The sequence below is a fragment of the Rhodococcus xishaensis genome (assembly GCF_004011825.1).
GTDB classification, from domain to species: domain Bacteria; phylum Actinomycetota; class Actinomycetes; order Mycobacteriales; family Mycobacteriaceae; genus Prescottella; species Prescottella xishaensis.
This window is the reverse complement of the sequence record NZ_RKLO01000001.1, coordinates 324,918-381,606: the sequence shown is the minus strand read 5'-3', so window position 1 is coordinate 381,606 and position 56,689 is coordinate 324,918. Positions and strand designations below refer to the sequence as shown.

56 protein-coding genes, 1 tRNA gene and 1 pseudogene (2 of these 58 only partly in view) are annotated in these 56,689 nt (G+C 66.6%); 21 read left to right on the top strand and 37 right to left on the bottom strand.

Annotated elements, in window-relative coordinates; all coding sequences use genetic code 11:
• The 11 genes from EGT50_RS01895 to EGT50_RS01845 form a co-directional block, all read right to left on the bottom strand.
• On the bottom strand, positions 1 to 853 hold the 5' portion of the coding sequence (locus EGT50_RS01895) for a methionine synthase (protein WP_127950903.1). 179 nt of this gene lie to the left of the window's left edge; the window shows 853 of its 1,032 coding nt (coding positions 1–853); its start codon is at positions 851 to 853; its stop codon lies off the left edge, out of view.
• A complete protein-coding gene (gene mnmA / locus EGT50_RS01890) occupies positions 850 to 1,974 on the bottom strand; it encodes a tRNA 2-thiouridine(34) synthase MnmA (RefSeq protein ID WP_127950902.1) in 1,125 nt (374 codons plus the stop codon). The genes EGT50_RS01895 and mnmA overlap by 4 nt, the downstream gene beginning before the upstream one ends.
• Complete coding sequence (locus tag EGT50_RS01885; protein WP_127950901.1) at positions 1,975 to 3,201, bottom strand: cysteine desulfurase family protein; 1,227 nt, start codon at positions 3,199 to 3,201, stop codon at positions 1,975 to 1,977.
• A 54-nt stretch (positions 3,202 to 3,255) separates the two neighbouring features.
• A complete protein-coding gene (locus EGT50_RS01880; RefSeq protein ID WP_235870511.1) occupies positions 3,256 to 4,035 on the bottom strand; it encodes a lysophospholipid acyltransferase family protein in 780 nt (259 codons plus the stop codon).
• Positions 4,036 to 4,097: 62 nt separating this feature from the next.
• Positions 4,098 to 4,931, bottom strand: coding sequence for a GNAT family N-acetyltransferase (locus EGT50_RS01875; protein WP_127950900.1), 834 nt, complete (start codon positions 4,929 to 4,931; stop codon positions 4,098 to 4,100).
• Between the two features lie 325 nt (positions 4,932 to 5,256).
• On the bottom strand, positions 5,257 to 5,643 hold the full coding sequence (locus tag EGT50_RS01870; protein ID WP_127950899.1) for a hypothetical protein: 387 nt from the start codon (positions 5,641 to 5,643) through the stop codon (positions 5,257 to 5,259).
• Positions 5,644 to 6,157: 514 nt separating this feature from the next.
• A complete protein-coding gene (locus tag EGT50_RS01865; RefSeq protein ID WP_127950898.1) occupies positions 6,158 to 6,475 on the bottom strand; it encodes a hypothetical protein in 318 nt (105 codons plus the stop codon).
• Positions 6,476 to 8,153: 1,678 nt separating this feature from the next.
• Positions 8,154 to 8,315, bottom strand: a complete 162-nt coding sequence (locus EGT50_RS16945) for an MFS transporter small subunit (protein ID WP_164873313.1) — start codon at positions 8,313 to 8,315, stop codon at positions 8,154 to 8,156.
• On the bottom strand, positions 8,312 to 9,706 hold the full coding sequence (locus EGT50_RS01855; protein WP_127950896.1) for an OFA family MFS transporter: 1,395 nt from the start codon (positions 9,704 to 9,706) through the stop codon (positions 8,312 to 8,314). The genes EGT50_RS16945 and EGT50_RS01855 overlap by 4 nt, the downstream gene beginning before the upstream one ends.
• Before the next feature lie 533 nt (positions 9,707 to 10,239).
• On the bottom strand, positions 10,240 to 11,196 hold the full coding sequence (locus tag EGT50_RS01850) for an electron transfer flavoprotein subunit alpha/FixB family protein (RefSeq protein WP_127950895.1): 957 nt from the start codon (positions 11,194 to 11,196) through the stop codon (positions 10,240 to 10,242).
• A 45-nt stretch (positions 11,197 to 11,241) separates the two neighbouring features.
• Positions 11,242 to 12,042 carry an electron transfer flavoprotein subunit beta/FixA family protein gene (locus EGT50_RS01845; protein WP_127950894.1) on the bottom strand — a complete coding sequence of 267 codons (801 nt, stop codon included), beginning with the start codon at positions 12,040 to 12,042 and terminating at the stop codon, positions 11,242 to 11,244.
• A 240-nt stretch (positions 12,043 to 12,282) separates the two neighbouring features.
• On the opposite strand from EGT50_RS01845, the gene EGT50_RS01840 reads away from it, so the two are divergent.
• From EGT50_RS01840 to EGT50_RS01830, 3 genes are read left to right on the top strand one after another with little or no spacing between them, the layout of a single operon-like run.
• Complete coding sequence (locus tag EGT50_RS01840) at positions 12,283 to 13,098, top strand: class I SAM-dependent methyltransferase (protein ID WP_235870510.1); 816 nt, start codon at positions 12,283 to 12,285, stop codon at positions 13,096 to 13,098.
• A 38-nt stretch (positions 13,099 to 13,136) separates the two neighbouring features.
• The gene (locus EGT50_RS01835) at positions 13,137 to 14,690 is read left to right on the top strand and encodes a 1,4-alpha-glucan branching protein domain-containing protein (RefSeq protein WP_127951350.1); all 1,554 of its coding nucleotides are present in this window, start codon (positions 13,137 to 13,139) and stop codon (positions 14,688 to 14,690) included.
• Entirely contained in the window at positions 14,687 to 15,931 is a 1,245-nt protein-coding gene (locus EGT50_RS01830; RefSeq protein ID WP_127950893.1) for a glycosyltransferase family 4 protein, read from the top strand. The genes EGT50_RS01835 and EGT50_RS01830 overlap by 4 nt, the downstream gene beginning before the upstream one ends.
• Before the next feature lie 19 nt (positions 15,932 to 15,950).
• Here the strand turns inward: EGT50_RS01830 and EGT50_RS01825 are convergent, their stop codons facing one another.
• The 3 genes from EGT50_RS01825 to ald form a co-directional block, all read right to left on the bottom strand.
• On the bottom strand, positions 15,951 to 16,736 hold the full coding sequence (locus tag EGT50_RS01825; protein ID WP_127950892.1) for an acyltransferase: 786 nt from the start codon (positions 16,734 to 16,736) through the stop codon (positions 15,951 to 15,953).
• 56 nt (positions 16,737 to 16,792) lie between these two features.
• A complete protein-coding gene (locus EGT50_RS01820; protein WP_127950891.1) occupies positions 16,793 to 17,215 on the bottom strand; it encodes a hypothetical protein in 423 nt (140 codons plus the stop codon).
• 142 nt (positions 17,216 to 17,357) lie between these two features.
• Positions 17,358 to 18,488 carry an alanine dehydrogenase gene (ald, locus tag EGT50_RS01815; RefSeq protein ID WP_127950890.1) on the bottom strand — a complete coding sequence of 377 codons (1,131 nt, stop codon included), beginning with the start codon at positions 18,486 to 18,488 and terminating at the stop codon, positions 17,358 to 17,360.
• A gap of 161 nt (positions 18,489 to 18,649) precedes the next feature.
• Between ald and EGT50_RS01810 the strand changes: the two genes are divergently transcribed.
• Positions 18,650 to 19,957, top strand: a complete 1,308-nt coding sequence (locus EGT50_RS01810; protein WP_127950889.1) for an outer membrane protein assembly factor BamB family protein — start codon at positions 18,650 to 18,652, stop codon at positions 19,955 to 19,957.
• 35 nt (positions 19,958 to 19,992) lie between these two features.
• On the opposite strand, the gene EGT50_RS01805 is transcribed toward EGT50_RS01810, so the two are convergent.
• The 8 genes from EGT50_RS01805 to ctaD all read right to left on the bottom strand — a co-directional run bounded on the left by EGT50_RS01805 (position 19,993) and on the right by ctaD (position 28,730).
• The gene (locus tag EGT50_RS01805) at positions 19,993 to 21,150 is read right to left on the bottom strand and encodes a THUMP-like domain-containing protein (RefSeq protein WP_127950888.1); all 1,158 of its coding nucleotides are present in this window, start codon (positions 21,148 to 21,150) and stop codon (positions 19,993 to 19,995) included.
• A gap of 17 nt (positions 21,151 to 21,167) precedes the next feature.
• A complete protein-coding gene (locus EGT50_RS01800) occupies positions 21,168 to 22,142 on the bottom strand; it encodes a class I SAM-dependent methyltransferase (RefSeq protein WP_127950887.1) in 975 nt (324 codons plus the stop codon).
• Between the two features lie 63 nt (positions 22,143 to 22,205).
• Complete coding sequence (locus tag EGT50_RS01795) at positions 22,206 to 22,985, bottom strand: enoyl-CoA hydratase/isomerase family protein (RefSeq protein ID WP_127950886.1); 780 nt, start codon at positions 22,983 to 22,985, stop codon at positions 22,206 to 22,208.
• 20 nt (positions 22,986 to 23,005) lie between these two features.
• Positions 23,006 to 23,815, bottom strand: coding sequence for an NUDIX hydrolase (locus EGT50_RS01790; RefSeq protein WP_235870559.1), 810 nt, complete (start codon positions 23,813 to 23,815; stop codon positions 23,006 to 23,008).
• Positions 23,816 to 23,961: 146 nt separating this feature from the next.
• Positions 23,962 to 24,783 (bottom strand): ABC transporter ATP-binding protein, encoded by an 822-nt coding sequence (locus tag EGT50_RS01785; RefSeq protein WP_206615703.1) that lies wholly within the window; start codon positions 24,781 to 24,783, stop codon positions 23,962 to 23,964.
• 92 nt (positions 24,784 to 24,875) lie between these two features.
• Positions 24,876 to 25,625, bottom strand: a complete 750-nt coding sequence (locus EGT50_RS01780; RefSeq protein WP_127950883.1) for a peptidyl-tRNA hydrolase — start codon at positions 25,623 to 25,625, stop codon at positions 24,876 to 24,878.
• Positions 25,622 to 26,848, bottom strand: a complete 1,227-nt coding sequence (gene serB, locus EGT50_RS01775) for a phosphoserine phosphatase SerB (RefSeq protein ID WP_127950882.1) — start codon at positions 26,846 to 26,848, stop codon at positions 25,622 to 25,624. The genes EGT50_RS01780 and serB overlap by 4 nt, the downstream gene beginning before the upstream one ends.
• Positions 26,849 to 26,993: 145 nt before the next feature.
• Positions 26,994 to 28,730 (bottom strand): aa3-type cytochrome oxidase subunit I, encoded by a 1,737-nt coding sequence (gene ctaD / locus EGT50_RS01770; protein WP_127950881.1) that lies wholly within the window; start codon positions 28,728 to 28,730, stop codon positions 26,994 to 26,996.
• A 391-nt stretch (positions 28,731 to 29,121) separates the two neighbouring features.
• On the opposite strand from ctaD, the gene EGT50_RS01765 reads away from it, so the two are divergent.
• Complete coding sequence (locus EGT50_RS01765) at positions 29,122 to 30,135, top strand: ABC transporter substrate-binding protein (protein ID WP_127950880.1); 1,014 nt, start codon at positions 29,122 to 29,124, stop codon at positions 30,133 to 30,135.
• A 75-nt stretch (positions 30,136 to 30,210) separates the two neighbouring features.
• On the opposite strand, the gene EGT50_RS01760 is transcribed toward EGT50_RS01765, so the two are convergent.
• The 5 genes from EGT50_RS01760 to EGT50_RS01740 all read right to left on the bottom strand — a co-directional run bounded on the left by EGT50_RS01760 (position 30,211) and on the right by EGT50_RS01740 (position 34,685).
• Complete coding sequence (locus tag EGT50_RS01760) at positions 30,211 to 30,597, bottom strand: VOC family protein (RefSeq protein WP_127950879.1); 387 nt, start codon at positions 30,595 to 30,597, stop codon at positions 30,211 to 30,213.
• A 155-nt stretch (positions 30,598 to 30,752) separates the two neighbouring features.
• Positions 30,753 to 31,727, bottom strand: a complete 975-nt coding sequence (gene nrdF, locus EGT50_RS01755; RefSeq protein WP_127950878.1) for a class 1b ribonucleoside-diphosphate reductase subunit beta — start codon at positions 31,725 to 31,727, stop codon at positions 30,753 to 30,755.
• A gap of 61 nt (positions 31,728 to 31,788) precedes the next feature.
• Positions 31,789 to 33,870, bottom strand: a complete 2,082-nt coding sequence (gene nrdE, locus EGT50_RS01750; protein ID WP_235870558.1) for a class 1b ribonucleoside-diphosphate reductase subunit alpha — start codon at positions 33,868 to 33,870, stop codon at positions 31,789 to 31,791.
• 62 nt (positions 33,871 to 33,932) lie between these two features.
• Positions 33,933 to 34,391: a class Ib ribonucleoside-diphosphate reductase assembly flavoprotein NrdI gene (gene nrdI / locus EGT50_RS01745; protein WP_127946386.1), complete on the bottom strand. Its 459-nt coding sequence runs from the start codon at positions 34,389 to 34,391 to the stop codon at positions 33,933 to 33,935.
• Positions 34,392 to 34,451: 60 nt separating this feature from the next.
• The gene (locus tag EGT50_RS01740) at positions 34,452 to 34,685 is read right to left on the bottom strand and encodes a redoxin NrdH (protein ID WP_127950876.1); all 234 of its coding nucleotides are present in this window, start codon (positions 34,683 to 34,685) and stop codon (positions 34,452 to 34,454) included.
• Between the two features lie 379 nt (positions 34,686 to 35,064).
• Between EGT50_RS01740 and EGT50_RS01735 the strand changes: the two genes are divergently transcribed.
• On the top strand, positions 35,065 to 35,958 hold the full coding sequence (locus tag EGT50_RS01735; protein ID WP_127950875.1) for a siderophore-interacting protein: 894 nt from the start codon (positions 35,065 to 35,067) through the stop codon (positions 35,956 to 35,958).
• Positions 35,959 to 36,104: 146 nt separating this feature from the next.
• Positions 36,105 to 37,076, top strand: coding sequence for a TIGR00341 family protein (locus EGT50_RS01730; RefSeq protein WP_127950874.1), 972 nt, complete (start codon positions 36,105 to 36,107; stop codon positions 37,074 to 37,076).
• A gap of 27 nt (positions 37,077 to 37,103) precedes the next feature.
• On the opposite strand, the gene EGT50_RS01725 is transcribed toward EGT50_RS01730, so the two are convergent.
• Positions 37,104 to 37,667 carry an NAD(P)H-dependent oxidoreductase gene (locus tag EGT50_RS01725; RefSeq protein WP_127950873.1) on the bottom strand — a complete coding sequence of 188 codons (564 nt, stop codon included), beginning with the start codon at positions 37,665 to 37,667 and terminating at the stop codon, positions 37,104 to 37,106.
• Positions 37,668 to 37,771: 104 nt separating this feature from the next.
• Here EGT50_RS01725 and EGT50_RS01720 point away from each other — a divergent pair, with 104 nt between their 5' ends.
• Together EGT50_RS01720 and EGT50_RS01715 are read left to right on the top strand one after the other, a co-directional pair.
• A complete protein-coding gene (locus EGT50_RS01720; RefSeq protein WP_127950872.1) occupies positions 37,772 to 38,395 on the top strand; it encodes a TetR/AcrR family transcriptional regulator in 624 nt (207 codons plus the stop codon).
• 9 nt (positions 38,396 to 38,404) lie between these two features.
• Complete coding sequence (locus EGT50_RS01715) at positions 38,405 to 39,238, top strand: META domain-containing protein (RefSeq protein ID WP_127950871.1); 834 nt, start codon at positions 38,405 to 38,407, stop codon at positions 39,236 to 39,238.
• A gap of 6 nt (positions 39,239 to 39,244) precedes the next feature.
• Here EGT50_RS01715 and EGT50_RS01710 read toward each other — a convergent pair whose 3' ends face one another.
• Positions 39,245 to 39,823, bottom strand: a complete 579-nt coding sequence (locus EGT50_RS01710; protein WP_127950870.1) for a nucleosidase — start codon at positions 39,821 to 39,823, stop codon at positions 39,245 to 39,247.
• A 105-nt stretch (positions 39,824 to 39,928) separates the two neighbouring features.
• Between EGT50_RS01710 and nadE the strand changes: the two genes are divergently transcribed.
• Positions 39,929 to 40,777, top strand: a complete 849-nt coding sequence (gene nadE, locus EGT50_RS01705) for an ammonia-dependent NAD(+) synthetase (RefSeq protein WP_127950869.1) — start codon at positions 39,929 to 39,931, stop codon at positions 40,775 to 40,777.
• Between the two features lie 106 nt (positions 40,778 to 40,883).
• Here the strand turns inward: nadE and EGT50_RS01700 are convergent, their stop codons facing one another.
• A complete protein-coding gene (locus tag EGT50_RS01700) occupies positions 40,884 to 41,150 on the bottom strand; it encodes a MoaD/ThiS family protein (protein WP_127950868.1) in 267 nt (88 codons plus the stop codon).
• The gene (moaA, locus tag EGT50_RS01695) at positions 41,143 to 42,201 is read right to left on the bottom strand and encodes a GTP 3',8-cyclase MoaA (RefSeq protein ID WP_127951348.1); all 1,059 of its coding nucleotides are present in this window, start codon (positions 42,199 to 42,201) and stop codon (positions 41,143 to 41,145) included. The genes EGT50_RS01700 and moaA overlap by 8 nt, the downstream gene beginning before the upstream one ends.
• Before the next feature lie 133 nt (positions 42,202 to 42,334).
• Here moaA and EGT50_RS01690 point away from each other — a divergent pair, with 133 nt between their 5' ends.
• From EGT50_RS01690 to EGT50_RS01675, 4 genes are all read left to right on the top strand, one after another.
• On the top strand, positions 42,335 to 43,543 hold the full coding sequence (locus tag EGT50_RS01690) for a molybdopterin molybdotransferase MoeA (protein WP_127950867.1): 1,209 nt from the start codon (positions 42,335 to 42,337) through the stop codon (positions 43,541 to 43,543).
• Between the two features lie 14 nt (positions 43,544 to 43,557).
• Positions 43,558 to 44,571 carry a bifunctional molybdenum cofactor biosynthesis protein MoaC/MoaB gene (moaCB, locus tag EGT50_RS01685; RefSeq protein WP_127951347.1) on the top strand — a complete coding sequence of 338 codons (1,014 nt, stop codon included), beginning with the start codon at positions 43,558 to 43,560 and terminating at the stop codon, positions 44,569 to 44,571.
• The gene (locus EGT50_RS01680) at positions 44,564 to 44,977 is read left to right on the top strand and encodes a molybdenum cofactor biosynthesis protein MoaE (protein WP_127950866.1); all 414 of its coding nucleotides are present in this window, start codon (positions 44,564 to 44,566) and stop codon (positions 44,975 to 44,977) included. The genes moaCB and EGT50_RS01680 overlap by 8 nt, the downstream gene beginning before the upstream one ends.
• A 242-nt stretch (positions 44,978 to 45,219) precedes the next feature.
• Entirely contained in the window at positions 45,220 to 46,611 is a 1,392-nt protein-coding gene (locus tag EGT50_RS01675; RefSeq protein WP_127950865.1) for a DEAD/DEAH box helicase, read from the top strand.
• Positions 46,612 to 46,616: 5 nt separating this feature from the next.
• Here EGT50_RS01675 and bluB read toward each other — a convergent pair whose 3' ends face one another.
• Positions 46,617 to 47,246, bottom strand: coding sequence for a 5,6-dimethylbenzimidazole synthase (gene bluB, locus EGT50_RS01670; protein ID WP_127950864.1), 630 nt, complete (start codon positions 47,244 to 47,246; stop codon positions 46,617 to 46,619).
• 192 nt (positions 47,247 to 47,438) lie between these two features.
• Between bluB and EGT50_RS01665 the strand changes: the two genes are divergently transcribed.
• Positions 47,439 to 48,683 carry an MFS transporter gene (locus EGT50_RS01665; protein ID WP_127950863.1) on the top strand — a complete coding sequence of 415 codons (1,245 nt, stop codon included), beginning with the start codon at positions 47,439 to 47,441 and terminating at the stop codon, positions 48,681 to 48,683.
• 3 nt (positions 48,684 to 48,686) lie between these two features.
• Positions 48,687 to 49,052 carry an ArsR/SmtB family transcription factor gene (locus EGT50_RS01660; RefSeq protein WP_206615702.1) on the top strand — a complete coding sequence of 122 codons (366 nt, stop codon included), beginning with the start codon at positions 48,687 to 48,689 and terminating at the stop codon, positions 49,050 to 49,052.
• A 9-nt stretch (positions 49,053 to 49,061) separates the two neighbouring features.
• Here the strand turns inward: EGT50_RS01660 and EGT50_RS01655 are convergent, their stop codons facing one another.
• Positions 49,062 to 50,132, bottom strand: a complete 1,071-nt coding sequence (locus tag EGT50_RS01655) for a CobW family GTP-binding protein (RefSeq protein ID WP_127950862.1) — start codon at positions 50,130 to 50,132, stop codon at positions 49,062 to 49,064.
• A gap of 615 nt (positions 50,133 to 50,747) precedes the next feature.
• Here EGT50_RS01655 and EGT50_RS01650 point away from each other — a divergent pair.
• From EGT50_RS01650 to EGT50_RS01635, 4 genes are all read left to right on the top strand, one after another.
• Positions 50,748 to 51,020 (top strand): hypothetical protein, encoded by a 273-nt coding sequence (locus EGT50_RS01650; RefSeq protein WP_127950861.1) that lies wholly within the window; start codon positions 50,748 to 50,750, stop codon positions 51,018 to 51,020.
• A gap of 319 nt (positions 51,021 to 51,339) precedes the next feature.
• Positions 51,340 to 51,780, top strand: coding sequence for a hypothetical protein (locus tag EGT50_RS01645; RefSeq protein WP_127950860.1), 441 nt, complete (start codon positions 51,340 to 51,342; stop codon positions 51,778 to 51,780).
• Between the two features lie 7 nt (positions 51,781 to 51,787).
• Entirely contained in the window at positions 51,788 to 52,249 is a 462-nt protein-coding gene (locus tag EGT50_RS01640; protein ID WP_127950859.1) for a hypothetical protein, read from the top strand.
• A 243-nt stretch (positions 52,250 to 52,492) separates the two neighbouring features.
• The gene (locus EGT50_RS01635) at positions 52,493 to 52,825 is read left to right on the top strand and encodes a hypothetical protein (protein ID WP_127950858.1); all 333 of its coding nucleotides are present in this window, start codon (positions 52,493 to 52,495) and stop codon (positions 52,823 to 52,825) included.
• A gap of 504 nt (positions 52,826 to 53,329) precedes the next feature.
• Here EGT50_RS01635 and EGT50_RS01630 read toward each other — a convergent pair.
• From EGT50_RS01630 to EGT50_RS01620, 3 genes are all read right to left on the bottom strand, one after another.
• Positions 53,330 to 53,405 (bottom strand) — tRNA-Ala (locus EGT50_RS01630).
• A 143-nt stretch (positions 53,406 to 53,548) separates the two neighbouring features.
• On the bottom strand, positions 53,549 to 54,298 hold the full coding sequence (locus tag EGT50_RS01625) for a thioredoxin domain-containing protein (RefSeq protein WP_127950857.1): 750 nt from the start codon (positions 54,296 to 54,298) through the stop codon (positions 53,549 to 53,551).
• An 88-nt stretch (positions 54,299 to 54,386) separates the two neighbouring features.
• Positions 54,387 to 54,887, bottom strand: a complete 501-nt coding sequence (locus tag EGT50_RS01620) for a DoxX family protein (protein ID WP_127950856.1) — start codon at positions 54,885 to 54,887, stop codon at positions 54,387 to 54,389.
• A gap of 72 nt (positions 54,888 to 54,959) precedes the next feature.
• On the opposite strand from EGT50_RS01620, the gene EGT50_RS17175 reads away from it, so the two are divergent.
• A complete protein-coding gene (locus EGT50_RS17175) occupies positions 54,960 to 55,691 on the top strand; it encodes a VIT1/CCC1 transporter family protein (RefSeq protein WP_127950855.1) in 732 nt (243 codons plus the stop codon).
• Positions 55,692 to 55,730: 39 nt separating this feature from the next.
• Here the strand turns inward: EGT50_RS17175 and EGT50_RS01610 are convergent.
• A pseudogene (locus EGT50_RS01610) lies at positions 55,731 to 56,689 on the bottom strand (MFS transporter); its annotated part runs 247 nt beyond the window's last position; the annotation flags it as partial.

Below are 56,689 nucleotides of genomic sequence, written 5' to 3'. Positions count from 1 at the left end.
CCGGCTCCGCGAGTTCCCTCCAATCCGGCGTGCGTTCCGGCGCGGTCGCCGGCACCAGACCCAAGGCCAGATCGACGTCCGCGTCGAGCAGTTCGCCGACACCATCGAGATCCTCGGTTCGCAGCGTCGACACGTCGAACCCGACCATCGCAGCGCCGCTACGGCGCAGCAGGCCCCACGGGACATCCGCCGCGCAGCAGTGCACGAGGACGGGGGCTCCGATGCGTTCGATCGCCGATTGCAACAGCGCGAGTGCCTCCGGCTCCGGCAGGGCTCGCGGCGCTTGGAGGATCGACACCCCGGGGAGCGAGCCGGCGAGGACGGCGTTCAGAGCGGGTTCGTCGAGCTGGACGACGATCGGCGACCCGAGGCGTCGGGCAGCTTCGGCAACATGCTCGGCGACACCCTCTGCGAGCGATTCCGTCAGGTCTCGAAGGGCGCCGCGATCGGTGAGCACGCGGTGCCCCCCGGACAACTCGACCTGCGATGCCAGCGTCAACGGGCCGACGGTTTGCACCTTGACCGGCTGCTCGGTACCGCGTCGGCCGGCCAGTTCCCATGCTTCCTCGAGCGCGTCGACGTCGCGGGCCAGCAGGTCGCGCGCCGTGCGGGTGACCATGCCGATCCGCTGCGTGAGACGGTAGCCGGTTGTGGAGGCGTCGAGAGGCATGTCGACGAGCAGCGCCGCTGCCCGGCCGATCATGTCCGCGCCGATGCCGCGAGCCGGCAGTTCCACCAGGTGTGGGAGCGCCGGCAGCTCGCCGACGACGATCTCCGCGGCCTCCCGCGGATCTGTGCCCGGCCAGGATCCGACGCCCGTCGCGACACCGACGGGGATCCGGACGTCCGTCACGACCGGTCCGACTGCGAACCCGTGCCCGAGATGGTGCCGCTGCCGATGACGACGTCGCCGGCCTCGTCCGGGCGGTACAGCACGACGGCCTGCCCCCGTGCGACACCGGTCAACGGCTCAGACAACTGGACGACGATGCCGTCGTCGTCACTTTCCGGGCCGCCTCGTGCGCCCCGGGACACTTGCGCCACAGCGCGGGCGGTTCCACCGTGCGCGCGCACTTGCACGACGCACTCGACCGGCCCCTCGGGAGCCTGCCCCGACGTCCAGACCGCACGATCAGCGGTGATGGTCCACACCTCGAGTTTGGCAGCCGAGCCGACCCGCACCGTCCCGGTCTCGGGTTCGATCGCGGTCACGTACCGCGGCTTGCCGTCGACGGCGGGACCCTGGACACCGAGCCCCTTGCGCTGGCCGATGGTGAAGCCGTGCACACCGTCGTGTTGCGCGAGCACCTCACCGGTGTCGGCATCGATCACCGCGCCGGGCCGGATCCCGATCTTCGCGCCCAAGAACGCGCGCGTGTCACCGGACGGGATGAAGCAGATGTCGTGGCTGTCGGGCTTGTTCGCCACCGCAAGACCGCGTTCGGCAGCCTCCGCCCGAATCTGATCCTTCGGGGTATCGCCCACTGGGAACAGTGCGCGAGAAAGCTGCTCGGCGGTCAACACCGCGAGAACGTACGACTGGTCCTTGTCAGCATCGACAGCACGGCGCAGCACGCCGTCGTCGAGCCGGGCGTAGTGCCCCGTCGCGACGGCATCGAAGCCGAGGGCGATCGCCCGATCGGCCAGGGCCGAGAACTTGATCTTCTCGTTGCAGCGCAGGCATGGGTTCGGGGTCTCGCCCGCGGCGTACGACTCGATGAAGTCGTCGATAACGTCTTCCTTGAAACGGTCCGCGAAATCCCATACATAGAAAGGGATTCCGAGCACGTCAGCGGCACGCTTGGCGTCGCCGGCATCCTCTTTGGAGCAGCATCCACGCGAGCCGGTGCGCAGGGTTCCCGGAGCCGTGGAGAGCGCGAGATGCACACCCACGACTTCGTGGCCGGCGGCCACCGCGCGCGCCGCCGCAACCGCGGAATCCACTCCGCCGCTCATCGCTGCCAGAACTCGCATCTAACGATTCCCTCCGTGTGTTCCCGGGGCCCCGGCACTCGCCAGTCCGGCGGCGCGGGCACGTTCGATCACCTGCGGCAGCACGGACAGCAGCGTCTCGACGTCCCGATCGGTCGACGTGTGCCCCAACGAGAAACGCAGCGAACCGCGCGCGACGACGGGATCGACACCCATCGCCGTCAGCACGTGACTCGCACTCGCGACACCCGCTGTGCATGCCGACCCGGTCGAGCACTCGACGCCCGCGACGTCGAGCAGCATCAGCAGCGAATCACCCTCGCAGCCAGCAAAAGTGAAGTGTGCGCTTCCCGGAAGACGACCAGTGCCGGTCGGGCCATTGAGAACCGCATCGGGTGCGATTCGCTGCACACCGTCGATCAGGCTGTCTCGCAACGCGATCAACTCGCCGCTACGCTTTGGCATCTCCGATGTCGTGATCCGCAGCGCCGAGGCCAGTCCGACAATCGACGCGGTGTCCTGGGTCCCGGATCGCAGATCTCGCTCGTGCCCACCGCCGTGCGACAGCGGCACACACGAAACCTGCCGGCCGAGCAACAGTGCACCGACCCCCTGCGGGCCACCGAGCTTGTGTCCGGTGATGCTCAGCGCGGACAGTCCGCTGGCCGCGAAGTCGATGGGAAGCTGGGCCGCGGCCTGTACCGCGTCACTATGGACCGGGACGTCGTATGCGGACGCAATCGCAGCTATGTCTCCGATCGGGTTGACGGTACCGGTCTCGTTGTTGGCCCACATGACGGTCACGAGCGCCGTCTCCTCGGAGTGCATCGCCAACGCCGCCCGAACCACATCAGGGGTCACCGCGCCGCTCGCGTCCACCGGCAGCCACGTCACCTGGGCACCCTCGTGCGCGACAAGCCACTCGACGGCGTCGAGCACGGCATGGTGCTCGACGGCGCTCGCGAGGATCCGAGTGCGCCGGGGATCGGCATCACGCCGCCCCCAGAAGATGCCCTTGACCGCGAGGTTGTCGCTCTCTGTGCCACCGGAGGTGAAGATCACCTCGGACGGACGTGCACCGAGGCACGCCGCGACGGACTCACGAGACTCCTCGATCCGACGTCGGGCCGACCGGCCCGAGCCGTGGAGGGACGAGGCGTTGCCCACTGTGGCGAAGACCTCCGCCATCGCCTCGATCACGGCCGGGTACATGGGGGTCGTCGCGGCGTGGTCGAGGTAGACGGCAGAGCTGTGAGCAGACGAGAACATAGCCCGTCAAGGATAGCGGTTCACCGGGAACCGGCGTGTCGGCAGCGATCCGCCTCACGCAGCCGACTCGTGGCGACGTCCCTCCAGCTGAGCGAGGATCCGCCGGGTGCTGTCATCGACGCGGCGCCGGACCTGCCACTCACACCGCCGCGCGAGCTCGCCGCGGCAGGATCCCGGGACCTGGGGGGCGCCCACAACCACCTTGACCCTCAGGCCGCGGCTGCGTAGGACCCGGCGGATCGAGGCTCCGATGCCCTCGTCGCCGACGAAGCTCAAGCCTGTCGTCCGGCTACCCGACGCGGTGATGTAGTCGATCGACACCGGCAGCACCAGGCGATCGGCGTCGATCGCCGCCTGAAACAGCGCCGGCCGGAATCGGCCGAACGCCTGCCCACACCATGTGGTCCCTTCCGGAAAGGCGATCACGGTCTCACCCGCCCCGAGACGTTCCCGAACCTGCGCGACCGTTCCCGGCAGTTCCCACAAGCGGGCCCGCTCGATCGGGATGATGCCTGCCCGCCGAGCCACCCCGCCCACCAGCGGCCACGCAACCAGGTCGGCGCGCGCCACGAACCGGCCGGGCACCACCGCGGCGAGAACCAGGGCATCCGCCCATGAGACGTGCCCCGCCACGACCAGCATCCCTGTGCCGATGCTCGCCCGTCCCTCGACGTCGAGCCGAATACCGATGCCACGCAACGCCGACCGCGCAAGAAGGCGATGAACCGCAGTCCTTGTCGTCGGGGGCAGGATGCGCACAAGTGGCAACAGCGCCGAACACGACACTGTCAGCGCCAGCGCCCCCCAGCGCGCGCACACGGTCAGAGCCGACACCCGATCAGGGCGCCGCGGCAGACATCCGTCACCACACGGGCTCGTCGGCATCCACGGGTGGCTCACGCCGCGACCTCGATCGCCGCCGACGCACGCTGTAACCGCTCGAGGTAGCGGGTGTCGGCATCGTCGAGCCTCTGGACCGCCACGAAGTCCGCGACTCCGAAGTCAGGATCGTGCGCAGGTTCGCCGCAGATCCGCGCACCCAACCGCAGGTAGCCGCGCAGCAGGGGAGGCACCGCCGGACGTTGAGCCGGCGCGATGTCGTCGAGCGAGCGCCCCTCCACCCGCACCGGGCGTAGCGGCCGCACCCACCGTGCCCGGTCGACGGCGTGGCGATCGAGAAGGAAGTCGCGCACCGCCCGCACGTTCGCGCCGGCGACAGCATCGGGCCTGTCCTGCATCGGCACCGAGACACAGCCCATGACAGTGTGGTGACCGGTGAGTTGGAGGTAGTGGAAGATGCCTGCCCACATCAGCGTGAGAACGGATCCCGAGCGGTGCGCCGGATCCACGCACGCGCGCCCCATCTCCACGACCCGCTGGGCAGCGGGGTCGAGCATGGAAAGGTCGAACTCAGTGCCGGTGTAGTAGCCGCCGGCCGCGCGCGCACGGTCCGGCGAGAGCATGCGATAGCAGCCGACGAAGTCGCCCGAGGCGTTGTCGCGGACCAGCAGATGGTCGCAGAACTCGTCGAACCTATCGGCGTCGCGCCCGTCCTTCGACCGGGGGATCACGAAGCCGGGTTCGGTGGAGAACACGCGGTAACGCAGGCACTGCGCAGCCGCTCGGTGCTCACGGTCAGAGGAGACGAGGAGGGAATAGCGCGACCCGCTCGTGGCGAGGCCGGGTTCCGGCGCAGAACAGACGGTTTCGACGAACGACGAAGTTGTCATGGCGCAGGTCTATCGCCCCCGAACGGCGGTAGGGCGTCAACCGCGTGTCGCGTCGGTGCAGCTTCGGTGAACGGACCGCGCGTCGTACCTCCGCCGTCCGCCCTTCGTTCGCGGAAGACCGTTCGTACGCGGACGGACTCGTCGAACTAGAAGCTCCGGCTCCCATGCCTGCCGATTCGGCGGCATGGGAGCCGAGGTGGGTGGACGTGCCCGACGAAAGGGCCAGCCACCGGCTCAGCAATCGAGAGACCCGAGACGGTTCAGGACAGGAATCCGTGGCCGGGTTGAAGCCTCCGAATCTCCGTGGTCCCGAGTGGAACCCCGGTCACCAGAACCTACCGAACTCGTTTCCGTAGCCGTGGTGTCCTCCATAGCCATGGTGTCCATAGCCGTGACTGACGTCGTTGATCGGCGCCGAGATCGATCCGAAGCCGTGCCCGAAGCCGAACCGGGCGTCGTTGATTGGCGCCGAGATCGATCCGAAGCTACCGCGCCCGAAGCCGTGACGATCGACATTGTTGGCTGGTGCCGAGATCGATCCGAAGCCGTGCCCGAAGCCATGACGGACGTCGTTGATCGGTGCCGAAGCCGGCGCGCTGGGCGCTGCCATGGCCGGCGCGACCCCGAGTCCGAGGGGCAGCGCGGCTAGCGCTCCGACGACAGCGATCTTGGCGAGAGTACGGCGTGAGGGGATGGCCTTTGTGTTCATCATCAAATACTCCTTGGTCCACATGCGGATCCGTCGCCTTGGCGGGCGTCGGAACCGACGGGACTCGTCCTCTACGTGACGGACGGGCCAAAACCCACCGTACGCCTGTCGACGGTGGGCTTCACTGGGTCGGAATCCCATGCCGCGCAAGCGCAATAGCCGTTTCGGACCCCATCTGATCTTCGGTTCCCGCCGCACCGCGATGATCAGCGCAAACGCTCGCTACACGAACGAACAGTTCCCCCGATACGGTCCTCGGGCGCCCCTCGAAGGTCACCGGACGACGCTCGCAGCCGTGACGAAGATCACCGAATCACGCCCGCGGCCGCAACCCGCCGCAGTCACGTCGACGCCACGCTTGGTCCGCGCCCAGGAACTCGATCGGGGTGAGACCGGGCTCGTAGCCAAGCGATCGCCAGCCTCCCATGCCTGCCGATTCGGCGGCATGGGAGGCGATAGGGGTGAACACACCCGAGAACAGGGCCGGCCCAGGGATCGAGAGACCCGGGACGGTCCACTACAGGGATCCGAATAGTTGCCCGGGAGGGCCTGATCCCCACGGCCCCCCGAAGGGTCCTCTGGCGAGCTCCGGACCGTAGCCATGACGATCGACGTTGTTGACTGGTGCCGAGATCGATCCGAAGCCGCCTCCAAAGCCATGCCCGAAGCCATGCCCGAAGCCATGACGGACGTCGTTGATCGGCGCCGAGACCGGCGCGCTGGGCGCTGCCACGGCCGGCGCGACTCCGAGTCCGAGGGGCAGCGCAGCAAGCGCTCCGACGACAGCGATCTTGGCGAGAGTACGACGTGAGGCGATGGCCTTTGTCTTCATCATCAGTTACTCCTTTGTCCACATTCAGATCCGTCGCCTTGGCGGGCGTCGGAACCGACGGGACTCGTCCTCTACGAGACGGACGGGCCAAAACCCAACGTACCCTTGTCGGCGTGGGGCTTCAGCGGAGCAGAACCCCATGCTGTGCAAGCGGAATAGCCAGTTTCGATCAGCGAACCGAACAGTCCCTCGGATGCGGTGTGTCCACCCACCTCGGCGGCATGGGAGCCGAGATGGGTGGACACACCCGATGATCTGGCCGACTGGCGGCTCAGGAATCGAGAGACACGAAACTGTTCAGGACAGGAACCCCGGCCCCCCGAACCCCGGTCCCCCAAACCCCGGTCCGAAACCCGGCCCCGGGCGGAACCCCGGTCCTCCGAAACCCGGTCCAAAGCCCGGTCCTGGGCGGAACCCCGGCCCCCCGAACCCTGGTCCTCCGAACCCAGGTCCCGGTCCCGGGTGGAACCCCGGTCCCCCGTACTGGGCGGGGTGCGGTCCATAGCCGTAGGCGACGTCGTTGACTGGCGACGAGATCGATCCGAAGCCACCGCGACCGAAGCCGTGTCCGAAGCCGTGTCCGAAGCCGTGCCCATACCCGTGATCAATGTTGCTGACTGGGGCCGAAACCGGCGCGCTGGGCGCTGCCATGGCCGGCGCGACTCCGAGCCCGAGGGGCAGCGCGGCAAGCGCTCCGACGACAGCGATCTTGGCGAGAGTACGGCGTGAGGGGATGGCCTTTGTGTTCATCATCAAATACTCCTTGGTCCACATACGGATCCGTCGCCTTGGCAGGCGTCGGAAACGACGGGACTCGTCCTCTACGAGACGGACGGGCCAAAACCCAACGTACGCCTGTTGCCGTGGGGCTTCAGCGGGGCGGAATCCCCTGCTGCGCAAGCGCAATAGTCATTTCTGACCCCTTCTGATCTTCGGTTCCGGCCGTACCACGATGAGCAGCACAAACGACCGCCCAGCGAACCGAACAGTCCCCCGGAAACAGCACTCTGGCGCCCCCGGATGGTCACGGGTCCGCTCGCAGCCGTGACGCATCTCACGTCAACGCCCGTCGCCGCCAACAGCTCCCACACGCCGACGCCGGAAAGCTCTTGCGCATCTTCTCGGCGATCTTGATCACCGTCTCACTGACTCGCTGAGCGACTAGGGTCAGGCCGCGTCCACGGACTGGTTCCGTCCCCTCATCTTTCGGACGATCCCATCGCTTGGTGTACCTGGATTGCGCCCGGCAACCACCAGGCTGCAGGTCCCGGATGATGCGGTCGAGTCGAGCATCATGGCGCCGCCCAGGAACCCGATCAGCGCGAGGTCGGTCTCGTGAAGATCAACAGGAATGATGCCCCGCCACTGACCTGCACGACGATCACGCCAAGCCAAGCGGAACACCGCGACCGGGGTCAACACATGCAACGTCCGCGACGTCGTTTCGGTTCTCAGAGTGCTGTTGTCCGACAACGGGATCGAGTCGCTGGACGAAGGAGCAGAGCCGTCCGCCATCGCTGTAGCGATCGAAGATGCCCGAATGATCCGAGCCAATCCCCCTCGGTCGGCAGAAACCCCCTACGTCAGTTCGATCCCGACCCGGTGTCCACATCGACCACCACGTCGTTCGGGCACATCGTCTGATCGAAATCGCCTTGGACACAGAACTGTTCGACGTTTGTCAGTGGCCGAAGAGGTGGGAGGCCGTCGCGCAGAGCTGCGACAGGCCGTAGGCGAAGGGGACGGCCACCGACAGCCAGGCCAAGGCGATGAGACCGCGATTGACGGGTTGGCCGGACCTGGGGTCAGGCTTTGCAGCTGTGCTGGGCTTGGTGCTTGTCACGTTTCCTGCCCCGCCTCTCTATGTGGAGTCCAGTCCCCGACGGGGGCCTCGCCCCTGACCGGAGCGACTTCGTGGTACTTGGTGTCGACCTGCCGAATCAGCTCGTTGCAGACGAACCCCACGATCAGCAGCACAATCATGACCGAGAACGACAGGATGTAGAGATCTGGACCGCTCTTGCCGGCCGAGTGCTGCGAGTCCGCGACAGCGTTCACGATGAGTGGACCGAGCACGCCGGCCGCGGACCACGCAGTAAGCAACCTGCCATGAATCGCACCGACCTCCCGGCTGCCGAACAAGTCGCGTAAGTATGCCGGGACAGTTGCGAACCCTGCGCCGTAGAAGGACACGATCAACATCGTGCAGACAAGAAACAGCGCCTTGTTGGCGTTCGTGGTCAGGGCGAGCGTCAGATACAGCAGAGCACCGCCGCCGAGATAGAGCCGGAACATGTTCTTGCGGCCGAGGACGTCGGACAACGTCGACCAGCCGAATCGACCGGCCATGTTGGCCAGGGAGACGACCGCCACGAATCCCGCAGCCGCCACGGCCAGAGCCGCGGCGCTGGATGCGTCGGGGAAGAAATCCTGGAAGATGGGTGCTGCCCTCTCGAGAATGCCGATTCCCGCAGTTACGTTGAAGCACATGGCCGCCCAAAGCAGCCAGAACTGGGGCGTCTTGATCGCGCTCGTCGCTGAGACGCTCCCCGTGATGACCGGCGATTCGGCCTTTCGCGGCGCAGGCTCCCAGTCGGCAGGCTTCCAGTCGGGGGCCGGTACACGGATCAGCAGCCAACCCAACGACATGAATACCGCATAGGCACAACCGATTACGAGAAGGGTCGCCGAAACTCCCGCCGTGCCCCGACCGAAGCCGTCGAGCAGGCTGTTGGCCAACGCCGAAGCTACCAACGCGCCACCACCGAAACCCATGATGGCCATGCCCGTCGCCATGCCGGGACGGTCAGGAAACCACTTCATCAGGGTGGACACAGGGGAGATGTACCCGATACCCAGACCGATACCGCCGACGAACCCGTAGCCGAACACGACAAGCCAGTACTGTTCGATGAATACCCCGAGGGCGGCGATCAGGTAGCCGCTGCAGAAGCATGAGGTCGCCACGACCATGGCCCATCGTGGGCCCTTGTGGTCCACGCGGGTTCCGAACAACGCAGCCGAGGCTCCGAGCATCACGATGCTGACGGTGAACGGCAGCGCACTGGCCGTTCCGGAGATGCCCATCGAGGTCTCGAGTGGGGACTTGAAGACGCTCCAGGCGTAGGTCGATCCGATGGCGAGATGTATCGAGAGTGCGGCTGGAGGAACGAGCCAGCGACTCCATCCGGGCCTGGCGACGATCCTCGAACGTTCGAGGAAGCTGACTGTCACGATCGAATGCCCCTTCTGAAATACCCAACATTCAGCGCGAGAAATCAGATTCGAATCAACGACGGTGGAGAGCAGGGCTCAGGAACCGAGAACCCGAGACGGTTCAAGACCTGAATCCGAGGCCCGGAGGAAAGCCACCGAATCCCGTGGTCGTCGGAAGCAGAACCGGTCTTCGGGGTTCCGACGACAACGACCCTGGCGGGAGTGCGGCGTGGGGAGTGGTCGCAATGTTCATCGTCGAATACTCCTTGCTCCACGCGCGGATCCGTCGCCCGGCTCGGGGACTTCGGAACCCGACTGGGCCCGTCCTATATTTGTCCTATACGTGACTGACGAACCCAAGACGCAACAGTACGCCTGGGTACTGGTCGCGGGTGGAGCGAAATCCGATCGTTGTGCTTACTTAACAAGTGCGCGCCGACCGTCCCGAATACGACACGGTCGCCGCAACCTCCCGTATAGAGAGTGTTGCGGCGACCGTGTATGAGCCCGCCGGACGGTGGCGGGATCTCAGTGAAGCGTCAGGCCCGGATTCAGCCCCGGTGGGCCTTGATGGCCTCCGTCAGCTGCGGGGCGACGTTGAACAGGTCGCCCACGATGCCGTAGTCCGCGATCTCGAAGATCGGAGCCTCTTCGTCCTTGTTGACCGCGACGATGGTCTTCGAGGTCTGCATGCCGGCTCGGTGCTGGATCGCTCCTGAGATGCCGAGAGCGATGTACAGCTGCGGCGAGACGGTCTTGCCGGTCTGGCCGACCTGGAACTGGCCCGGGTAGTAGCCGGAGTCGACCGCTGCACGCGAGGCACCGACGGCAGCACCGAGCGAATCGGCGAGCTCCTCGACAACCGAGAACTTGTCAGCCGACCCGACGCCACGGCCGCCGGAAACGACGACCGACGCCTCGGTGAGTTCGGGACGGTCGCCACCGACGATCGGCTCACTCGAGACGATCTTGACGGCGCTCTCGTCCTGAGCCGGAACCTCGACCACGACCTGCTCGCCGGCCCCAGCCTGCGGCTGGGCCTCGACGGCACCGGGACGGACCGAGATGACCGGCACCTCGCCATTGGCCTTGGCGTCGACGGTGAACGCGCCACCGAAGATCGAGTGGACGGCGCTACCGTCGGACTTGATCTCGACGACGTCGGACAGCAGGCCGGAGCCGATGCGAGCTGCGAGGCGACCGGCGACCTCCTTGCCCTCGATGCTGGCCGCGGTGACCACGGCAGCCGGGCTCGCGGACTCGACCAGGCTCGCGAGAACGTCGACCTTCGGGGTCACGAGGTAGCCCTCGACGTCGTCGGACTCGGCGACGTAGATCTTCGCGGCACCCGCGGCCGCAAGCGAGTCCGCCAGCTTGCCGGCCGTACCGGCCGGGCCGGCGACGACAGCGGACGGCTCACCGAGCGCGCGAGCGGCGGTGATGAGCTCGGTGCTGATCTTCTTCAGTGCACCCTCGGCGTGCTCGACGAGCACGAGTACTTCTGCCATTGCTTACTTCTCCCTGTCTTGTCTGCTGGTCTCGAGGGGGCTGGATCAGATGATCTTCTGGCCCACGAGGTACGCGGCGATCTTGGAGCCGCCGTCACCCTCGTCGGTGACGCGCTCGCCAGCGGTACGCGGGGGCTTCGGGGTGGAGGCGGTGACGGTGGTGCCGGCGTTGGCGACGCCCACGGTCTCGGGGTCGACACCCAGGTCGGCCAGGGTGAGGACCTGAACCTCCTTCTTCTTCGCGGCCATGATGCCCTTGAAGGACGGGAAGCGCGGCTCGTTGATCTTCTCGTTGACCGAGACGATGGCCGGCAGACCGGCCTCGAGGTTGAAGACACCCTCGTCGGTCTCACGCTCGCCGGTGACCTTGCCCTCGGCGATGGTCAGCTTGCGCAGCTGAGTCAGCTGCGGCAGGCCGAGGTACTCGGCGATGATGGCCGGGACGGCGCCGATACGGCCGTCGGTGGCCTCGTTGCCGGCGATGACCAGATCGGCAGCCTCACCGTCGTCGAAGCTGATCTGGCCGAGAGCGGCTGCCAACGTCCAGCCGGTCTGGATCGCGTCGGAGCCGTGCAGAGCCGGATCGTTGACGTGAACAGCCTTGTCGGCACCCATGGACAGGGCCTTGCGGATGGCGTCGGTGGCGCGGTCGGGGCCGGCGCACAGCACGATCACCTCACCGCCGTCGCGCTCCTTGATGAGGAGTGCTTCCTCGACAGCGCGCTCGTTGATCTCGTCGAGCACTGCGTCGGCGGCCTCGCGGTCAAGCGTGAAGTCCCCGTCTGTGAGCTTGCGCTCGGACCACGTGTCGGGGACCTGCTTGATCAAAACGACGATGTTCGTCATGGGTCTTCGTCGACCTCCTGTGTGTAGCTGGCTGATGATCGCGAGGAACTCCGCGACAAGCCGAGCTCTCGTAGACAAGTTCGTTGCACGTTGGCTGTGCGATAGATTACCCCACAGCAAGTTACCGGCCAGTAACTTGGGTGGAATCCGGTCTCACAATAACCACCAGCAGGCACCTTCACGGCTGTGATGTGGACCACCCGTACAACTCTCGGGGGTAGTGCCACTAACCTCGCTGAGGTGAGCGAATCCACTGTTGGTTGCACGACCGAGCGCGCAGACGCTGCGCCCGACCCGGCGAGCCAGGCGTCCACGCTGCCGCTGACCGGCGAACGCACGGTCCCCGGAATCCCCGAGGAGAACTACTGGTTCCGGCGCCACGAGGTCGTCTACCGCGACCTTCTCCCGCGCTGCTCCGGTCGCGATGTACTCGAGGCAGGATCGGGAGAAGGCTACGGCGCCAACATGATTGCCGACATGGCAACGAAGGTGACTGGGCTCGACTACGACATCTCGGCGGTCGAGCACGTGCGTGCCTGCTACCCCCGTGTGGAGATGGTGCACGGCAACCTCGCGGAGCTACCGCTGGCGAACGAGTCCGTCGACACCGTCGTCAACTTTCAGGTGATCGAACACCTGTGGGATCAGGCACAGTTCCTGCGGGAGTGCCATCGGGTGCTGCGCCCGGGCGGGGAACTGCTCGTGAGCACGCCCAACCGCATCACATTCTCCCCCGGTCGTGATACGCCCCTCAATCCGTTCCACACCCGTGAGCTCAACGCCGCCGAATTGACCGAACTATTGGTCGAGGCAGGCTTCAGGGTCGCGCTGATGACCGGCGTGCACCACGGCCCGCGTCTGCGCGAACTCGATGTCGAGCACGGTGGATCGTTCATCGACGCCCAGATCGAGCGGGCCCTCGCGGGCGAGCCGTGGCCGGAGCAGCTCTGTCGCGACGTCGAGGGCATCACCGCCGACGACTTCGTCCTGCGAGAAGCGGACATCGACGACAGCCTCGATCTCGTCGCCGTAGCGATCAAGGATCCCGTGGCGTGACGGGGGCACGGGAGACGGGGACCTCGCGTGAGCCGGGCATGTTCTGCCTGGTCCTGCACTCGCACTTGCCGTGGCTCGCCAATCACGGTCGCTGGCCGGTGGGCGAGGAGTGGCTGTACCAATCGTGGGCCGCGACGTACCTACCGGTGACGGCGGTGTTGCGGCGACTGGCTGCCGAGGGGCGCACCCGTCTGCTCACGCTCGGCGTCACGCCGGTGCTCGCCGCGCAACTCGACGACCCGCACTGCCTCAACGGTATGCACCACTGGCTCGGCAACTGGCAGCTCCGCGCCCACGAAGCCGCCGGGATGCCGTCGGCCTCGCACCGCGATCTGGGCGCCCGCGAGCACCGCGCGTCCGCTGCCGCCCTCGATGTCTTCGAAACCCGTTGGCGCCATGGAGGTTCCGCCGTACTGCGCGAGCTCATCGACGCCGAGACGATCGAACTCCTCGGCGGCCCGCTCGCGCACCCGTTCCAGCCGCTGCTCGATCCGCGATTACGGGCATTCTCGCTCTCCGAGGGCCTCGCAGACGCCGAGGCCCGGTGGGGCCACACCCCCGCTGGAATCTGGGCGCCGGAGTGCGGGTACACCCCGGGCATGGAGATCGGCTACGCCGCCGCAGGTGTGTCGCATTTCATGGTCGACGGCCCGGCGCTGCGCGGTGACACCACCGCGGGTCGGCCGGTGTGGGACTCCGACGTCGTCGCCTTCGGCCGCGACCTCGAGGTCAGCTACCGCGTGTGGTCGCCGAAGACCGGCTACCCCGGCCACGCGGCCTACCGCGACTTCCACACCTACGACCACGACACCGGTCTCAAGCCCGCACGCGTGACCGGCCGCACGGTTCCGTCGGAGAAGAAGGCGCCCTACGACCCGGAGCTCGCGGCGGTCGCCGTCGACCAGCACGTCGCCGACTTCGTCGACACCGTGCGCCGACGCCTGCGCAGCGAGTCCGAACGCATCGGCGGCCCCGCACTCGTCGTGGCCGCGTTCGACACCGAACTGTTCGGGCACTGGTGGCACGAGGGGCCCCAGTGGCTCGAACAGGTGCTGCGGGCACTTCCCGAGGCCGGCATCGAGATCGGCACCCTCGCCGACGCCCGCGCCCGTGGCTACGTCGGTGCACCCGTCGAACTGCAGGACTCGTCGTGGGGTTCGGGCAAGGACTGGCGGGTGTGGGCCGGCGACCAGGTGCAGGACCTGGTCCAGCTCAACGCCGAGGTCGTGCAGACCGCGCTCGACACGATCGACAAGGACCGCGACGCGAACCACCACGGATTCGAGGGCGACCCGGAACTTCGCAAAAGGGTCCACGACCAGATGCTGCGTGAGACGCTGTTGACGGTCTCGAGTGACTGGGCCTTCATGGTCAGCAAGGACTCGGCCGCCGGGTACGCTCGCGACCGAGCCCACAAGCACGCACACGCGTTGCGGGAGATCGCCGACGCCGTCGCGTCCGGACGGGACGAGGTCGCACGCCGACTCGCCGACGGATGGAACGCCGCCGACGGCCTGTTCCCCGCACTCGACGCACGGCGCCTGCCCGTTCGCTCGGCCGAAACAGCTGCATTCGCTGGGAGCACGCAATGAGAGTTCTGATCGTGTCGTGGGAATACCCGCCCGTGGTGGTGGGTGGACTGGGCAGGCACGTCCACCACCTTGCTACCGAACTGGTCTCCGCCGGCCACGAAGTGGTCGTGCTGTCGCGGCGGCCTTCAGGCACCGACCCGTCCACACACCCGACGACGACGGAGATCTCCGAGGGCGTACTTGTGGTCGCGGTCGCCGAGGATCCGCCGCACTTCATTTTCGGTGAGGACATGCTGGCCTGGACGCTGGCCATGGGACACGCGATGGTCCGCGCGGGTGTGGCGCTGTCGAAGGGCGGCATCGGCGAGGGCTGGCAGCCCGACGTCGTGCACGCCCACGACTGGCTGGTGGCGCACCCGGCGATCGCTCTCGCCGAGTTCTACGACGTCCCGTTGGTCTCCACACTGCACGCCTCCGAGGCCGGTCGGCACAGCGGCTGGATCTCCGGCCGGGTCAACCGCCAGGTGCACTCGGTGGAGTGGTGGCTCGCCAACGAATCCGACTCGATCATCGCGTGTTCGAAGTCGATGGAGGACGAGGTCACCCAGCTGTACGGTCCGGAACTGCCGCCGATCACCGTGATCCGCAACGGCATCGACGTCACGACGTGGAACTACCGTTCACGCTCGCCTCGGTCGGGACCGGCGGCTCTGCTGTATGTCGGACGCCTCGAGTACGAGAAGGGCGTGCAGGACGCGATCGCGGCGTTGCCGCGGATCCGACGCAGCCACCCGGGCACGACGTTGGCCGTCGCCGGTGAAGGCACCCAGTTCGAGTGGCTGCGGCAGCAGGCCCGCACACACCGGGTAGCGCGCTCGGTGACGTTCCTCGGCAACCTCGACCACGAGGAACTGCTCGGATGGCTGCACGGCGCCGACGCGATCGTGCTGCCGAGTCGCTACGAGCCGTTCGGGATCATTGCGCTCGAGGCCGCCGCCGCGGGCACCCCGCTGATCGCGTCGACAGCGGGCGGGCTCGGCGAGGCCGTCGTCGACGGTGTGACCGGCCTGTCCTTCGCACCGGGCGACGTGGACGGACTCAGCTCTGCCGTGCGAGAAACCCTTGACGATCCGGACTCCGCCCAGGTTCGGGCGCAGGCGGCACGCGATCGGCTGACCGCCGACTTCGATTGGCGCAAGGTGGCCGAGGAGACCGTGCAGGTCTACGCCGCGGCCAAGCGTCGTGTTCGGCATCCGTTGACGCGTCCGGAGGTTCCCGAGCGCCCGCTTCCCGGTCGGTAGCGGGCGCCCGGACCGATCACTACTTGGTGCCGGTTCCGTTGCCGTTCACCAGAGCCCCAGCACTACCACCAGCCGCGCCCTTCTTGCGGGCGATGTCCTCGAGCGCCGCGATGTACTTCGCCCGCTCCTCGGCGCCGGCCTCCCAGTCGGCGAGGCGATTCTTGACCGGTTTCGCCGGGGAACCGACGGCGATGCTGAAGTCGGGGATGTCTCCCTTGACCACGGCATGCGCACCGAGCACACAGCCACGGCCAACGCGAGTGTTGCGCAGGACCGAGACCTTGGCCGCGACCCACGTGTCCGGACCGATACGAACGGGGCCCTTGGCGATGCCCTGATCCTTGATCGGGACCGTGACGTCCTCGGTCCGGTGATCGAAGTCGCAGATGTAGCACCAGTCCGCGACGAGAGTCGATGCGCCGATCTCGATGTCGAGGTAGGTGTTGACGACGTTGTCCTTACCGAAGACGACCTTGTCGCCGATCCGGAGCGAACCCTCGTGACACCGCAGGGCGTTGCCGTCGCCGATGTGGACCCACTTGCCGATCTCCATCCGCGACAGTCCCGGTGTCGAGTGGATCTCGACGTTCTTGCCGAGGAACACCATGCCGCGCGTGATGATGTGCGGGTTCGCCAGTTTGAACTTTGCCAACCGGTAGTAGCGGACCAGGTACCACGGTGTGTACGCCTTGTTCGCGATCACCCACTTCAGCGAACCCAGCGTCAGGAAGCGGGCCTGCTCACTATCGCGACGTCGGGATCCGCGCCACCTCGTGCGCAACGGTGCGCCCCACATGCTCGTCATGAGATATAAGCCTACGGACCACCGTTGTGCGTCTCATCACGCGCCCTCGGTGGCGGCTAGGCGGCATGACGTCCGGCGACGTCGTCCTCGCGCCAGTCCCCCGCGCGCCAAGACTGGCGCGCCGACCTCCACCTAGGCGGGACAGGGGCGTGGAGCAGGCGGGAGCGGCGGTGCCGCGTCCGGCGCGCCAAGCCGTCGTCGTGCGCAACCAGATACGCGGTCGCTGCGCCGAGGGCGCCAGTGACGACCATCTCGATGAACGACACCATGACGATGCCCACCATCGCCGCCGTTCCGGTGACGAGCGCCGCGGTGACGATCCGGCCGGCCAGCGGGGACGCGAGGAGGTGGTCCTCCTCGTCGACGTCTGCCTCGTCGACGTCTGCCTCGTCGACGTCTGCGTCCGACGCGTCCTCCTCGGTTCTGGGCGCCGACGACGCATCAGCCGTCCCGTGCGCAACAGTTTCCCCCGCTTGCACTTCGGATTCTGTTCGCGTTCCCGGCTGCATGAAACCATTAGACACAATTTTCGGCGGAGTATCGGAGTGGAATTCATAAATGATCTGCAACGATCATGAAACTCGGGAATTCCATCGATGACGTTCACGCGAATCAGTCGAATCAGCCGCGGAGGGCGTTGTCCACCGTTACGTAAGAGAGAGAGTGCGCGAGCGCGACTGGGGTGTGCGTCACCTGCCCGGACCAGGTGTTTAGTCCCTTCGCGAGAGAAGGGTCGTCGCGCATCGCAGCACGCCATCCCTTTCCCGCAACCGCGGATACGAACGGAAGCGTGACATTTACGAGGGCGCGCGTCGACGTATGCGGAACAATGCTTGGCATATTGGGCACGGCATAAATAACGGAATTGTGAACCATATATGTGGGTTGGTCGTGAGTGGTGGGGCGCGAGTCCTCGAAGCACCCGCCCTGGTCGATCGCGATGTCGACCAGCACGCTCCCCGGCAACATGCGGGAGACCAACTCGGACGAGACCAGATGCGGTGCACGAGCACCGGGAACCAGGACCGCACCGATCACCAGGTCCGCATCAAGGAGTGTCCGCTCGAGTTCGGTCCGGGTGGACACGGCCGTCGAGATGCGCGAACCGAACTGTGTGTCCAACCACCGCAGCTTCGCGACGTCACGATCGAGCACGGTCACCCGCGCGCCCATGCCCACCGCGACCGCCGTCGCGTGTATTCCGGCGTTGCCGGCGCCGATGACGACCACGCGGGCCGCCGCAACGCCCGGCACGCCGCCGAGCAGGATTCCGCGCCCCCGACGCTCGCCCGACGCGCTCGCTTGCAGTGCGTGTGCCCCCACCTGAGTTGCAAGCCTGCCGGCTACCTCGCTCATCGGCGCGAGCAAAGGCAGTGATCTGTCAGCCAGCTCAACCGTCTCGTACGCGATGGCGGTGACACCACTCGACAGCAGCGCCTGGGTGCACTCGAGCGACGCTGCAAGATGGAGGTACGTGAAGAGAATCTGCCCGCGCCGCATCAGCGCGTACTCAGGTTCCAGCGGCTCCTTGACCTTCACGATCAGGTCCGCCTCGGCCCACACCTGGTCCGCCCGATCCATGATGCGGGCGCCGGCCGCGACGAACTCCTCGTCGGGCAGCGACGACCCGTCGCCCGCCCCACGCTCGATAAGCAGCTCGTGCCCCTGCGCCCGGAGCTCGTTGACAGCGAGCGGCGTCAAGGCGACCCGCAGCTCGCCGTTCTTGATCTCCTTCGGCACCCCGATTCTCATGATGTCTCTCCTCCGCCGAAGCAAGCGGTTCAACGCCACGTCGACCGTCGCCGATAGGTCTTCGTCGAGGGTCCCACGAAATACGCCGGGGAGGTTCGACGACGCCGAATCCCGGCCGGGATAGTCTCTGGTCCGAGCAAATTCCGATTCGAGGAGATCTAATGCGGCGTGCCCTCAGGTCGTCGGCGGCGGCGCTGGCGACGATCTCGGCCCTCCTACTGGCAGGATGCGGCGGGGATTCCGGCACAGAGAACGTCTTCGGGGCGGCCGGCTGGCCAGGGATGCACGCTGACGCCCGCAACAGCGACACGAGCCCCTTGACGGGGTCGCGTTCGCTGGAATTCGCGTGGTCGCGACCGATCGGCGGCCCGACGCCCACCCGCGCGACGGTCGCGGAGAACGGCCAGATCTTCCTGACTTCGCAGACCGAGCAGGGCTGCAATCTTCTGTCCTTCCAGATGGACTCCGGCCGCAAGCGTTTTTGCAACGCGATCGGCCCGGGCGCCGCGACAGGTGCGCCGGTCGTGGACGCAGTGGCCAACGTGTACGTCGGCGAGGAAGGCGCAATGAGCTCGTTCAACGAGCACGGTCAGTTGCGCTGGCGCACACCGGTGACCGGCACCCCACTGTCCGCCCAGTTCACCGGTGACGGCAATCTTCTCTTCGTCACGCAACTCGGCCAGATCAACGTGCTCGACCCCCAGACCGGCTTCAAGGTGGTCCCGTCGTACGACCTGATCCCGCCGGCGTCGCACACGCAGGGGATCAACGTCGCGCCCATCCCGAACGGGCTCGGCCTGGACGCGTGCTTCGACGGTACGGCCGCGTGCCCGGTAGCGAACTCCCCCGCGATCGATCTGGACAGCGGCCAGTTCGTGCTCACGTTCTGGCGACCCGGGGCGACGCAGGCCGACCTGGTCGCGATGTCGTACACGGGTGGGGACGATGCCCGGATCGACACCGACTGGTCCACGACGATCCTCGAGGACGGGGCCGCGTCCGCGCCAGTCCTGTCGGCGGACGGGAGAACCGTGTACACCAACGACAACGCCAGCCAACTGTGGGCAGTCGACGCCGCCACCGGGGAGGCCAAGTGGAGCTACGACCTGGGGTACAGGCCGCTCGGTAGCCCATCCGTATCGGCCGACGGGCTGATCATCCCGGCCGGCGGAGAAGACGGCCTCCTGCTGGCGCTGCGGGATCGCGGGGACCGGGCCGAATCAATCTGGGAGCGAGGCGATCTCACTCAGGTGGGTGCCGCGGCCCAGGCTGCCGGCTCGACGGGCTACACGACGGTACGTGACGGCGAAGACGGCGTCGCATTGCTCACCTTCGACACCGAAACCGGCGAGACCGTCGACGAGGACGCGCTTCCCGGCGCCACCGGGTTCACGGCCGGCACCTCGATCGGACCAGACGGCGAGGTACTCACCCCGACTCTGATCGGCGAGTTGTTCGTCCTGAAGTGACTACTCAGTTCGGGGCGGCCTCAGTTCCGCGCGGCCTAGTTTCGTGCGGCGCACACGAACGCGACGGGAGCATGCCCGATCCGGGTGAGCACCACCGACAGCGGCGTGGTGCCGCGCAGCTTGAGGCGCGGGCGTAGCACCGCCGGATCGATGTCGAGCCCCCGGACCAGGATCTCGGCCGAACCGCAGTCGCGGGCGGCCAACTCCCGCCGCAGGGCCTTCTCCGTATACCCGAGCCGGGTCAGCACCCGGAACCCGCGCACCCCTTCGGGCACGCGGTCACCGGTGAGGTAGGCGATCCGCGGATCCAGCTGCCAGAGCCCGTGCCGGGCCGCGTAGTGGCGCACCAGTCCCGCACGGACGACGGCGCCATCCGGCTCGATGATCCACTCCCCCGGTTCGCGCTCGGGGATGTCGTCCGGTTCGGTGTCCGTGATCTGCCACGCCGTCCCGTCCGAGCGCAGCACGCTCGCCCGGCGTCGAACACCCGGATCCGACAGTCCCGGCGACCACAGACACGCCTCACGCACACCGCCGTCGAGCGAGACGATCTCCACTTCGCCATCCCAGCCCAGCCGATCGAAATCGAGGCCTGGGGCGCACTTGACCGCCAGATCGCGGCCCGCGTAGACATCCAGCAGATCCGGCAACGGCGGCATCGATGCGGCCGGATCGAACCTGCGTTTGCCGTCTGACCGACGCGCGGGGTCCGCCACCACGACGGTGTCCCGTGTGCACGGGTGCAGCGCGTCCGCGCGCAGAAGGGTCGCCCCGGGCACGTTGTGCGCGGCCATCGCCAGCCGCACCGGGTCCAGGTCGCTGCCGATCGCGACATCCGTCAGCTCGATCAGGGCCGACAGCTCTGTACCGATCGAGCAGGTGACGTCGTGGACACGTCGACCCGTCAACCGGGTCCCACGGTGCCGAGCGACCACGCGCGGCGTCGCCTGCTGCAGTGCGTCGCCGGTGAACAGCCACGAGTCGGCGTCGACGAGCTTGGCCTGCGCCTTGCGCCGCAGCAAGACCGTCTCGATCAGCGGGCCCGCCCGCTCTCCAAAGCGCGCACGCGCCCGGCCGATATCGGCCAGACGCGTGCGCGTGGACAATTCCGAACCTGCGACCATCGCCAGCGCCGCGGCGCCCTCGTCGCTGCGCAGGTAGTCGACGTCGTCGATCGTGAAGGGGTAGCCCAATACGTCGTGCGGGTCGTTCAGTCGGTGGCGCCGGGCTTCACGCCGGTGACCATGACGTTGTAGAAGAATCCGCGGGGCACAACGCGGTGCAGCACCTTCTCGTCGATCCAACTGAGCGACTTCCAGCTACCGAACGCAAACCTGGCCCAGCCCCAGCCGAGCTTCTCCGGCGGGACGGCCGCCTCGAACGTGCGTACCGGCCAGCCCAGCAGGGCCGCGGCGAACTCCTCGGTCTTCGCCTTCACCTCGACCGCACCGGCGGACTTGGCGATGTTCTCGAGATCAGTGGGATCGAACGTGTGCAGGTCGACAACGGCCTCGAGCGCGGCGGCGCGGGAGGACTCGTCCAACTCGGCCTGGGGTCGACGCCAATCCGACAGGAACGGCAGCTTGGTGATGTTCGTCGTCGCCGCCCAGGTGGCGCGGCCGAGCCAGCGGGCGTAGAAGTTGCCGACCGTCGTCGGCTCACCGGCGAACACGAAGCGGCCGCCGGGCTTGAGGACCCGCAGCACCTCCCGCAGCGACTGCTCGACGTCCGGGATGTGGTGCAGCACCGCATGCCCGACGACGAGATCGAAGGTGTCGTCGTCGTAGGGAATCGTCTCGGCATCGGCGACCCGGCCGTCGACCGGAAGCCCCAAGTTCTCGGCGTTGCGCAGGGCGACCTTGACCATGCCCGGCGACAGGTCTGTGACCGACCCCGTCTTCGCGACGCCGCCCTGCATCAGGTTGAGCAGGAAGAAGCCCGTACCGCAGCCCAGTTCCAGTGCCCGCTCGTACGGCAGCGGCTGATCGCCGGCCACGCCGTCGAACCGACCGCGCGCGTAGTCGATGCAGCGCTCGTCGTACGAGATCGACCACTTCTCGTCGTAGGTCTCGGCCTCCCAGTCGTGGTAGAGGACCTGAGCGAGCTTCGTGTCCTGCATCGCAGCCTCGACCTCTTCGGCGGTGGCGTGCGGGTTGGGAGTGGGATCTGTCGGGCTTGCACTCATGCGGGGAATCCTAGCGAAAGGTAACGGATGAACAAGTTCTACCTTTTGGCCTTCTCGGTGCGGCTACTTGCCGGTGAACTTCGCCTTGCCCGGACCGTTCTCGATGAACGACTCCATACCGATGGTGCGGTCAGCGGTCGCGAACAGTGACGCGAACAGGTGCTGTTCGATCTTCAGGCCCGTCGCGAGGTCGGCATCGAGGCCCTGGTCGATCGCGGCCTTTGCGGCGGCCAGCGCGCGACCGGCGGCGCCGGTGAACTGAGATGCCCACTTACGGGCGGCGTTGTAGACCTCGTCGGGCGCGACCATCTCGTCGATCAGACCGATCTGCAGGGCCTCCTCGGCGCCGACGAAGCGTCCCGTGAAGACCATGTCCTTGGCCTTCGCCGGGCCGACCAGGCGGGCCAGGCGCTGCGTTCCGCCCCCGCCGGGAATGATGCCGAGGAGGATTTCCGGGACGCCGAGCTTGGCGTTGTCGCCGGCGACGCGGTAATCCGCGCCGAGCGCGACCTCGAGGCCCCCGCCGAGCGCGTAGCCGGTGATCGCGGCGACCGTCGGCTTCGGGATGTCGGCGATCGACCCCAGGGCCGACTGCAGTTCGGCGATGATGTCGCTCATCTGACCGAAGTCCAGCTCTGCCATCTCCTTGACGTCGGCGCCCGCAGCGAACACCTTCTCCCCGCCGTACACGATGACAGCCTTGACTTCCGGATCGACGCTCGCGTGCCGTGCCGCAGCCCGAATCTCCTCCTGCACCTGACGGTTCAGGGCGTTCATCGGGGGGCGCGCGAGACGAATCGTGCCGATGCCTTCGGAAACCTCGAGGGTCACAAACTCAGCCATGCGGCCCAGGCTACTGGGCGTCACCCCCAGGGCAGCGCCCCGGTGCCGTAGTAGCCCGCGTCACCCGGGAACAACACCCACGGCTTGCCGTCGACGAAGCGTAACTCCGGCAGGATGGGTGAGATCTCCGGCTCGGCAGCGAGAATCGCGTCGACGTCGTCGAACTGCTCCAGCGTCGCGAGCTGACTCCAGGTTGGCGGCAACAGGACGCTGCGGCGCTCGCGCCAGTCGTCCACCGCCGCGGCCGGCGTCCGCCATGCGACCTCCGCCGCCTCCGATGTCTCGCCGTCGGCGTCCTGCCCCTCCGGCAGGATCGCGACGAAGAAACGCGTGTCGTAACGACGCCCCTCCTGGACCGGGGTGATCCAGTTGGCCCACGGTCGCAGCAGATCGGTTCGCATAACAAGGTTCTCGCGCGCAAGGAAGTCCGCGAACGACAACTCCCGCGCCTCGAGTTGACGCCGTGCTTCCGAAAACCCGGCGGTGCTCTCGACGACACTGTCCTCGGTCGGGCCGGCCAGCAGTACTCCGCACTCCTCGAACGTCTCCCGGACGGCCGCGCACACGAGGGCCTTGGCACTGGGTTCGTCGACACCGAATCGCTCGGCCCACCAGGACACGGGCGGTCCCGCCCAGCGCACGTCGGCGACACCGTCGGAGGGGTCGACGCCGCCGCCCGGGAACACCGTCATGCCACCTGCGAACGCCATCTCCGTGGCCCGCCTCAGCAGGAACACTTCGACGCCCGACTGCCCGTCACGCACGAGAATGACTGTCGACGCGTCCTTCGGCGTGGGTGCGGTGGACGCGGTCTGCGTCTCGTCGAACATTACGGGCTGCTGTGTGGCGCCGGGGGAAGAGGCGCCCGCGTCTCGACTGGTTCCCATACCGGGAACCTACGCCCCGTGTGAACCAGGCCTCACCACCAGCCCCATCGAGGACGTGCCCCGGCGTGTCAGGCCGGATCGAGCGGTCCTCACGCGCGGTGCAGCCCCGGACGGCGGGTGCGCCGGGCGAAGAACCGACCGCCGACGCGGTCGAGGCTGATCGACTGGCTGAACGCTGCGCTGAGATTCTCGGCGGTGATGACGTCGTCGAGCAGGCCCTGGGAGACGACGCGCCCCTCGGACAGCAGCAGCGCGTGCGTGAAGCTGGGCGGGATCTCCTCGACGTGATGCGTGATCAGCACGGTCGCCGGCGAATCGGGGTCTTCGGCGAGATCACTCAGACGTGCGACGAGCTCCTCACGGCCGCCCAGGTCGAGACCGGCGGCGGGCTCGTCGAGCAGCAACAATTCCGGATCGGTCATGAGTGCGCGGGCAATGAGCACACGCTTGCGCTCACCCTCCGACAGTGTCCCGTAGGTGCGGTCTGCGAGGTGTTCGGCGCCAAGACTCTCGAGCATGTCGATCGCGCGGTCGGTGTCCATGTTCTCGTACTGTTCCTGCCAACGGCCCAGGACCGCATACCCGGCGGAGACAACCAGATCCTTCACGACCTCGTCGGCCGGGACCCGATTCGCGAGGGCTGACGACGACAGGCCGATGCGGGGGCGCAACTCGGTGACGTCGACGCTCCCGAGGCGCTCGCCGAGAAGGTGCGCACCACCGGATGTCGGGTGGACCTCGGCGGCGGCGATGCGCATCAGGGTTGTCTTGCCCGCACCGTTGGGGCCGAGTATCACCCACTTCTCGTCGAGTTCAACCTTCCAGGAGACCGGGCCGACGAGGGTCGCTCCGCCCCGGCGAATCAGAACATCTTCGAAATCGATGAGGAAATCAGGGTCTGGTTCCGACACAGCCACCACCTTCGTGTTCGACACGGTGATCATCTTCGCGTACCGCCCCCGGAGGCCTCCGACTGGACCGGACCTGCACGTCGCTCCCCCGCTCAGCGGAGGGGCGCGATGACCGTCATCGAACCGGGCGCTATCTCGGTGAACCCAGCGTCACGTACCGCGATCGCCCGGCCACGGGCGACCTCGTCACAGAGCGAGGCCCACGTCGTCTCGTCCGCATCGCGGACGGCGCAATAGTAGCGGTCGGTCGCCCACGCGACCGCCCGCGCGGTGGACATCGCGCCGGCAAGGAGCATCGAGGCGTGACCGACCTGTGCGGCGGCCTTACCCACGGTCATTGCGAGCGACGCATTCACCCACAGGGTCGGCACACCGTCGGGGACCGGCCCCGGGTCGTCGTGCTCGAGGTCTGTGCCTTCGATCTGCAGCTTCTTGATCCGCGCGTCGAGGTCTCCGACCCGCCCCGGCACCAGGGCGCGGGCCTGCGCACCGTCCAGGTCGACGGTCACGCCGTCGACTTCCTGAGCGGCGACCCACTGGGCGCCGCGGGCGCGTCGGGCGACCTTGCGGATGCGTGCGCCGGTCCACTCCCGGAAGGCTCCCTGCCACGGTCCGGGTATCCCTTGAGCATCTAGGCCTACCCGCGCGTCGAGGCACAGCGCGACGGTGGCCGCGGCCGCCGCGGCCAGGACAGCGCTCCGCGCCGGCGGGTCGGCCTTGGGGATGTGCAGCACGATCGGCATCGCCAGCACCTTCGCCGCATCCAACGGGTCCGGACGGCTGCCGTACCCGGCAGCCAGCACGGCGTGACGTGCCCCGAAGCCCTCCCCGATCAGGGTCATAGGATGGGCACGCGCCGCACGACTCCGTCGACGGCGTCGGCGGCCTCGACCTCGTTGCGGGTGACACCGAGCACGAACAGCACCGCGTCGAGGAAGGGGTGCGACAGGGCGGCGTCGGCGACCTCGCGCACCGCCGGTTTCGCGTTGAACGCGACACCGAGACCGGCGGCGGTGAGCATGTCGATGTCGTTGGCGCCGTCGCCGACCGCGACGGTCTGCTCCATCGGAACACCTGCCCCGGCCGCGAACTTGCGCAACGCGGTCGCCTTGGCGGCCCTGTCGATGACGTCGCCGGTGACACGGCCGGTGAGCTTGCCGTCGACGATCTCGAGCGTGTTGGCCTGGACGAAGTCGAGTTCGAGTTCGTGAGCGAGGCCCTCGATCACCTGTCGGAAGCCACCCGAGACGACGCCGCAGTGGTAGCCGAGACGACGCAGGGTACGGATCGTCGTCCGCGCGCCGGGCATCAGCTGCAGGTTGGCGGCGACCTCGTCGATGACGGATGCATCGAGCCCGGCGAGGGTGGCAACGCGCTGGTTCAGAGATTCGGTGAAGTCGATCTCGCCGCGCATCGCTGCCTCGGTGACGGCGCGGACCTCGTCCTCGACACCGGCGCGGGCCGCAAGCATCTCGATGACCTCCCCCTGAACCAAGGTGGAGTCCACATCGAAGACGATGAGCCGCTTGGCGCGCCTTGCCAATCCCCCGCGCTCGACCGCGACATCGACGTTCACGCCGGCCGCGACCTCGGCAAGGCCGGCACGCAGCTGCGCGTCCGCCTCGGCACCGGCGCCCGAGGCCGTGACCATCAGCTCGAGCCCCGTCAGCGGGTAGTCGGCGACACCGCGGATCGAGTCGATGTTGGCGCCCTGTCGGGCCAGCTCCCGCGAAAGTGCGCGGAACGCCCGCGCACTCACCGGGCTACCGAGAACGACGACGGCGTGCGTTGAAACCTGCTGGCGGGCGTCCGGATCGGCGCCGATCTCGACGTCGACGGACATGCCGACGGTGTCCATCGCCTCCTCGAGTTCCTCCTGCAGGGACTCGGGGTCGGTTGGGCACTTCACCAGGACACCCAGGGTGAGCCGCCCTCGGATCACCACCTGCTCGACGTCGAGCAAGCTCACCTGGTGACGTGAGAGTGCACCGAAGAGCACCGAGGTGACGCCGGGCTTGTCCGGACCCGTAACCGTCACCAGAACCGTGGCGTCTGACGCACCCAAGGAGAAACTCCGTTCGTTCAACTCGAACAACCTCGAACAACCTGGATTGAAATCCGCCCCCATTCTGCCAAGTCACACCCGCAGACAACGGAAAGGCCCCGCCCATGGGCGGGGCCTTCCGATAGTGCGCGGACCTACCGGGCCTCTAAGGCTTGCTGTCCTCGAGGACCGTGGCGGCGTGCTTGCCGCCGTGTCCCGGTCCGACGTGGGCCTCGGCCCGCATGCGCTCGACCATGTGCGGGTAGTGCAACTCGAACGCCGGACGCTCCGAGCGGATCCGGGGCAGCTCGGTGAAGTTGTGCCGCGGCGGCGGGCAACTGGTGGCCCACTCGAGCGAGTTGCCGTAGCCCCACGGGTCGTCGACGGTCACGACCTGGCCGAAGCGGTAGCTCTTGAAGACATTCCACAGGAACGGCAGCGTCGAGGCACCGAGGACGAACGAACCGATTGTCGAGATCGTGTTCAGCGTGGTGAACCCGTCGGAGGGCAGGTAGTCCGCGTAGCGGCGCGGCATGCCCTCGGCCCCGACCCAGTGCTGCACGAGGAAGGTGGCGTGGAAGCCGATGAACGTGGTCCAGAAGTGCCACTTGGCCAGGCGCTCGTCCATCAAGCGTCCTGTCATCTTCGGGAACCAGAAGTAGATGCCGGCGTAGGTGGCGAACACGATGGTGCCGAACAGGACGTAGTGGAAGTGCGCGACCACGAAGTACGAGTCGGTGACCTGGAAGTCGATCGGCGGGCTCGCCAGCAGCACACCCGACAGGCCGCCGAACAGGAAGGTCACGATGAATCCGACCGAGAACAGCATGGGTGACTCGAAGGTCAGATGGCCCTTCCACATCGTGCCGATCCAGTTGAAGAACTTCACACCTGTTGGGACCGCAATCAGGAACGTCATGAACGAGAAGAACGGCAACAACACCGCGCCGGTGGCGTACATGTGGTGCGCCCACACCGCGATCGACAGCGCCGCGATGCCGATGGTCGCGTAGACCAGGCCGCTGTAGCCGAAGATCGGCTTGCGCGAGAAGACCGGGAAGATCTCCGAGACGATGCCGAAGAACGGCAGCGCGATGATGTACACCTCGGGGTGACCGAAGAACCAGAACAGGTGCTGCCACAGCAGGACGCCGCCGGAGGCCGGATCGAAGATATGGGCACCGAGGTGACGATCGGCGAACAGCCCGAAGAATGCGGCCGTCAGAATCGGGAACGCCAGCAGCACGAGGAGGCTGGTGACGAGGATGTTCCACGTGAAGATCGGCATCCGGAACATGGTCATGCCGGGTGCACGCAGGCACACGATGGTGGTGATGAAGTTGACACCACCGAGGATCGTGCCGAGTCCGGCGACGGCCAGACCCATGATCCACAGGTCAGCGCCCAGGCCCGGCGAGTACACGGCACTCGTCAGCGGGGTGTAGGCGGTCCAACCGAAGTCCGCCGCACCACCGGGGGTGATGAAGCCGGCCGTCGTGATGAGGGCGCCGAAGAGGTACAGCCAGTAGCTGAGCGCGTTCAGGCGCGGGAACGCGACGTCGGGCGCACCGATCTGCAGCGGAACGATGTAGTTCGCGAAGCCGAACACGACCGGGGTCGCGTACAGCAGCAGCATGATCGTGCCGTGCATCGTGAACAGCTGGTTGAACTGCTCGTTCGACAGGAACTGCAGGCCGGGAACCGCGAGCTCGGAGCGCATTATCAGCGCCATCAGGCCGCCGATGAGGAAGAACGCGAACGAGGTGACCAGGTACATGATCCCGAGGACCTTGGGATCGGTGGTCGTGACCATCTTGTAGATGAATGAGCCCTTGGGTCCCTGCCGCGGCGGGTACGGCCGCGTGGCTACCTCTCTGACTGGCTGGGGCGCTACGGCAGTCACTGATCCTCCTGAATGTGCCCTTGGTCGCTCCGCAGGCCCGCTCCGAACCCCTCCCCATTGCTCGAGGCGGACGTTCTCCTGGCTTGCGCTCATCGAATCGTAGACGGTCCTTTCGGACCATTTGGACCGGGTCCTACTCCCCGTCGTAATTGGGCCCTTCCACCCTCCGGCCAGTAGGGGCGCGAGCAGGACTTTGGTCCCGACCGGCCAGGCGGGGTGCAGCCCCCGTGCGCAACGACCACCTCGGCGATCGGGTTCTCACGGCCTCGCCGCTCGTGCGCGGCGTAACAGGGCCGACGCGACCTCGCGCCGCGGTTCGTGGGAATCCACACAACAGCTAGCCTGGATCGGCCTGCAACACTCCGTGCTCGCCGAACAGGAAGTCGACGCCTTGTCCAGTTCCCAGCCCGTTCGCACCGTCCGCCGCGCCGCCGTCACCGTGGTCGCGGCAACCGCGGTCCTGGCCGGGCTCACCGCGTGCGCTGACTCTACGGACGACGACGCGAGCACCATCGTGCGGACGACGACCAAGATCGCCGGCGCGGGTGTCGTGAACGTCGAACGCGACACCAGCGCTGCGTGTGCGAGACCCACAGCACCCGACCCGGGCGCGCCCGATCCGCAACGCATCGTCGTACTCGACAGCGCTGCAATGGATTCCGTTTGCGCCCTCGGGTTGTGGGAACGTGTCGTGGGCGCGGCGACAGCGCCTGGCGACGACCCGCACCCGTCGTATCTCGGAACCGGAATCTCGGTGCTGCCCAGTGTCGGTCCCGAGTCTGCACCGGATGTCGCCCAGATCACGGAGGCGGCGCCGGATCTGATCCTCGGATCCGTCCCGGCCGCGCCCGACCTCGCCGACCGACTCGACGCCATCGCGCCTACCGTGTTCGTCGGCGACGATCCGGTCCAGTGGAAGTCGCAGTTCCTCGCGGCCGGCAGGGCGCTCGGGCGCTCGGGCGCCGCACGGCAGGCGCTCGACGCGTACACGGCCGACGCGGCTCGGATCGGCACCGAGATCAACGCACGTCAGACCCAGGCGTCGGTCATCCGGTTCAGTTCGGGCGAGACCTCAATCGAAGGACCGGGCAGCTTCTCCGGTCAGGTGCTCGCCGACGCGGATGTCCAGCGTCCGGCCTACCAGCGAATCGAAGTGGCGTCGAAGGATATCGACGATCTCGCCGACGCCGAGGGTGACCTGATCTACGTCAGCTTCGACGGACCCGACGGGCTCGCGCATGGAACCTCGGTGATGGAATCCGACGCCTGGAGCGACCTCGGAGCAGTGACCGACAACCGCGTCTTCGCCGTCGACGACGAGGTCTGGAACGCCGGCAACGGTGTAGTCGCGGCTCGCGCGGTCCTCAGTGATCTGCAGCAAAGCCTCAACGCATACGTCAGTTAGGCACGCGGCGTCGGCTGGGAACACACTGGCGGTGCCGGAATTCGTTGCACCCCCGCCGGTCCACGCGGTGGCAGGTCAGCCCTGCGCGGACTGCCAGAGCCCCATGACGTTGCCCTCGGGGTCCCGGAAGTACGCCGCAAACCCGAACTCGCCAACCGCTTGCTTCGCCGAGACGGTTGCCCCACCGAGCGACTCGATCTTGGCGAGCGCCGCGTCGACGTCGTCCACGCCGACCGTGATCACCGGCCCCTTCGGCAAGTGCTCGACGCGTTCGAACATCCCGCCGCCGATGTACCCGGGCTCGGCCGCCATCCCTGACTCCGCGACCGGCCCGGTGGACACACCGGTGTACTTCACCTCGGGCATCTCGGTGAGCTGCCAACCGAACGCCTGCCGATAGAAATTGCGTGCTCGGTCACCGTCGTCGAACGGGACCTCGAAGTGCACTACTCGACCACTCATTGCCGTCTCCTCGATCATCGTCGGGTATTTCGGCTCGGTCCTACAGTTCGACAGTAGGCGCAGCCCACCCTCTCTGACAACGGCTCAAGCGAATCTCCGCCCGTGCGAACGCCTTTCAGTGGCGTTTCGCCATTCGGCCACAGCAGCAAGGTAAACTAGAAGTCCCAGTCCTCATCCTCGGTGTTGACGGCCTTGCCGATGACGTAGCTCGAACCCGATCCCGAGAAGAAGTCGTGGTTCTCATCCGCATTGGGCGACAGGGCCGACAGGATCGTCGGGTTGACGTCCGTCTCGTCCTTGGGGAACAAGCCCTCGTAGCCGAGGTTCATCAGCGCCTTGTTCGCGTTGTAGCGCAGGAATTTCTTGACATCCTCGGTGAGCCCGACCTCGTCGTAGAGGTCCTGCGTGTACTCGACCTCGTTGTCGTAGAGCTCGAACAGCAACTCGAACGTGTAGTTCTTGAGCTCTTCGCGCTCGGCTGCGCTGACCTGCTCGAGACCGCGCTGGTACTTGTAGCCGATGTAGTAGCCGTGCACTGCCTCGTCACGGATGATCAGGCGGATCATGTCGGCTGTGTTGGTGAGCTTGGCGCGTGACGACCAGTACATCGGCAGGTAGAAGCCCGAGTAGAACAAGAACGACTCGAGCAGGGTCGACGCGACCTTGCGCTTGAGCGGATCGTCACCTCGGTAGTAGTCGAGGACGATCTGCGCCTTGCGCTGCAGGTTCGGGTTCTCCTCGGACCAGCGGAACGCGTCGTCGATCTCTCGTGTGGTGCACAGCGTCGAGAAGATCTGCGAGTAGCTCTTCGCGTGCACCGACTCCATGAACGCGATGTTGGTCAGCACGGCCTCCTCGTGTGGGGTGACCGCGTCCGGGATGAGGCTGACGGCCCCGACGGTGCCCTGAATGGTGTCCAGAAGCGTCAGTCCGGTGAACACCCGCATCGTGAGCTGACGCTCGTGCGGGGTGAGAGTGGCCCACGACGGGATATCGTTTGACACCGGAACCTTCTCCGGCAGCCAGAAGTTGCCGGTGAGACGGTCCCACACCTCGGAGTCCTTCTCATCAGGCACGCGATTCCAGTTGATCGCCGACACCCGATCAATCAGCTTGATCTTCTCGCTCACGATTCCCTCACTCCGTTCGAGCCCATTCTCGAAGTCCGTTTCGCTACAGCCCGTTTCACCGTCACAACATGCACGAGACGCAGTTCTCCACCTCTGTGCCCTCGAGTGCCATCTGACGCAGGCGGATGTAGTACAGCGTCTTGATGCCCTTGCGCCACGCGTAGATCTGAGCCTTGTTGACGTCACGCGTGGTGGCGGTGTCCTTGAAGAACAACGTCAGGGACAGACCCTGGTCGACGTGCTGCGTGGCCGCGGCGTACGTGTCGACGATCTTCTCGTAGCCGATCTCGTACGCGTCCTGGTAGTAGTCCAGGTTGTCGTTCGTCATGTACGGCGCCGGGTAGTAGACGCGACCGATCTTGCCTTCCTTGCGGATCTCGATCTTCGACGCCACCGGATGAATCGAGCTGGTGGAGTGGTTGATGTACGAGATCGACCCGGTCGGCGGCACAGCCTGCAGGTTCTGGTTGTAGATGCCGTACTTGTGCACCGACGCCTTCAGCTCGCGCCAGTCCTCCTGAGTGGGGATGTGCACGCCCGCGTCGGCGAAGAGAGCCCTTACCCGTACCGTCGCCGGCTCCCATACCTGGTCGGTGTACTTGTCGAAGAACTCGCCCGACGCGTACTTCGACTGCGGGAAGCCCTTGAAGTAGGTGCCGCGTTCCTTCGCGATCAGGTTCGACGCGCGGATCGCGTGGTAGACGACGGTGTAGAAGTAGATGTTCGTGAAGTCGATGCCCTCTTCGGAGCCGTAGAAGATCCGCTCGCGAGCAAGGTAGCCGTGCAGGTTCATCTGCCCGAGGCCGATCGCGTGAGAGTCGTTGTTGCCCTGTTCGATCGACGGCACCGAGTAGATGTGCGTCTGGTCCGAGACGGCGGTCAGTGCTCGGATCGCGGTCTCGATGGTCTGTGCGAAGTCCGGCGAGTCCATCGTCTTGGCGATGTTGAGCGAACCGAGGTTGCACGAGATGTCTTTGCCGACCTGGCTGTAGGACAGATCGTCGTTGTAGTACGACGGCGTCGAGACCTGCAGGATCTCCGAGCACAGGTTGGAGTGGGTGATCTTGCCCTCGATCGGGTTCGCCCGGTTCACCGTGTCTTCGAACATGATGTACGGGTAGCCCGACTCGAACTGCAGCTCGGCCAGCGTCTGGAAGAACTCGCGGGCCTTGATCTTCGATTTGCGGATCCGCTTGTCGTCGACCATCTCGTGGTACTTCTCGGTGACGTTGATGTCCGCGAACGGCACGCCGTAGATGCGCTCGACGTCGTACGGAGAGAACAGGTACATGTCCTCGTTCTTCTTCGCGAGCTCGAACGTGATGTCCGGGATCACCACACCCAGCGACAGCGTCTTGATGCGGATCTTCTCGTCGGCGTTCTCGCGCTTGGTGTCGAGGAACCGGTAGATGTCCGGGTGGTGTGCGTGCAGGTAGACGGCGCCCGCGCCCTGTCGGGCACCGAGCTGGTTCGCGTAGGAGAAGGAGTCCTCGAGCAGCTTCATGATCGGGATGACGCCCGAACTCTGGTTCTCGATCTTCTTGATCGGCGCGCCGTGCTCACGAACGTTGGTGAGCAGCAAGGCAACTCCGCCACCGCGCTTGGACAGCTGCAACGCCGAGTTGACGGCCCGGCCGATGGACTCCATGTTGTCTTCGATGCGCAGCAGGAAGCACGACACGGGTTCTCCGCGCTGCTTCTTGCCGGAGTTGAGGAACGTCGGGGTGGCCGGCTGAAAGCGCCCGGAGATGATCTCGTCGACGAGGTGGGTGGCAAGGTCCTCGTCGCCGGCCGCGAGGGTCAGCGCGACCATGCAGACACGGTCCTCGAACCGCTCGAGGTAGCGCTTACCGTCGAACGTCTTGAGCGTGTAGGAGGTGTAGTACTTGAAGGCGCCGAGGAACGTCGGGAAGCGGAACTTCTTCGCGTATGCCCGGTCGATCAGCGACTTCACGAACTCGCGTGAGTACTGGTCGAGGACCTCTGCCTCGTAGTAGTTCTCTTCGACCAGGTAGTCGAGCTTCTCGTCCAGGTTGTGGAAGAAGACGGTGTTCTGGTTGACGTGCTGAAGGAAGTACTGACGTGCCGCGGCGACGTCCTTGTCGAACTGGATCTCGCCGTTCGGACCGTACAGGTTCAGCATCGCGTTGAGCGCGTGGTAGTCGAGCTCGCTCGCGGACGCGTCGGGTAGTGCCACGGCGCGCTCTACACCCCCAGCCGGGGCTGAATCTGTGATGGTCGGTGCCACTGTTCACTCTCCATGAATTGTTCGAGGCCCTCGCGCACGGCGACGACGTCCTCTGCTGTTCCCATGAGTTCGAAGCGGTACAGGTACGGGACCCGACACTTCTGCGAGATCACGTTCCCGGCGAAGCAATAGGATTCGCCGAAGTTCGTGTTGCCGGCAGCAATCACTCCCCGGATGAGAGAACGATTGTGCTGGTTGTTCAGAAATCGGATGACCTGCTTCGGTACGTAGCTGGTGTCGCGCCCCGTTGCCGTCGTGCCGCCCCCGTAGGTGGGGACGATCAAGACGTACGGTTCGTCGACCTCGAACGTGCCGTCGCGGTCATGAAGCGGAATGCGCGTAGCGGGGACACCGAGTCGTTGGACGAATCGGTGTGTGTTCTCCGACGCGCTGGAGAAGTACACCAGCGATGCCATCGGTGTTCACCATCTTCGATCGAGCGTGGATCAGAACCCGCGGCCGCGCTTCCCGCCGTTTCAGGCGGCGCTTGCGGCAAGGGATTTGATGCGGTCCGGACGGAACCCCGACCAGTGATCGTCACCGGCCACCACGACGGGGGCCTGGAGGTATCCCAGGGCCATCACGTAGTCGCGGGCGTCGGGGTTCTCGGAGATGTCGACGACCTCGTAATCGAGACCGACCTTGTCGAGAGCACGGTAGGTGGCATTGCACTGAACGCAGGCGGGCTTGGTGTAGACGGTGATGCTCATATTGGTCCCTCTTTCCAATGGCCTAGCGAGCGTGACGAGCTTGGGTTTGTGCAGTCTCTACGCCGTGAGCGGGGCCCGTTTTCAAGTCCGGGATCCAACTCGTTCCCGTGGTGCCCTTCCGGCTGTCTAGACACTACACCTTGTGTCCGACAGAAGCGCATAACCCGAGATCTTGTGAGTGACATGCTTGAAATTCCCAGGTCGGCACCCCTCCCAGAGCCAGTCATCAGCGTGTCGCAGGTCACATTTTCATCGTGATTTCCGCCACACCTACATCTGGGTGCCGGCCACCATTGCGCACGTGTTCGCCGACCCCACTCGCACCTGCGCGCGGGTGCACTGGGAACGTCGCGATCACCGACGTGTGCCAGGGTTGCACGTGCCCTCGAACGCGAACCCCTACTACTTCGCACCGGTGTCGCGCGTCGCCCGCATCACGCCCAACATGCTGCGAATCACACTGTCCGGCGGCGACCTCTCCCGGTTCGTCTCGAGCGGCGATCCGGACGAGCGTCTGCTCGTCGTGTTCCCAGCCGACGGCGAGAACCACCCTCCCGTGCCTCAGCCGATCGGAGACACCTGGGACTACCCAGCCGACGGGCCCCGGCCCGAGATGCGCAGTTTCACCGTCCGACACTGGAACTCGGCAACCGCTGAGATGGACATCGACTTCGTGGTCCACGACAGCGGCGTGGCTGTGCGGTGGGCTCTGCAGGCCCGGCCCGGCCAGGTTCTGGGGGTAACGACGGCGTCAGGCTGGTACCGGCCACCCGACGACACTGCCTGGCAACTCTTGATCGCCGACATGGCCGCGCTACCCGCAGTCAGCCGCATCCTCGAGGAGCTCGCATCAGGAATCCGGGTGCATGTGATCGCCGAGGTCACCACTGCCGGCGACACACAGAGCCCCGAAACCGCGGGCGACGTCACGTACACGTGGCTGCACGGCACCGGCAACGGCGTCGGACCGAGCGCCCTGGCCACCACCGCCCGCGAGTGGACCCGTCCCGACGGGCCAGGCTATGTCTGGTTCGCGGGCGAGGCCGGACTGTCTCGCGAGGTGCGCCGCTGGCTTCGGCACGGTCTGGGCTGGTCGTCCGAGCGGTACGACGTCATCGGCTACTGGCGCGCCGACAAGGAGGCGTGGACCGCGCGGTACGAGGAGGTGCGTGGGCAGATCGAAGCCGCTCGAGTGGCAGCCCTCACCGCAGGCGGGGACTTCGACTCGCTGCGCGACGCCGTCGACGCGGCGATGGACGACGCCGGCCTCTGAGTCGGAACTGGCAGCAATCACATTCGCGGATATCCACTGATCCCGGCGACGTCGGTACTACCGTGTGTCTTCACTGCTGTATGTCTGACTGCTCTATGTCTTGACCTCCGTGTGTCTTCACTTCGAAGTAGACGAGCGGGTATCACATGCGAGTACTCGTACCGGCCAGCCAGCGTCGAACATCCGAGGAACTGGCAGACGGACTCGACTTCGCCGTCGGCGATGCGGCCGCCAAGCGTTCCGCGTTCTGGACCAAGCTGGTGCTCTCCGGGATCATCGCCGTCGCGGGCGTCATCGGCGACTCGACGGCGACCGTCATCGGCGCCATGATCGTCGCACCGCTCTCGACGCCCATCCTCGGCATCGGCCTCGGCATCACGACCGGGGCTGCCGGGCTCATCGGACGCTCCGTCCTGACCGTGGTGGCCGGGGTGGCAGTCGTGACCGCACTGGGCTTCGTATTCGCCCAGCTTCTACCGAATCCATTGAACGTGCTGACCAATTCGCAGGTGCTGGGCCGGACGTCGCCCACCCTGATGGACCTGCTCGCCGCGCTCGCCACCGGACTGGTTGGTGCTATCGCCGTCACCCGGCGCGACGTCGGCGACGTGCTGCCCGGGGTGGCTATCGCGATATCCCTCGTTCCGCCACTCGCCGTCGCCGGGGTGTGCCTCGGGTCGGGCGCCCCCGGACTCGCGGTGGGCGCCGGTGTGCTGTTCGCGTCGAACGTCCTCGCGATGATCATCACCTCCACGCTGGTGTTCGTGAGCGCCGGCTACGCCCGGGCCGCCGGCAAGTTCCGAACGCGTCGCGGCTACGCATACCTGGTCCTCGCGGTCGCTCTGGTCGTCGTGGCCGTACCGATGATCGTCAACTCGATGTCCTCGATATGGACAGAGCAGATTTCGACCGCGGCTCGACAGTGGATCGGCGACGTTCCCGGTGCAGTGGTCACCGACGTGACCCTCCACGGAAACACCGCCACCGTAAGCATTCTCAGCCCCGAACTGCTTCCGCCTATCGCGGAGTTGCAAGACACGGTCGACGGTCTGCTTCCGTGGTCGCCCGACGTGGTCGTGCTCCACACCGTAGGCGGGAGAATCACAGGGACCGGCTGACAACGGCGCGGTCCCTCGCCGACGGGATCAGGCGTTGACGAGTTGCCCGGACGCCGCGACGAGGGCGCGGACGAGTTCGCCGACCTCCCGCGCGACCTCGGCGTTCTCCCGCGGGTGCTGCTCGCCGAGCTTGTGGCTGGTGCTGCCGATCGACAGCTCGGCATCCACAACCGTGCCGCCGGCGACCCGGAGCGACTTGCGGGCATCGTCGTGTGCCCACTTGGCCCCATTCCGGCTCGGGGAGGCGCTGATCACGGCGACCGGCTTGTTCGCGATGGCACCGGAACCATACGGGCGCGACAGCCAGTCGATGGCGTTCTTCAGGACGGCGGGAACGGTGCCGTTGTACTCCGGTGTGACCAGAAGCAGGGCGTCGGCCTCGGCGGCAGCGGCACGGAGCTCGTCGGCACCCGCAATCGTGGCACCGGGGACGTCGACGTCCTCGTTGTAGAAGGGCACGTCGCCGAGGCCCTCGAAGATCGTGAGCTCGGTGCCCTCGGGTGCGACCGCCGCTGCGGTCTCGGCGATCTGACGGTTGACGGAGCCGGTGCGGAGGCTGCCGACGAGAGCGAGTACGCGGGTCTGGGCCATGATTCGAGGTTTCCTTCGTGGTGCGGTTGATGACTCGGGAACAGATATAGCAAGGAAACCGGACCGTGGTCCACTTCTATTCCCGTTGGGCTACGATTCCTCACGTGAACAGCCCGCTGCCGCAACTTCCGCTGGTGGATGCCGAGATCCCCGAGCGGTGTGACGCTGCCCGCAATCGGAAGCTGCTCCTCGACGCGGCGGCCGATCTGGTTGCCGAGCTGGGCGCCGACGCGGTGACGATGGAGGCCGTCGCCGCACGGGCCGGCGTCGGCAAGGGCACCGTCTTCCGGCGGTTCGGTAATCGCGCCGGCCTCATGAATGCGCTGCTCGACCGCAGCGAGCGCGCATTGCAGCAGGAGTTCATGTTCGGCCCGCCCCCCCTCGGCCCGGACGCGGACGCAATCGTCCGGCTCGTCGCGTTCGGCCGAGCCCGCCTCGACATGGTCACGGTGCAGGGCGAGGTGCTGCGCGCGGCCGAGGACTCCCGCAAGTCCCGGTTCTCGAGTCCGGCGCGCGCGGTGAGCCTGCGGCATCTCGAGAAACTGCTCACCGACGCCGACGCCGGCGGCGACGGAGACATCGAACTGCTCGCGAGCGCCCTGCTCGCCCCACTCGAGGCAAGTCTGGTCCTGCACCAGATGCGCGTCCTCGGAATGTCGCTCACACGCATTGCCGACGGGTGGGAAGACCTCGTTCGACGCATCGCCCGCGGCGCGTCCGGCTACTAGGGTGTGGCCATGCGCACGCTGCTGGTCGTTCTCGTCCTGCTGTCCGCTGCGGCGCTGAATGCATGCGGTGGCGCCGCCGAGAGTCCCCCGGGCACCAGAGCGACCACACCCACCGGCACCATGGTGCCGGTGACCCCCATGTCTCCAGCCGATGGGCTGTGGGGACGGACGTTCGTCTCCACCTCGGTGACCGGCACGACGATCCCTGGAAACGGCCCACTCGAGGTCGGATTCCCGGAACGGGGCCAGATCGCGATGTTCGCGGGGTGCAACCGCGGCGTGGGCAGCGTCAACCTGTCCGGTGGGGTCGTCCGGACCGGTCCAATCGCGACGACGCAGATGGCCTGCGCCGGTGAACTCGCCGACGCCGACTCATGGATGATCGACCTGTTCGCCGCGGAACCCGAGTGGACGCTCACCGAGGACGGTGTCCTCATCCTGTCCTCGCCGGGAGTGACCATAACCCTCGAGAGCAAGGTTGCCGCCGACCCGGATCGGCCCGTCGTCGGTACGACGTGGGTGGTCGACACGTTGATCAGCCCGGACGCGATCACGATGTCCGCCGCACTCGACACCGCGGCCCCGAACCTGACGATCACCCCAGACGACCGGGTGACGGGTTCGACCGGGTGCGGCCGCCTCAGCGGTACGGCCCACGTCGGTGACGACACGATCACCTTCGGCCGCCTATCGACCACCCAGCTGACCTGCCCTACCGACGTGGCGGAGGTCGCACAGTCCGTGATGCACGTGCTCAACGGCGAGGTGACGTACTCGGTGAGCGGAGGCGCGATGAGACTGATCGGGCCCGACGGATTCGGGCTGGGGCTACGCGGCGAGTAGTCCGGACTAGTCGCGCTCGAGTTCCAGCTCGAGTTCCTGCTCGAGCCAGGCCCCAAGCGCGCGTGCGCTGGTATCCACCTGCGACAGCCAGTCCATGGCGGAGTCGTCGGCATTGTCGCTGACGTACTTGACCAGCCGGCACCGGGCGCCGAACTGCGCACACGCGAATGCGATCGAGAATCCCTCCATGTCGACCAGGTCGGCACGCGCAGCCAGCGCGTCCCGGGTCTCCTCGTCCGAGATATAAGCGTCGCCGGTCGCGAGGACTGTGCCGTCACCGTCTTCGAGGTCGATGGAGTCGACGACCCGGTGGTGCAGTGCGCTCAGCAGGATCTCACTGCTGATGTCGTGGTTGAGCACCTTGGAGGGGACGTACAGGCCGCTGTGGTGCGGGTGCAGCGCACCAGCGGTACCGATGTTGATGACGAGGGGCGGGTTCCCCGGCGGGTACTGCGCAAGAGCGCGGGTCACGGCGACCGCGGCCGCCACCTTGCCCATCCTGGTGATGACGATGTCGAGGCCGCCGGGCACGTGCGCGGCTTCCCCCTCGGTGGCGCTCACTACAAGGACTCCGGTGCTGCTCATGACGGTCTCCCGAGTCTGGTCCGGCGCCGGTCGGACGCCCGGGTCACATTCTGCCGCGCGATCTACACGTGTGCACCCCCGACTCGTGCTCGCTACAGTTCTGCCATGGCGATTCCACGGGCACAGATCATCGAGGAACTTGGCGTCGTGGCGGAGATCGATCCGGCTACCGAGATCCGCAGGCGCGTGCAGTTCCTCAAGGACTACCTGCGCTCGACCCCGGCGAGGGGTTTCGTGCTGGGAATCAGCGGCGGACAGGACAGCACCCTGACGGGCCGACTGACGCAACTCGCGGCCGAGGAATTGCGCGTAGAGGGCCACACCGCGGAGTTCATCGCGGTGCGCCTGCCGTACGGTAGCCAGTTCGACGAGGACGACGCTCAGGTCTCGTTGAAGTTCATCGCCCCGGACCGGTCGCTGACGGTGAACGTGAAGCCGGGGGCGGATGCGACGATCTCCGAGGCGTCGGAGGCGATGCACGATCTGCTCGAGGACGGGGACCGATTGCGAGACTTCGTGCGCGGCAACATCAAAGCGCGCGAGCGGATGATGATCCAGTACGCGATCGCGGGCGAACTCGGATACCTCGTCGTCGGCACCGACCACGCTGCCGAGGCGCTCACCGGATTCTTCACCAAGTACGGCGACGGAGGCGTCGACGTCACCCCGCTCACCGGACTTACCAAGCGTCAGGGAGCCATACTGCTGCGTGAACTCGGGGCCCCCGAGAGCACGTGGCAGAAAGTGCCGACCGCGGACCTCGAGGACAACCGCCCGTCGCTTCCCGATGAGGTCGCGCTCGGTGTGACCTACAGGCAGATCGACGACTACCTCGAGGGCAAGCAGGTCGACTCGGAAGTCGCCGACAAGCTCGAGGCGATGTACCGCAACACCCGCCACAAGAGGGCCGTACCGGTGACCCCGCTCGACACGTGGTGGCGGGCAACGCTGTAGCGCCCGCTACCCTCCAGCACAGTAGCGCCCGCTACTCTCCAGCACAGTAGCGCCCGCTACTCTCCAGCACAGTAGCGCCCGCTACCCTCCAGCACAGTAGCGCCCGCTACCCTCCTGCGAAGGGCGGCAGCACGTCCACTTGGACGCCGACGGAGCGGGTGAGGTCACGGGTGAGTTCGGAGTCGACCAGGTAGGCCGAGACTGTGAGGATCTTCTCCATCCGTCGGCCGTAGCGGTCGATCAGCGTCGTCCGCAACAGCGCGAGATCGGCATCCGTCGGCAGCGTCAGCGTCTCCTCGGTGCGGTCGGCGGCCTCCGCCGCCGCCGCGAAGTACCGGACCTCGACCGTGCGGACCGCAAGTGTCTCAGCCACCGATTGCTCCCATACTGCGTTGCGGGGGAACGAATCCCGCTGCATTGATGCCGTGCCCGGCCGACTTGTTCCACATCGCGGTCCGCCACAACCGGGCGAGCTCCTCGTCGTCGGCGCCGGATCGCAGAGTGTCCCGCAGGTCCACCTCGCGATCACTGAACAGGCAGGACCGCACCGTGCCCTGGGCGGTGATCCGGGTGCGGTCGCAGTCCTCACAGAAGGAACGGGTCACCGACGCGATGATCCCGACCGTGGCCGGTCCACCGTTCACCAGCCACTCCTCGGCGGGTGCAGACAAGTCTTCGCGCCCGACCTCCCGCAGGTCGAACCGTTCACCGAGCACATCCAGCAGAGTTCGTGCGTCGACCATGTTCGCACGCGCCCACACGTGGTCTGCGTCGAGCGGCATTTGCTCGATGAATCGCAGTGCGCATCCCGATTCCAGGCACCACTGCAGCAGATCGGCTGCCCCGTAGAGGGTTTCGGGCATCAATACCGCATTGATCTTCACGGGTGTCAGCCCGGCCTCCTGTGCGGCGCGGATCCCGGCGAGCACCGAGTCCAAGCGATCGCGACGGGTGAGTTCGGCGAAGTAGTGCCGATCGATGGTGTCCAGCGACACATTGATCCGGGACAGGCCGGCTCGTGTGAGGGCTTCGGCCCGGTGTTCGAGCCCCACGGCGTTGGTGGTCATCGACAGCGGCACCCCGGGCACCGCCTCGGCGCAGCCGGCGACGATGGCCTCGAGGTCGCGACGCATCAGCGGCTCGCCGCCTGTGAACCGGACCTCCCGGATCCCGAGCCTGTGCACCGCGATCGTGACCAGTCGGACCACTTCGTCGGCACTGAGCAACTGCTGCTGCGGTATCTCTGGCAAACCCTCGACCGGCATGCAGTACGTGCAACGCAGCGAACACTTCTCGGTGAGCGAGACCCTCAGATCCCGGGCGATCCTTCCGAACTGGTCTACCAGTTCGTGCACCTCGGGACGCCCCGTCGCCGTCTCCGCCGTCGACGACAGCGCACGGACCGACGGAAGTCCGAGGTCCACCGGAGGCGTCTGTTGTGTCGCTGCTGTCACTACCCCAGTATGCAGCCGCCCGCGACAAGCCGCCTGCTACCTACCTACACGCCCGAACGCCGAAGCCTGATCGAGGTGCCGATACCGCCTAGGATTGGCAGTCATGGCCCACCCGCAGCGGCACGCAGGCACCGCGAGGTCCGTCGAAGACCACGCCGCCGATGTGTCCGACCTGCTCGGACCGCTCCTGACCAGGCCGTCCGAGACGATCCGGCTCGGCGACGCACTCGGCCGGGTCCTGTCCGACGACATCTCCTCCCCCGTCGACCTGCCGCTGTTCCGAAACTCGCAGATGGACGGGTTCGCGGTCGACGCGGCGTCGGTCCGGACCGTCCCGGCGACACTGCCTATCGTCGCGACAGTGCCGGCCGGCCCAGCGGAACCGGCCGCGCACGTACCGGCGACCGCGGTGCGCATCATGACCGGCGCGGTAATGCCGGACGGCGCGGATGCTGTTGTGCCGGTGGAGGATACAGAAGTATCCGACGGCAAAGTCACTGTCCACCGTTCGCGGTCGGCGGGCGAGTACGTTCGTGAGCGCGGCAGCGACGTGCGCGCTGGGGCGCTCCTACTGACATCGGGCACCCTGCTCGCGCCCCGGCATATCAGCGTGCTCGCGGCGGTCGGCCTGGCTTCGGTGGCGGTGCGGACCCGACCCAGAGTGGCGATAATCACGACGGGAGCCGAGTTGGTGGACGCCGGAACGACGCCGGGCCCGGGCCAGATCTTCGATTCCAACGGCGCCGCGCTGGCGGCGAGCGTGCGAGCGAACGGTGCCGAAGTCGTCATCGTCGACCGCAGTGGCGACGAACCGGACACCTTCCGCTCTGTGTTGCGACGCGCGGTGGCCGGCGCCGAGCTGGTGATCACGTCGGGTGGGGTGTCGATGGGGGACTACGAGGTGGTCAAGGATGTCCTCACCGATCTGGGTGCCCGGTTCGGCCGGATCGCGATGCAACCAGGTGGGCCGCAGGGGCTGGCCGTCGTCGACGGAGTCCCGGTCCTGACCTTCCCAGGCAACCCGGTGAGCACGTTGGTCTCGTTCGAAGTGTTCGTGCGTCCGCTACTGCGCCGTGCGGCCGGGCTGCCACCGGTCACTGCGGCGGAGGCAGTCCTCGACCACGACGTGACCTCGGTACCTGGCAAACGACAGTTCCTCCGCGGCCGCAGCACAGCATCGGGTGTCGCGGTGGTGTCCGGGCCGGGCTCACACCTGGTGGCGGCACTGGCCTGGGCCGACGTGCTGTTGGATATTCCCGTCGAAGTGACCTCCCTGGCGGCGGGTGATCGAGTGAAGGTGTGGCCCCTCTAGTGACCGAGGAACGCATGACCGACCAGAGCAAGAACGAACTGAGCCACCTCGACGGCGAGGGCCGCGCCCGGATGGTCGACGTGAGCGCGAAGGCGGACACGACGCGTGTCGCCGTCGCGGCCGGCGAACTGGTGACCACCCCGCAGGTGGTGTCGCTTGTGCGGGCCGACGAGATGCCCAAGGCCGACGTCCTGGCAACCGCACGGATTGCGGGGATCGCCGGCGCGAAGAAGACGTCCGAGCTGATCCCCCTCTGCCACCAGCTGGCTCTGTCGTCGGTGAAGGTCGAGTTCGGTTTCACCGAGTCGTCGATCACGATCGAGGCGACCGCAAAGACCAAGGGGCCCACCGGAGTCGAGATGGAGGCGCTGACGGCGGTCGCGGTGGCCGGGCTCACCCTGCACGACATGGTCAAGGCGGTGGATCCGGCCGCGACGCTCGACGGTGTCCGGCTGTTGACCAAGGAGGGCGGCAAACGCGGGGTGTGGCTGCGCGACGAAGCGGGGCAGACAGAGGCTGGGCAAGCAGCCGAGACGAGGCCCGCTGTGCAACCCGGCTCGGCTACCGTGCTCGTCGCGTCGACGGGTGGGGCACGCGGCACCCGACCGGACACGACCGGGCCAGTGATCGCGGACTGGTTGGCCGGTCGTGGCTTGACCGTCCGCGGGCCGCTTGTGTACGCCGACGCCGACATCGCCGCCGGACTCGCCGACGCACTCTCGACCTCCCCCGCCCTGGTGATCACCACGGGCGGGACGGGTGCCTCCCCCACCGACGCCACCCCGGAGGCGACCCGCACAGTGCTGGACCGGGAACTGCCCGGGATAGCCGAGGAGATGCGTCGCCGCGGAACCGAGGTGACGCCGCACGCGACGCTCAGCCGCGGCGTCGTCGGCCTGGCCGGCCGGACGCTGATCGTCAACCTGCCGGGTTCGCCGGGTGGAGTGAAGGACGGGCTCTCGGTCCTGCATCCACTCCTCGACCATCTGCTCGCGCAGATCGCGGGAGGGGGCGCACACGATGCGTGAACTGCTGGCCGCCATCTCAGCCGAACCCCTGGATCCCGCGGTGGTCGACGCGGCCGTGGCCGGGCCCGAGCACGGGGCCGTGGTGGTGTTCACGGGCGTCGTCCGTGACCACGACGACGGCCAGTCGGTGTCCGCGCTCGAGTACCAGGCCCACCCCGACGCCGAACGGTTCCTCCGCCAGTGCCTCGAGCAGGTGTCCAAGCGCACCGGGTTGCCAGTCGCCGCCGTGCACCGCGTGGGAGAACTCACGATCGGGGACCTGGCGTTGGTCGCCGCGGTCGCCGCGCCGCATCGGGCGGAGGCCTTCGCAGCATGCGCCGAACTGGTCGAACGGATCAAGGCCGAGGTGCCGATCTGGAAGCGTCAGCGCTTCGCGACCGGGGTCTCCGAGTGGGTTGGGCTGTAGCCGAGCGGCACACCCCGACCCGCTAGCCGGTAGGGTGGCGGCCCAGGACGTTCCTTGAAGGGGCGTCCAGTGTCGTAGAACGCTTCACTGAACCGGATCCGAGCAACCGCTCGAACGCCCGATCGGGCACCACCCACGCGCCGGCTCGAGCATTTCTTGCGGCAATCGATCTTGCCGACCGGCAATGTCGCCACCTTGTGCGGGCCGTGCACCGGATACTTCCGGCTGTCGGCGCCTGCATCATGAATGCTCGAAAGGCACCGAGAAACTTGTCCAACAGTGTCATCCCAACGTCCGGCGTCATCCCAGCGTCCGGCGAGTCGACCTCGTTCGCGTCCTTGGGTGTGCCCGCCCCGATCGTTGCGGCCCTGACCGGCGGAGGGATCACCGCGCCGTTCCCGATCCAGATCGACACTCTCCCAGACACACTGGCGGGCCGGGACGTCCTGGGTCGCGGGAAGACCGGTAGCGGCAAGACGCTCGCGTTCGCGATCCCGCTCGCGGCCCGGCTCGCCGGCGGGCGGCGTCGCCCGCGGAGGCCCCGAGGACTGGTGCTCGCGCCGACCCGCGAACTGGCTACGCAGATCACCGCGACGGTCGAGCCGCTGGCCACCGCTCTCGGTCTGCGGGTAACCACGATCTTCGGTGGTGTCTCGCAGCATCGGCAGGTGCGCGCCCTCGAGGGTGGAGTGGACATCGTCGTCGCCTGCCCTGGCCGGCTCGAGGACCTGATGCAGCAGGGCTTCGTCACACTCGACGACATCGAGATCGCGATCCTCGACGAGGCCGACCACATGGCCGATCTCGGGTTCCTGCCCGGCGTCACTCGGATCCTCGCGGCGACCCCGAAGGGCGGCCAACGTCTGCTGTTCTCCGCCACGCTCGACAACGGCGTCGACAAGCTCGTCAAACGGTTCCTGCAGAACGAGGTGCTGCACTCGGTCGACGAAGCGAACTCGCCAGTTGCCGCGATGACCCACCACGTGTTCGAGGTCAGCGGAGCCGACGCGAAGAAGGCCCTCGTCCACACGCTGGCATCGGGTCGCGGTCGGCGAATCCTGTTCATGCGCACCAAACACCAGGCCCGCAAGCTTGCTCGCAAGCTCACCGATGCGGGTATCCCGTCGGTCGATCTGCACGGCAATCTGTCCCAGAATGCGCGCGACCGGAACCTGGCCGCCTTCGCCGACGGTAGCGCTCGCGTCCTGGTCGCCACCGATGTTGCGGCGCGCGGCGTCCACATCGACGAGGTCGAGCTCGTCGTTCACGTCGATCCGCCCGCCGAGCACAAGGCGTACCTGCACCGCTCGGGCCGCACAGCGCGGGCCGGCAGCGCCGGCGATGTCGTCACGATCGTGCTGCCAGACCAGCGCAAGGATCTGTCCGCGCTGATGCGCAAGGCCGCTGTCAAAGCCACCCCGGTACAGGTGACCGCCGAGTCCGAGCACGTGATTCGGCTGGTCGGTGAGCCCGCCCCGCATGTCGCGCCGGCGCCGAGGCCCGACAAGCCGGCCACTCGAGGTCACCACCCGCAGGGCAGTCAGGGAGGCAGTCGGGGCCCCCGCTCCAGGGGCAACAGCCGTCGCCGATCCGGGGGCAGCCGTGCGGTCAGCTCACGCCGCCACGGGAGCTGATCTGCTCAGAAGCGTTCCCAGTGGATCGCGTCGGCTAGTTCCCGACGACTGCGCCACCCGAAGCGCTCGAGGTCTGGTACGTCCTGGAACTTGTCCACCTTGCCGATGCACAGCCACGCGATCGGCCGCACCGGCGAGGGGATGTCAAGCAATTCGGTGAGGAAGTCCTCCTCGTAGAACGACACCCAGCCGACGCCGAGGTTCTCTGCTGCCGCAGCCAGCCACAGATTCTGGATGGAGAGCACCACCGAGAACAGTCCGGTGTCGTCGATCGTGTGCCGGCCGAGGATGTTCTCACCTCCGCGGGACGGGTCGTAGGTGACGACGATTCCCGTGCCGCTCTCCCGGATTCCCTCGATCTTGATGGGATCGAACGTCTTGCGGCGATCCTCCGGCAAGGAGTCCGCGAAAGCCTTGCGCCGCCCCGCCACGTGCCGGGCGAAGGCGTCGAGGGTTTCCGAGCTTCTCACCACGATGAAGTCCCACGGCTGAGTGTTCCCGACGCTCGGTGCGGCGTGCGCGGCGCCGAGAACCCGCTGCAACGTTTCATCCGGGATGAGGTCACCGCTGAATTCGGCCCGGACGTCGCGGCGGCGACGGATGACGTCATACACGGAAGCTGAAGGTTCGGTCACCGCTCCACGCTAGCCGCCCAGCTCGGCTCCTCCCGAACGGGTTCCATCAAACTTCGACGGTGCATTTGTGGGCACACACTATGAAGATCTGCGCCTGATCTGCTCGCGGACCGCGATGATTGCCATGAGTGCGTAAGTGCGCACCTATTGGCGTATGGTGTGTGGGTAGCCCGACTAGCGAGGAGGTTCCGGGTGCTCGAGATCCTGGGGAATCGGTCGTTCCGTCGCTTGTTCGCCGCGCAGGTCGTCGCGCTCGTCGGCACCGGCTTGTTGACCGTGGCGCTCGGCCTTCTTGCATATGACCTGGCCGGAGCGCAGGCCGGTGCGGTGCTGGGTACGGCTCTGGCGATCAAGATGGTCGCCTACGTGCTCGTTGCGCCGGTGATCTCGGCGTTGACCGATCGGGTGCCGCGGAAGGTACTACTGGTGAGCGCGGATGTGGTGCGGGCGTCGATCGCGTTGCTGCTGCCGTTCGTCGATCAGCCGTGGCAGATCTACGTGCTGATCTTCGTGTTGCAGTCGGCGTCGGCGACGTTCACCCCGGCCTTCCAGTCGATGATCCCCTCGGTCCTGGTCCACGAAAGGGAGTACACGCGCGGGCTGTCCCTGTCCCGACTGGCCTACGACCTCGAATCACTCCTGAGCCCGCTCCTGGCCGCGGCGTTGCTGTCCGTGATGACGTACAACTACCTGTTCCTCGGCACCGTCGCCGGGTTCGTGATCTCGGCGCTGCTGGTGATGACCACGGTGCTGCCGGTGATCGCTCCGGCGGATCGTTCGGTGCCCCTGGGACACCGGATCACGCTCGGCACCCGGGTGATGTTCACCCGGCCGACACTGCGGGGGCTGCTGGCGTTGAATCTGGCGGTCGCGTCCGCGTCCGGACTGGTACTGGTCAACACCGTCGTCTACGTCCACGAACTCCTCGACGGTTCGAACACCGATGTCGCGGTCGCACTCGGCATCTACGGCGGCGGCTCGATGATCGTCGCGCTGACGCTGCCGCGACTGCTCGACCGGATCCCCAGCCGCAGGGTGATGCTCACAGGAGCCATGGTGTTGCCGATCGGTCTCGCGGCAACTGTGGCGCTGTTGGTGGCCGACCCCGGGCGCGGTGCTGGCTGGGTCGTGCTCGCGGTGATCTGGCTGGCATTGGGTGCGGGCACATCGCTGATCATCACCCCGTCGGCACGGCTGCTGCGCTATGGATCCGACCCCGAGAATCGGGCCGCAGTGTTCACGGCGCAGTTCTCCCTCTCCCACGCCTGCTTCTTCGTCACCTACACGATCGCGGGCTGGGTTGGGGCCACAGCAGGGCAGTCGATCGCGGCAATCACCCTCGCCGTTCTCGCTACAATCGCAGGACTGATTGCTGCCCGGGCCTGGCCGGTGCGGACCGAGCCGATCGCCGAGCCGATTCCGGCAGAGAGGGTGTGAGCGGTGAAGCCGGTGTCCGGAGCGACACGACAGTCGGCGAGTCTGACCCACCCCGTCTCGCCGGATCAGCAGCACCTCGACGCCGCGACGTCCACGTTCCGCATGCTCGCTGACCCGACCCGTCTGCACATCCTCTGGCTACTCAGCCAAGGCGAGGCCGATGTCACCGCCCTGACCGAGGCGTGCGCTGCCTCCCGCACCGCCGTAAGCCAGCATCTGGCAAAGCTGCGTTTCACCGGGCTGGTCGACACCCGCAAGGAAGGCCGCCGCGTCTTCTACCGCATCCACGACGGCCACCTGGCCCGCCTGGTGCGGGAGGGGATGAATCACGCCGATCATGTCGTCACGGGCGAGCCCCCACACGAATAACTTCGAAGTTCAGGGGTGCACAGGCGCCGTCTCGGCGAGCGTGTACCGGTGCACACCCATCATCTCGTTGGCTCCGACGGCTTCGCCTTCCGATTCCGCGCACGCGTCCAGGAGCTCGACGATCGACTCCGGGTCCAGATCGGTGCCGATCGCGACGAGTTCGGTGCGAGGCACTTCACCCGCAGGCAAGCGCTGGGGATGGAAGGCAATGTGGTCACCTACCACCTGCAACAGGTACTTCTGTCGCCTGCCTTCTACCCCGAAGTACACGTAGCCCTTGATGCGGTAGATGCCGGCAGGCTGCTTCTCCAGAAGCGAGATGAGCCGGCGCGGGTGCATCGGCGACTTCGAGGTGAAGGTGACGCTCTGGTACATCTCGTGCACATGACTGCCGCCTTCGGCGCACGCGTCGTCGGCGTCGGCGAGCAGTTCTTCGAACGTCAACTGATCACCGGGCTGTGGTTCACGGCGCGGCGCCCGGTCGAACAGTAGACCGGGATCCACCCTTCCCCGGACAGTGGAAGTCACCGCGGCCCGCGGATTGATCCGTCGCACGTCGCTGAGGAGAGAGTTGTGCTCGTCTTCACCGATGCGGTCGGTCTTGTTGACCACTACGAGGTCCGCGATCGCGATGTGCTGGTCGAGTTCGGGATGACGCTCCCGACAGCTCTGAAACTCGGCCCCGTCGACCATCATCACCAGCCCGCCGTATGCGATGTATGGGTTCTCGCTGCCGAGAACGAGCCGAACCATATTGCGCGGCTCCGCGAGCCCGCTGGCTTCTACGACGATCACGTCGATCCCTGCCGTGCGATGTGCGAGCCGGTTCAGCATCTCGTCCATGTCGCTGACGTCCACCGCGCAGCACATGCAGCCGTTGCTGAGAGCCATCACCGAGTCGACCTGGCCCGCAACCATCATCGAGTCGATGTTCACCGATCCGAAGTCGTTGACGATCACTCCGACACGTGTGCCACCGTTGTTGCGCAGCAAGTGGTTGAGCAACGTGGTCTTCCCTGCTCCGAGGAACCCGGCGACCACCACGACAGGTATCGATTGCGGCCTACGTTTCTTCCCCACCCTGACCTCCGCCACGCCGACGATTTCGACCGGCCATCGTACTGCGTTCGCAGAGCGAACATTTGAAGGCTGAGTTGCGGTCACCGTCCGGACCAGAGGAGGCCACGAGATGTAATCAAACGACCAACCAGACGTGCCATGAGCCGCGAATTGCATTAGAGTTCAGGGAGTTGCCCCTCCCCCCTTAGGGCAGCAGCGGGCTCGCCCGGAGTTCCCCCCCTGCCCGGGTGAGCAGCCGAGCAGTGGCGCGTGAGACTTTCTCCGCGCCACCGCTCGGTGCCGTGGACAGAGCTTGCGAACCTCCGGGCACAGCCTCTACCGGGCACCCCGGCCTTGTGTTCGACCCGGCCTCGAGTTCGACGCGAGCATGACCGACCGCTGGGATAGCGCAGACGAGGCGGTCGGCGGTTCTGGCGTTGACGTTGCCTATTCAACTTCTCCACCGCATCGGTCAAGAGTGCTGGCCCGCTCCTCGATGGTTTCGACGGGCACAGCTCCGCCTTCGGCGACCCATTCCTGCACCGAGGTGCGGGACGGCACCGGCCGTTGGCGGCGACGGCCATCCACTCACGCAGAGTCGCGGTCGGTGAGTTGCCCTCACTTACGGTCGATTTCGTGCAAGCCGGAGCTGAACAGGTCCTCGGTTTCGGCCCGAGGTCGAAACTCAGCCGCGAACGGATGCGGGTGCCGGACGATCAGTTCACGGCGTTCGTCGCTCCGACTGTCGGATTCCAGGCCCGTTCCGATCCACTCGACGAAGAACCGAACGGCGACCTCGCGCAGCGTCATCTTCTGGCGGTCGCAGTCACAGACTCGACGAACCACTCGGCCTCGTGCGGTTTGGGCGCCTCGAGCACGGCGTCGTCGCTCGGGTCCTCAGGATCGTAGGTCCTGAGAGAAAGATGTCCCCGGCCTCTCCGGGTGGGGGCGTCGTCACCGCCGCGATGGTGGATTGTCCTGCTCGGACATCCACCGGTCCATCTCCAACTCCCAGAGCGCAAGGTGCCAAGCGGCGGCTTCGTCCATGCCCCACTTTGACGCACCGGCCTGTTGCTGTTCGCACACACGTTCGAGTGTGGTGCTATTGTTGCGCGGTGGCCCGGGGGAAGCGGGCCACGCGACCGCCCCGCCGTAGTGGTTCTACGGCGGGGCGTCTTCGCACCGGGGTACCGCACAAACAGAACCGGCCAACTGGTTTGATCGTTGTATGAAACGGACAGCAACCGCAATCGCTCTAACCGCTGCCGCGCTGGTACTCGGAGGATGCTCCAGCTCGGACGCGGATTCTTCGGCCTCATGCGCCAACCCCCGGCCGATCGACAATCCCGACATCGCCGCGGCCGGCTCGTCGGTCCAGCTCTCAGACGGCGCGTCTGTGATCGCCGGCCACTACAGAAAGATTGGCGACAACAAGCCGGGAATGTACGGGGCCTCGATCGAGATCTGCGACCCATCCCTCAAGTCGGCAGACGATCTGCGCCCGATCGCAACGGAGTACGCGAAGGCGCTGAAGGCGTCCCCGATCGCCGAACAAATCGACACGGTATGGGTGGCGAGCTACCAGGTTGACGGCCAGGACGTCGTCAACGAGGTCAAACTGAAGGACCCTGACTTCCAGATGCATCTGTGGAATGGTCGCGTGGTTTGATCCCGGTATGAAACGGACAGCAACCGCAATCGCTCTAACCGCTGCCGCGTTGGCGCTCGGAGGATGCAGCTCGGACGCGGATTCGTCCTACACGTGCCCTAGCCCAGGGTCGATCGACCCCGAGTTGGCCGCGACGATCTCGTCGGTCCAGCTCTCGGACGGTGCGTCGCTGCTCGCCAGCATCTGGATAGGCTCCGAGCCCGAGGGGTACGCGGCCACGATCGACATCTGCGACCCATCCGTCAAGTCGGCAGACGATCTGCGTCCGATCGCAACCGAGTACGCGCAGGCGCTGAACGTGTCCCCGATCGCCGAACAGGTCCGCAGACTAACGGTGGCTAGCTACCAGATCATCGCCGGCACGGACGGCACGGACTTGATCAACTTGGTCGAACTGAGCAACTCCGCCTTCCAGCTGTACCCGTGGGATGATGGCGGAGACTATTTCTGGAAAGTGGTCGCCGGCTGACCCTCAGATCGGTACATCGCCAACTCCCAGCGCACAAAGTCGATAGCCTCGCGCACCCGCGGGTTGTCGGGATCGTAGCCTTCGGCGCGGATCACTGCAGTGCCGGTCGGGTCCATGCCTGTTGTGACGCGGCCGCCTGCTGGTCGGTTCCCTAAGAGACGACGAAACGTCCCACTGAGGGCGGGCGTTTGTGGTGCGCAGCCTCCCGCACAAGCAGACCGGCCGCGTGGTTTGATACCGGGCATGAAACGGACACTCGTGATCGCTGCCCTATCCGCTACCGCGCTGATTCTCGGAGGGTGTGGCAGCTCGGACGGCGAACCCTCCAACGCTGAGCTTCACGCGTCGGCGTGTGAACGGTTCGAGGCCATAACTCCGGGGTTCTTTGAGACCAGGGAAGCAATCGAAACGCTATCCGACCCAAATGCCAGCGTGGCGGATCGGGCAGAGGCGATGGAACTCCAGCTCGACCGAATGTCCGGCTCCAATAAGCGCACCCGCCCGTATAACTGCGATGACCCACGTGACAAGAAGTTCTTTGACGACTACTACTCAAAGCTTCTCGAGGAGGAGTAGGGCCACGTCTGCGCACTCGGCGACACCAGCACGGCGCCGGGGGAAAGCATGACTCATGCGGCAAGCGTCACCAGTAGCTAGCCATGCCGAACCGACGAAACGCCCCCAGCCGGAGGTGGGGGCGTTGTCATGGACCGAGGATCTTGACCTCTTGGTCCCCGAGCATGAGTGGCACCGGGGTGGACCCGAGGTGCAACCGGGAGAGGCTTGGCGGACCAGTGGCGGTAGTGAATGTGGACCAGTGCGAGAGTTATTGGAGGCGTTGACCCTGCCTCCAGTCACGGGACGTCTGTTGACCGGCGTGCCGGTAGAGAACCGAGGAGTATGAGGTGCCGTCCTCGGGGGTGCGCACGCGGATACTTGCCGTACAAGAAACGTCCCGTTTGGGCGCCCTTCAGTGCCTCACGGGAGGTGATCCGACCGTCTCCGTCGGGTTCGTTGTTGACCGCGAGTGTTGACGGGGATCGGGTTGTTTCCGTTTTCAGCCTCTGAACTGCGGAAACGTGGTGGAGCTAAGGGGACTCGAACCCCTGACCCCCACACTGCCAGTGTGGTGCGCTACCAGCTGCGCCATAGCCCCGTATCGAGTTGATTTGCGCTGTGGAAGTGACTCCCTTGCGCTGAAAGAAAGCTACACCATCGCCGACATGGCCAACAAATCAGCTGGTCAGAGGCGATCGGGCTGTTGGTGGCCGACCCGGTCGGGCCGGCCACCGCACGCTCCTACTGCGTCACCTGCGATACCCACTCCGGGTCGGCGAAGGCGTCGATCACCTGACCGTCGTGCACGACAGTGGGGGTTCCCCTCCCACCGGCCGCGGCCAGGGAAGTGCTCGCGGCCTCGGCGTCCACGCCGGCCTGCTGCGTCCTCTCACCGCTGGTGATGCAGTCGACGACGTTGTCGCTGGCCCCGGCGTCCCTCGCTAGGTTCGCGAGGTCCTCGTTCGACAAGTCCGACCCGCCTCTCTCGGCTGGCTGGTTGTCCGGCGAGAACAGCTCACCATGGAAGTTGGAATAGGCGATGCCTTGGCCGCTTTCGGCGACGCACTGCATCGCGGCGCCAGCGCGGGTCGAGTAGTCACCGCTGGCCGAAGCAGAGTTCAGGAAGTCGAGCATGTGGTATCGAACGGCTAACTTGCCCTCGTCGATCGCTTGCGCAACCTCCTGGCCATAGGTCTCCTCGAGTTGCGCGCAGTAAGTGCACAGAGGGTCCTCGAACACGTCGATCGTGTTCGCCGCATCGGGGAGACCTAGTCGGGCGATACCGTCATCCTCCAACATCACCTGGACGGCCGAGTTCTGGACCGCGCCGTAGCCCTGGTTGCGCGGCTCGTTCCTACTGGACGTCGCCAAGACGCCCCCGATCACCAGCGCGGCGATCACCACGATCGCGAGCCCGCCGAGGATGTACGTCGCCTTGCTCGACGTGGGCTGCGGATTGTATTTGGCCGACTTCGGCTTCTTCGAACTCACTTCGCATCCTTACGTCGTGGCGTGAGATCCGTTCGGAGCTGTCCGGGACACGCGCCCACGTAGCCCGCGTGCAGGCTCCATCCAGTGTCTACTCTGCCATCGCTGGCTGAGCAGGCACTGAGGAGGTCGGGCGGGACCGGGGCCCGAGGGAGAACGGACTGCGGGGGAAAACCGTGAGCCACACAGCGAGGGCCAGGAAGCCGATATCGCGCGCGATCTCCTTGGCGTAGTCCCATCCGGTCACGTCGGCTGCTCCCCCACCGCCGAAACAGCCGCAGTCGATGGACAGGCCGCGCGCCCACACAGAGATGATCACGCCGATGAGGACCATCAGTGCCACGCCTGAAGCGACCGCGGTCACCCGTACGCCGAGGCCGATGGCCAGGAACAGGCCGAGCGCGATCTCGAGCATTGGCATTGTGTACGCGACCGGCCGTACGAGGTCCTCGGGCAGCAATTGGTAGGCGCGGACCGCGATGACGGTCTGTGCGGGGTCGATGAACTTGATCCACCCGGAGATCAGCCACACCGCGGCCAGGCCGAAACGCGCGAGGAGGCTCACCGTCGTTATCCACTTGCTTGTCGGCACGCGACCACGCTACCGAACAGGCGTGTCTGTTCCCCCTGGAGCATCCACGTTCTCCGACGTAGGTTCGGCATCGTGAACGCTGTATCGCCCCGCGCGGGAGCCAGGCCACACGAGTTCGATCACACCCACTCGGACGTTTCCGGGGGATGGCTTCGCGCCGCCGTGTTCGGTGCCATGGACGGCCTGGTCACCAACACCTCACTGATCGCCGGGGTCGGTGGTGCAGGGGTCGAAGCGCACACCGTGGTTCTCAGCGGCGTCGCGGGTCTGGTCGCGGGCGCGTTCTCGATGGCGCTCGGCGAGTACACGTCCGTGCGGACGTCGAACGAACAGATCGACGCCGAGGTGCGGGTCGAGCACCTATCGCTGCACAAATACCCCGAGGCCGAGGAGTCCGAACTGGTGGAGACCTTCACGGCGATGGGCATGAGCAAGCCAACGGCGACGGCCGCCGCTGCAGAGGTTCACGCCGACACCGAGCGCGCCGTCGACATCCACATCACTCACGAACTCGGTGTGAACCCCAACGAGAAGCCCTCGCCGGTGGTCGCGGCGGGTTCGTCGTTCCTGATGTTCTCGATCGGCGCGGTCCTCCCGCTGATCCCCTACCTACTCGGCTTCGAGTCGCTGGTCGCTGGTCTCGCGGTCGGTGGCGTCGGCCTACTGCTCGCGGGCACGCTCGCGGCGCACTTCACCGCCCAGTCCCGGATCCGCAGCGCCGGGCGGCAGTTGCTGTTCGGCATGATCGCGGTCGGTGCCACCTATCTGGTGGGCGTGCTCATCGGTATCGGGGTGGCCGGCTGAGTCGTCCGAATCTCGGTCCGCGTCGTTCACGACACGACCATTGGGGGCAAAGAACCAGAGCAGTATCGGCAGCAGCACGATCACACCCGTGGTCGCCCACGCTGCACCAAATGACCATCTCTCGGCGACCACCCCGGCGAGGAGGGGGCCGGCGAACATACCGACATCGCTCATCATCTGGAAGGCGGCGACAGACGGGCCTCCGCGCCGCTGGGCTCCGACGACGTCGGCCACTGCGGCCTGTTGCGCCGGAACCATGATCCCCGAGCCGATGCCGGCGATTATCGACGAGATGTAGAACACAGCGACGCTGTCGGTCAGCCCCATCGTGATCGTGGCGGTCCCGCAGATCGCGAGGCCTATCAGTACGAATGGCTTGCGGCCGAACCGATCTGACAGTCGGCCCGCTCGCGTCAGCACCACTGCGTTGCCGAGCGCGAACACCGTCAGCGCGATCGCCGCCATCGTCGCATCGCCGTCCAGGACCTCCACGACGAACAGCGGCACCAACGAAACCCGGACCCCGAAGACCACCCAGCCAGTCACCAGGTTCGAACCGAGCGACGCCCGGTACATCGACGACCGCATGCTCTCACGCAGCGTCAAATCGCGCAGTTCGCTCTCGCCCACCGGCTCGGCGAGATGCGACTTGCGAAGCGCGAAGTACACGACCGCCGCGGCCGCGAGCAACGCGACCGCGTAGATGACGAACGGGACCCGCAGCCCGAAGCCGGCGAGCGCGCCGCCGAACAGCGGTCCCGTGACGGTGCCGACGAGGAACGCGGACGCGTACACCCCCGACACCCGGCCACGCCCGCCCGGCGGCGACATCCGGATCAGCAGGCCCAGCGCGGAGACGGTGAACATGGTCGAGCCGATACCACCGACCGCCCGGAACAGCAGCAACTGCCAGTACTCGGTCGCGACCGCGCACGCGCCCGTCGAGGCCGCGGTGATGAGCAGACCGGTCAGGTACGTCGGCCGCTCGCCGAGCCTCT

Excerpts from the sequence above, each read along its gene's own strand:
- EGT50_RS01730 (WP_127950874.1), top strand. The coding sequence starts at position 36,105 with ATGCGAGTACTCGTACCGGCCAGCCAGCGTCGAACATCCGAGGAACTG.
- moaCB (WP_127951347.1), top strand. The coding sequence starts at position 43,558 with ATGACCGACCAGAGCAAGAACGAACTGAGCCACCTCGACGGCGAGGGC.
- EGT50_RS01760 (WP_127950879.1), bottom strand. The coding sequence starts at position 30,597 with ATGAGTGGTCGAGTAGTGCACTTCGAGGTCCCGTTCGACGACGGTGAC.
- EGT50_RS01675 (WP_127950865.1), top strand. The coding sequence starts at position 45,220 with ATGAATGCTCGAAAGGCACCGAGAAACTTGTCCAACAGTGTCATCCCA.
- nrdI (WP_127946386.1), bottom strand. The coding sequence starts at position 34,391 with ATGGCATCGCTGGTGTACTTCTCCAGCGCGTCGGAGAACACACACCGA.
- EGT50_RS01725 (WP_127950873.1), bottom strand. The coding sequence starts at position 37,667 with ATGGCCCAGACCCGCGTACTCGCTCTCGTCGGCAGCCTCCGCACCGGC.
- EGT50_RS01800 (WP_127950887.1), bottom strand. The coding sequence starts at position 22,142 with ATGAGTGCAAGCCCGACAGATCCCACTCCCAACCCGCACGCCACCGCC.
- EGT50_RS01715 (WP_127950871.1), top strand. The coding sequence starts at position 38,405 with ATGCGCACGCTGCTGGTCGTTCTCGTCCTGCTGTCCGCTGCGGCGCTG.
- nadE (WP_127950869.1), top strand. The coding sequence starts at position 39,929 with ATGGCGATTCCACGGGCACAGATCATCGAGGAACTTGGCGTCGTGGCG.
- ald (WP_127950890.1), bottom strand. The coding sequence starts at position 18,488 with ATGAGAATCGGGGTGCCGAAGGAGATCAAGAACGGCGAGCTGCGGGTC.
- EGT50_RS01680 (WP_127950866.1), top strand. The coding sequence starts at position 44,564 with ATGCGTGAACTGCTGGCCGCCATCTCAGCCGAACCCCTGGATCCCGCG.
- EGT50_RS01845 (WP_127950894.1), bottom strand. The coding sequence starts at position 12,042 with ATGACGAACATCGTCGTTTTGATCAAGCAGGTCCCCGACACGTGGTCC.
- EGT50_RS01885 (WP_127950901.1), bottom strand. The coding sequence starts at position 3,201 with ATGTTCTCGTCTGCTCACAGCTCTGCCGTCTACCTCGACCACGCCGCG.
- mnmA (WP_127950902.1), bottom strand. The coding sequence starts at position 1,974 with ATGCGAGTTCTGGCAGCGATGAGCGGCGGAGTGGATTCCGCGGTTGCG.
- EGT50_RS01870 (WP_127950899.1), bottom strand. The coding sequence starts at position 5,643 with ATGATGAACACAAAGGCCATCCCCTCACGCCGTACTCTCGCCAAGATC.
- EGT50_RS01810 (WP_127950889.1), top strand. The coding sequence starts at position 18,650 with ATGCGGCGTGCCCTCAGGTCGTCGGCGGCGGCGCTGGCGACGATCTCG.
- EGT50_RS01865 (WP_127950898.1), bottom strand. The coding sequence starts at position 6,475 with ATGATGAAGACAAAGGCCATCGCCTCACGTCGTACTCTCGCCAAGATC.
- EGT50_RS01835 (WP_127951350.1), top strand. The coding sequence starts at position 13,137 with ATGTTCTGCCTGGTCCTGCACTCGCACTTGCCGTGGCTCGCCAATCAC.
- EGT50_RS01635 (WP_127950858.1), top strand. The coding sequence starts at position 52,493 with ATGAAACGGACACTCGTGATCGCTGCCCTATCCGCTACCGCGCTGATT.
- EGT50_RS01790 (WP_235870559.1), bottom strand. The coding sequence starts at position 23,815 with ATGTTCGACGAGACGCAGACCGCGTCCACCGCACCCACGCCGAAGGAC.
- EGT50_RS01645 (WP_127950860.1), top strand. The coding sequence starts at position 51,340 with ATGAAACGGACAGCAACCGCAATCGCTCTAACCGCTGCCGCGCTGGTA.
- EGT50_RS01850 (WP_127950895.1), bottom strand. The coding sequence starts at position 11,196 with ATGGCAGAAGTACTCGTGCTCGTCGAGCACGCCGAGGGTGCACTGAAG.
- EGT50_RS01740 (WP_127950876.1), bottom strand. The coding sequence starts at position 34,685 with ATGAGCATCACCGTCTACACCAAGCCCGCCTGCGTTCAGTGCAATGCC.
- EGT50_RS01640 (WP_127950859.1), top strand. The coding sequence starts at position 51,788 with ATGAAACGGACAGCAACCGCAATCGCTCTAACCGCTGCCGCGTTGGCG.
- EGT50_RS01710 (WP_127950870.1), bottom strand. The coding sequence starts at position 39,823 with ATGAGCAGCACCGGAGTCCTTGTAGTGAGCGCCACCGAGGGGGAAGCC.
- EGT50_RS01875 (WP_127950900.1), bottom strand. The coding sequence starts at position 4,931 with ATGACAACTTCGTCGTTCGTCGAAACCGTCTGTTCTGCGCCGGAACCC.
- EGT50_RS01830 (WP_127950893.1), top strand. The coding sequence starts at position 14,687 with ATGAGAGTTCTGATCGTGTCGTGGGAATACCCGCCCGTGGTGGTGGGT.
- EGT50_RS01795 (WP_127950886.1), bottom strand. The coding sequence starts at position 22,985 with ATGGCTGAGTTTGTGACCCTCGAGGTTTCCGAAGGCATCGGCACGATT.
- EGT50_RS01780 (WP_127950883.1), bottom strand. The coding sequence starts at position 25,625 with ATGACCCTGATCGGGGAGGGCTTCGGGGCACGTCACGCCGTGCTGGCT.
- nrdE (WP_235870558.1), bottom strand. The coding sequence starts at position 33,870 with ATGCTGAACCTGTACGGTCCGAACGGCGAGATCCAGTTCGACAAGGAC.
- EGT50_RS01690 (WP_127950867.1), top strand. The coding sequence starts at position 42,335 with ATGGCCCACCCGCAGCGGCACGCAGGCACCGCGAGGTCCGTCGAAGAC.
- EGT50_RS01825 (WP_127950892.1), bottom strand. The coding sequence starts at position 16,736 with ATGACGAGCATGTGGGGCGCACCGTTGCGCACGAGGTGGCGCGGATCC.